General features: G+C 61.3%; 49 protein-coding genes (1 of these 49 running past the window's edge). 21 read left to right on the top strand and 28 right to left on the bottom strand.

The features are described 5' to 3' along the window. The 6 genes from NKJ37_RS20845 to NKJ37_RS20820 form a co-directional block, all read left to right on the top strand. On the top strand, positions 1 to 796 hold the 3' portion of the coding sequence (locus tag NKJ37_RS20845) for an FAD binding domain-containing protein (protein WP_352628426.1). Its footprint begins 56 nt before the window's first position; 796 of the gene's 852 nt are visible here — the last part of the coding sequence; the start codon falls outside the window, past its left edge; the stop codon is at positions 794 to 796. After that, positions 793 to 1,290: a (2Fe-2S)-binding protein gene (locus NKJ37_RS20840; RefSeq protein WP_023808989.1), complete on the top strand. Its 498-nt coding sequence runs from the start codon at positions 793 to 795 to the stop codon at positions 1,288 to 1,290. The genes NKJ37_RS20845 and NKJ37_RS20840 overlap by 4 nt, the downstream gene beginning before the upstream one ends. Further along, positions 1,283 to 3,631 (top strand): xanthine dehydrogenase family protein molybdopterin-binding subunit, encoded by a 2,349-nt coding sequence (locus NKJ37_RS20835; protein WP_352774878.1) that lies wholly within the window; start codon positions 1,283 to 1,285, stop codon positions 3,629 to 3,631. Before NKJ37_RS20840 ends, NKJ37_RS20835 begins: the two co-directional genes overlap by 8 nt. Positions 3,632 to 3,643: 12 nt before the next feature. Then, positions 3,644 to 4,375, top strand: coding sequence for a LamB/YcsF family protein (locus NKJ37_RS20830; RefSeq protein ID WP_023808987.1), 732 nt, complete (start codon positions 3,644 to 3,646; stop codon positions 4,373 to 4,375). A 94-nt stretch (positions 4,376 to 4,469) separates the two neighbouring features. Then, positions 4,470 to 5,852, top strand: a complete 1,383-nt coding sequence (locus NKJ37_RS20825) for an aspartate aminotransferase family protein (RefSeq protein WP_352440676.1) — start codon at positions 4,470 to 4,472, stop codon at positions 5,850 to 5,852. Then, positions 5,849 to 6,517, top strand: a complete 669-nt coding sequence (locus NKJ37_RS20820) for a nuclear transport factor 2 family protein (protein ID WP_127294316.1) — start codon at positions 5,849 to 5,851, stop codon at positions 6,515 to 6,517. The genes NKJ37_RS20825 and NKJ37_RS20820 overlap by 4 nt, the downstream gene beginning before the upstream one ends. Before the next feature lie 157 nt (positions 6,518 to 6,674). On the opposite strand, the gene NKJ37_RS20815 is transcribed toward NKJ37_RS20820, so the two are convergent. The 10 genes from NKJ37_RS20815 to NKJ37_RS20770 form a co-directional block, all read right to left on the bottom strand. After that, positions 6,675 to 7,868, bottom strand: a complete 1,194-nt coding sequence (locus tag NKJ37_RS20815; RefSeq protein WP_023808984.1) for an ABC transporter substrate-binding protein — start codon at positions 7,866 to 7,868, stop codon at positions 6,675 to 6,677. 43 nt (positions 7,869 to 7,911) lie between these two features. After that, positions 7,912 to 9,003 carry a branched-chain amino acid ABC transporter permease gene (locus NKJ37_RS20810; RefSeq protein WP_352440675.1) on the bottom strand — a complete coding sequence of 364 codons (1,092 nt, stop codon included), beginning with the start codon at positions 9,001 to 9,003 and terminating at the stop codon, positions 7,912 to 7,914. A gap of 4 nt (positions 9,004 to 9,007) precedes the next feature. Continuing rightward, a complete protein-coding gene (locus NKJ37_RS20805; RefSeq protein ID WP_027036291.1) occupies positions 9,008 to 9,913 on the bottom strand; it encodes a branched-chain amino acid ABC transporter permease in 906 nt (301 codons plus the stop codon). A gap of 1 nt (position 9,914) precedes the next feature. Then, positions 9,915 to 10,649 (bottom strand): ABC transporter ATP-binding protein, encoded by a 735-nt coding sequence (locus NKJ37_RS20800; protein WP_023808981.1) that lies wholly within the window; start codon positions 10,647 to 10,649, stop codon positions 9,915 to 9,917. Continuing rightward, complete coding sequence (locus tag NKJ37_RS20795; protein WP_352440674.1) at positions 10,646 to 11,398, bottom strand: ABC transporter ATP-binding protein; 753 nt, start codon at positions 11,396 to 11,398, stop codon at positions 10,646 to 10,648. The genes NKJ37_RS20800 and NKJ37_RS20795 overlap by 4 nt, the downstream gene beginning before the upstream one ends. A gap of 249 nt (positions 11,399 to 11,647) precedes the next feature. Further along, a complete protein-coding gene (locus tag NKJ37_RS20790) occupies positions 11,648 to 12,619 on the bottom strand; it encodes a 5-oxoprolinase subunit C family protein (RefSeq protein WP_023808979.1) in 972 nt (323 codons plus the stop codon). After that, positions 12,609 to 13,484 carry a 5-oxoprolinase subunit B family protein gene (locus NKJ37_RS20785; protein ID WP_126103558.1) on the bottom strand — a complete coding sequence of 292 codons (876 nt, stop codon included), beginning with the start codon at positions 13,482 to 13,484 and terminating at the stop codon, positions 12,609 to 12,611. The genes NKJ37_RS20790 and NKJ37_RS20785 overlap by 11 nt, the downstream gene beginning before the upstream one ends. 9 nt (positions 13,485 to 13,493) lie before the next feature. Beyond that, the gene (locus NKJ37_RS20780) at positions 13,494 to 14,858 is read right to left on the bottom strand and encodes an acetyl-CoA carboxylase biotin carboxylase subunit (protein WP_352628439.1); all 1,365 of its coding nucleotides are present in this window, start codon (positions 14,856 to 14,858) and stop codon (positions 13,494 to 13,496) included. Continuing rightward, the gene (locus tag NKJ37_RS20775; protein WP_013533152.1) at positions 14,858 to 15,091 is read right to left on the bottom strand and encodes an acetyl-CoA carboxylase; all 234 of its coding nucleotides are present in this window, start codon (positions 15,089 to 15,091) and stop codon (positions 14,858 to 14,860) included. The genes NKJ37_RS20780 and NKJ37_RS20775 overlap by 1 nt, the downstream gene beginning before the upstream one ends. 66 nt (positions 15,092 to 15,157) lie before the next feature. Then, complete coding sequence (locus NKJ37_RS20770) at positions 15,158 to 15,880, bottom strand: LamB/YcsF family protein (RefSeq protein WP_352628745.1); 723 nt, start codon at positions 15,878 to 15,880, stop codon at positions 15,158 to 15,160. 135 nt (positions 15,881 to 16,015) lie between these two features. On the opposite strand from NKJ37_RS20770, the gene NKJ37_RS20765 reads away from it, so the two are divergent. After that, positions 16,016 to 16,921 (top strand): LysR family transcriptional regulator, encoded by a 906-nt coding sequence (locus tag NKJ37_RS20765; RefSeq protein WP_127294331.1) that lies wholly within the window; start codon positions 16,016 to 16,018, stop codon positions 16,919 to 16,921. Between the two features lie 10 nt (positions 16,922 to 16,931). Here the strand turns inward: NKJ37_RS20765 and NKJ37_RS20760 are convergent, their stop codons facing one another. After that, positions 16,932 to 17,345, bottom strand: coding sequence for a Rossmann-fold NAD(P)-binding domain-containing protein (locus tag NKJ37_RS20760; RefSeq protein WP_352610109.1), 414 nt, complete (start codon positions 17,343 to 17,345; stop codon positions 16,932 to 16,934). Between NKJ37_RS20760 and NKJ37_RS20755 the strand changes: the two genes are divergently transcribed. Both NKJ37_RS20755 and NKJ37_RS20750 read left to right on the top strand, forming a co-directional pair. Beyond that, complete coding sequence (locus NKJ37_RS20755; protein ID WP_352610114.1) at positions 17,241 to 17,495, top strand: hypothetical protein; 255 nt, start codon at positions 17,241 to 17,243, stop codon at positions 17,493 to 17,495. The genes NKJ37_RS20760 and NKJ37_RS20755 overlap by 105 nt on opposite strands. A 50-nt stretch (positions 17,496 to 17,545) precedes the next feature. Then, a complete protein-coding gene (locus NKJ37_RS20750; protein WP_352774876.1) occupies positions 17,546 to 19,042 on the top strand; it encodes an aldehyde dehydrogenase family protein in 1,497 nt (498 codons plus the stop codon). Between the two features lie 205 nt (positions 19,043 to 19,247). On the opposite strand, the gene NKJ37_RS20745 is transcribed toward NKJ37_RS20750, so the two are convergent. From NKJ37_RS20745 to NKJ37_RS20735, 3 genes are read right to left on the bottom strand one after another with little or no spacing between them, the layout of a single operon-like run. Then, positions 19,248 to 20,072, bottom strand: coding sequence for an alpha/beta hydrolase (locus tag NKJ37_RS20745; protein WP_352774909.1), 825 nt, complete (start codon positions 20,070 to 20,072; stop codon positions 19,248 to 19,250). Positions 20,073 to 20,082: 10 nt separating this feature from the next. After that, positions 20,083 to 21,564, bottom strand: coding sequence for an NAD-dependent succinate-semialdehyde dehydrogenase (locus tag NKJ37_RS20740; RefSeq protein WP_352774874.1), 1,482 nt, complete (start codon positions 21,562 to 21,564; stop codon positions 20,083 to 20,085). Positions 21,565 to 21,580: 16 nt separating this feature from the next. Then, on the bottom strand, positions 21,581 to 22,807 hold the full coding sequence (locus tag NKJ37_RS20735; protein ID WP_352774872.1) for an iron-containing alcohol dehydrogenase: 1,227 nt from the start codon (positions 22,805 to 22,807) through the stop codon (positions 21,581 to 21,583). Between the two features lie 177 nt (positions 22,808 to 22,984). On the opposite strand from NKJ37_RS20735, the gene NKJ37_RS20730 reads away from it, so the two are divergent. From NKJ37_RS20730 to NKJ37_RS20685, 10 genes are all read left to right on the top strand, one after another. Further along, positions 22,985 to 23,686: a GntR family transcriptional regulator gene (locus NKJ37_RS20730; protein ID WP_352774870.1), complete on the top strand. Its 702-nt coding sequence runs from the start codon at positions 22,985 to 22,987 to the stop codon at positions 23,684 to 23,686. Between the two features lie 11 nt (positions 23,687 to 23,697). After that, the gene (locus tag NKJ37_RS20725) at positions 23,698 to 25,290 is read left to right on the top strand and encodes a sugar ABC transporter ATP-binding protein (RefSeq protein WP_127294339.1); all 1,593 of its coding nucleotides are present in this window, start codon (positions 23,698 to 23,700) and stop codon (positions 25,288 to 25,290) included. Next, entirely contained in the window at positions 25,287 to 26,276 is a 990-nt protein-coding gene (locus tag NKJ37_RS20720; protein ID WP_352774907.1) for an ABC transporter permease, read from the top strand. Before NKJ37_RS20725 ends, NKJ37_RS20720 begins: the two co-directional genes overlap by 4 nt. 54 nt (positions 26,277 to 26,330) lie before the next feature. Then, positions 26,331 to 27,281 carry a substrate-binding domain-containing protein gene (locus NKJ37_RS20715; protein ID WP_352610082.1) on the top strand — a complete coding sequence of 317 codons (951 nt, stop codon included), beginning with the start codon at positions 26,331 to 26,333 and terminating at the stop codon, positions 27,279 to 27,281. 72 nt (positions 27,282 to 27,353) lie between these two features. After that, positions 27,354 to 27,947: a DJ-1/PfpI family protein gene (locus NKJ37_RS20710; RefSeq protein ID WP_013533129.1), complete on the top strand. Its 594-nt coding sequence runs from the start codon at positions 27,354 to 27,356 to the stop codon at positions 27,945 to 27,947. Positions 27,948 to 29,260: 1,313 nt separating this feature from the next. Continuing rightward, entirely contained in the window at positions 29,261 to 31,996 is a 2,736-nt protein-coding gene (locus NKJ37_RS20705) for a non-ribosomal peptide synthetase (RefSeq protein WP_023808959.1), read from the top strand. Next, on the top strand, positions 31,993 to 32,976 hold the full coding sequence (nadE, locus tag NKJ37_RS20700; RefSeq protein ID WP_032908690.1) for an NAD(+) synthase: 984 nt from the start codon (positions 31,993 to 31,995) through the stop codon (positions 32,974 to 32,976). The genes NKJ37_RS20705 and nadE overlap by 4 nt, the downstream gene beginning before the upstream one ends. A gap of 3 nt (positions 32,977 to 32,979) precedes the next feature. Further along, positions 32,980 to 35,001 (top strand): asparagine synthase (glutamine-hydrolyzing), encoded by a 2,022-nt coding sequence (asnB, locus tag NKJ37_RS20695; RefSeq protein WP_023808957.1) that lies wholly within the window; start codon positions 32,980 to 32,982, stop codon positions 34,999 to 35,001. Continuing rightward, positions 34,998 to 36,551 (top strand): class I adenylate-forming enzyme family protein, encoded by a 1,554-nt coding sequence (locus tag NKJ37_RS20690; protein WP_031212342.1) that lies wholly within the window; start codon positions 34,998 to 35,000, stop codon positions 36,549 to 36,551. The genes asnB (NKJ37_RS20695) and NKJ37_RS20690 overlap by 4 nt, the downstream gene beginning before the upstream one ends. A gap of 39 nt (positions 36,552 to 36,590) precedes the next feature. After that, complete coding sequence (locus tag NKJ37_RS20685; protein WP_013533122.1) at positions 36,591 to 36,857, top strand: acyl carrier protein; 267 nt, start codon at positions 36,591 to 36,593, stop codon at positions 36,855 to 36,857. 60 nt (positions 36,858 to 36,917) lie between these two features. Here the strand turns inward: NKJ37_RS20685 and NKJ37_RS20680 are convergent, their stop codons facing one another. From NKJ37_RS20680 to NKJ37_RS20650, 7 genes are all read right to left on the bottom strand, one after another. Then, positions 36,918 to 37,661 carry a N5-glutamine methyltransferase family protein gene (locus tag NKJ37_RS20680; protein ID WP_050592622.1) on the bottom strand — a complete coding sequence of 248 codons (744 nt, stop codon included), beginning with the start codon at positions 37,659 to 37,661 and terminating at the stop codon, positions 36,918 to 36,920. A gap of 63 nt (positions 37,662 to 37,724) precedes the next feature. Beyond that, on the bottom strand, positions 37,725 to 38,987 hold the full coding sequence (locus NKJ37_RS20675; protein ID WP_023808954.1) for a polysaccharide biosynthesis/export family protein: 1,263 nt from the start codon (positions 38,985 to 38,987) through the stop codon (positions 37,725 to 37,727). Positions 38,988 to 39,003: 16 nt separating this feature from the next. Next, on the bottom strand, positions 39,004 to 40,233 hold the full coding sequence (locus NKJ37_RS20670) for a hypothetical protein (RefSeq protein WP_352774867.1): 1,230 nt from the start codon (positions 40,231 to 40,233) through the stop codon (positions 39,004 to 39,006). Next, positions 40,230 to 41,234, bottom strand: coding sequence for an SDR family NAD(P)-dependent oxidoreductase (locus tag NKJ37_RS20665; RefSeq protein ID WP_023808953.1), 1,005 nt, complete (start codon positions 41,232 to 41,234; stop codon positions 40,230 to 40,232). Before NKJ37_RS20665 ends, NKJ37_RS20670 begins: the two co-directional genes overlap by 4 nt. A gap of 87 nt (positions 41,235 to 41,321) precedes the next feature. Continuing rightward, complete coding sequence (locus tag NKJ37_RS20660; RefSeq protein WP_023808952.1) at positions 41,322 to 41,996, bottom strand: sugar transferase; 675 nt, start codon at positions 41,994 to 41,996, stop codon at positions 41,322 to 41,324. Further along, entirely contained in the window at positions 41,993 to 43,129 is a 1,137-nt protein-coding gene (locus tag NKJ37_RS20655) for a DegT/DnrJ/EryC1/StrS family aminotransferase (RefSeq protein WP_023808951.1), read from the bottom strand. The genes NKJ37_RS20660 and NKJ37_RS20655 overlap by 4 nt, the downstream gene beginning before the upstream one ends. Positions 43,130 to 43,168: 39 nt before the next feature. Continuing rightward, positions 43,169 to 43,891, bottom strand: a complete 723-nt coding sequence (locus tag NKJ37_RS20650) for a nucleotidyltransferase family protein (RefSeq protein ID WP_023808950.1) — start codon at positions 43,889 to 43,891, stop codon at positions 43,169 to 43,171. A 507-nt stretch (positions 43,892 to 44,398) separates the two neighbouring features. On the opposite strand from NKJ37_RS20650, the gene NKJ37_RS20645 reads away from it, so the two are divergent. Then, positions 44,399 to 45,073 carry a LuxR C-terminal-related transcriptional regulator gene (locus NKJ37_RS20645; protein WP_023808949.1) on the top strand — a complete coding sequence of 225 codons (675 nt, stop codon included), beginning with the start codon at positions 44,399 to 44,401 and terminating at the stop codon, positions 45,071 to 45,073. Here NKJ37_RS20645 and NKJ37_RS20640 read toward each other — a convergent pair. Next, positions 45,066 to 46,808 (bottom strand): PAS domain-containing protein, encoded by a 1,743-nt coding sequence (locus tag NKJ37_RS20640; protein ID WP_023808948.1) that lies wholly within the window; start codon positions 46,806 to 46,808, stop codon positions 45,066 to 45,068. The genes NKJ37_RS20645 and NKJ37_RS20640 overlap by 8 nt on opposite strands. Positions 46,809 to 47,018: 210 nt before the next feature. On the opposite strand from NKJ37_RS20640, the gene NKJ37_RS20635 reads away from it, so the two are divergent. Further along, positions 47,019 to 47,726 carry a helix-turn-helix transcriptional regulator gene (locus NKJ37_RS20635; protein ID WP_031212340.1) on the top strand — a complete coding sequence of 236 codons (708 nt, stop codon included), beginning with the start codon at positions 47,019 to 47,021 and terminating at the stop codon, positions 47,724 to 47,726. Between the two features lie 82 nt (positions 47,727 to 47,808). On the opposite strand, the gene NKJ37_RS20630 is transcribed toward NKJ37_RS20635, so the two are convergent. From NKJ37_RS20630 to NKJ37_RS20605, 6 genes are all read right to left on the bottom strand, one after another. Continuing rightward, positions 47,809 to 48,849 (bottom strand): glycosyltransferase family 2 protein, encoded by a 1,041-nt coding sequence (locus NKJ37_RS20630; protein ID WP_023808946.1) that lies wholly within the window; start codon positions 48,847 to 48,849, stop codon positions 47,809 to 47,811. Continuing rightward, entirely contained in the window at positions 48,846 to 50,213 is a 1,368-nt protein-coding gene (locus NKJ37_RS20625) for an oligosaccharide flippase family protein (protein WP_023808945.1), read from the bottom strand. The genes NKJ37_RS20630 and NKJ37_RS20625 overlap by 4 nt, the downstream gene beginning before the upstream one ends. A 183-nt stretch (positions 50,214 to 50,396) precedes the next feature. Then, positions 50,397 to 52,628 carry a GumC family protein gene (locus tag NKJ37_RS20620; RefSeq protein ID WP_352676100.1) on the bottom strand — a complete coding sequence of 744 codons (2,232 nt, stop codon included), beginning with the start codon at positions 52,626 to 52,628 and terminating at the stop codon, positions 50,397 to 50,399. A 1-nt stretch (position 52,629) separates the two neighbouring features. Next, a complete protein-coding gene (asnB, locus tag NKJ37_RS20615) occupies positions 52,630 to 54,627 on the bottom strand; it encodes an asparagine synthase (glutamine-hydrolyzing) (protein WP_352774865.1) in 1,998 nt (665 codons plus the stop codon). Then, positions 54,627 to 55,886, bottom strand: a complete 1,260-nt coding sequence (locus NKJ37_RS20610; RefSeq protein ID WP_352440666.1) for an O-antigen ligase family protein — start codon at positions 55,884 to 55,886, stop codon at positions 54,627 to 54,629. Before NKJ37_RS20610 ends, asnB (NKJ37_RS20615) begins: the two co-directional genes overlap by 1 nt. Further along, complete coding sequence (locus tag NKJ37_RS20605) at positions 55,883 to 57,091, bottom strand: glycosyltransferase family 4 protein (protein WP_128302536.1); 1,209 nt, start codon at positions 57,089 to 57,091, stop codon at positions 55,883 to 55,885. Before NKJ37_RS20605 ends, NKJ37_RS20610 begins: the two co-directional genes overlap by 4 nt. Positions 57,092 to 57,671 lie beyond the last annotated feature (580 nt).

Here is a 57,671-nt window from a genome sequence, read left to right as displayed (position 1 = left end):
GGCCGCACGCAGGCGAGGTGCGGCTGTGCTTGCCGGCGGCACCTGGATGATGCGTGATCCACGGCGCGGGGTCGAGCTTCCCGAGGCGGTGGTCGCCCTCCACCGAATACCGGCCTTGTCCAAGGTCGAAATCGGCTCGGACCATGTCGTGATCGGCGCAGCCGTTACCCACGCAGTCGTTGGCCGCGCGTTGCACGGGGCAGCGGGCTTCGAAGGTCTGGTTGCCGCGGCGGAGAATGCGGCCAATCCCGGCATCCGAAGGGTCGCCACCGTGGGCGGCAACCTTTGTGCCCTCGACTTTGCTGCCGCCGACCTCGCCCCTGCGCTTCTCGTTTGTGAGGCGACGATGGAGCTGGAGACGTTCGAAGGCCCAAAACTCCTCGGTATTTCGGATTTCCTCAAAGACAGGTATGCGCTGCTGGCCGAAGCGATTGTAACGAAAATTCATCTGCGCCGCGACCTTGTCGCAAGTGCTCATATCCGCCTGCCGCTTCGGAAAGCCGGCGACTATCCGGTCGCCATCGTCTCGCTTGCGGTAGACAAGGACAAACGATGTCGCATCGCCGTCGGCTCGGTGGAGCCGGTAGCGCGGCGCTGGACGGCGCTCGAACAGGCCATGGCGGCGGACTCGGCCTCTGCGTTCGATCCGGAACGCGCCGCCGGGCTTGCGCTGGAGCACAATGATTTTCAGGGCCGCGACGGCAAGGAAGCGGAGGGTTGGTACCGGCGCCAGGTTCTTGCGCCGCTGGTCAAGCGCGGTGTTGCCGCACTTCTCAAGACTGGGGGCCTGGCATGACCGTGACATTCCAGCTGAATGGCGAGGACTGCCGCTTTGATGGCGATCCGATGACGCCGCTCGTCGACATCTTGCGGCAGGAACGATTCCTGACGGGGACCAAAGCCGTGTGCCGCGAAGGCTTTTGCGGCGCGTGCACGGTGCATGTCGACGACGAAGCGGTGCCGTCCTGCCTAAAGCCGGTTGGACTGGTCCAGGGATGCGCGGTGACGACCATCGAGGGATTGAGTTTCGGAAGCCAGGCGCTGCACCCGCTCCAGGCCAATTTCGAGGCGGTCGATGCCGTGCAATGCGGCATGTGTTTTCCAGGAATGGTCATGAGCCTTTCGGCGTTCGTGCGTGACAATCCGCATGCGAGCCGTCCCGAAATCAAGGCCGCGATGGCCGGCAACATCTGCCGCTGCACGGGATATGAGCGGATCGTCGACGCCGTGGCCGACTGCCTTGACCAAGCGCGGAAGGCTGGCCAGTTGGTGGGAGGCATACATGTCTGAGCTGTCCGCCACCGTGATGAATCTTCCCCGCCGCGATGCGCAGGACAAGCTGCGCGGGCGGACGAAATACACCAACGACCGGGTTCGCCCCGACATGTTGCATGCCGTGCTGCTGCGGTCGACCGTTCCCGCGGGGCGTATCCGCAAGCTCGACGTTTCGGCGGCACTTCGCTGCCCTGGCGTGCGCGCGGTGGCGACCGGCGCCGACGCGCCAGGGCTCTACGGCATCGGCATTGCCGACCATCCGCTCCTGGCCATCGACACGATCCGCTATCACGGTGAACCAATCGCCGTCGTCGCCGCCGAGACGGAGAAGCAGGCGCGGGCGGCACTTGCCGCCATCATGCTCGAGGTCGAGCCGCTGGCACCGGTGCTCACCATGGCCGACGCGCTCCAGCCCGGCGCCCGTCTCGTCCACGAGGGCTGGCGCGGCTACGAGGTGATCACCGAGGGCGGTGCACGTGCCGGCAACATCGCATGGGAGGCAAAATCCAGCCGCGGTGACGTCGATGCGGCCTTCGCCCGTCCCGACATACGCATTGTCGAGAGCAGCTTTACCGTCGGCCGGCAGAGCCATGTGCCCTTCGAACCGCGCGTTGCCATCGGCTCCTGGGAGGACGGCCGTGCTCACATACAGACCTCGACGCAGGTGCCTTGGACCGTGCGCAACGTCACCGGAAGGGTCATGCAGCTTCCGCCCGGGCGTGTGCGGGTCACTGTACCCCCTGTCGGCGGCGGGTTCGGCCTGAAATTCGATGCATCCATCGAGCCTATCACCGCACTTCTGGCGCGGATGACCGGGCGCACGGTGGTCCTGGAAAACACCCGGCAGGAAGAGATGGCAACCTGCCTCTGCCGCGAGAATGCGGAAATCCGCATCCGGTCCGCTGTCACTGCCGAAGGATACATCGCCGGGCGCGAGGCGGTCGTGCTGATGGACTGCGGCGCGTATGGAGGCGAACAGGTTTTTCTGACGACGATGACGGCGCACACGCTGGGCGGCAATTACAGGGTTGGCGCAACGCGGCTCGTCAGCCGCGCCGTATACACCAACACACCACCCAACGGTGCTTTCCGGGCTTGCAACGGCGTCTACAACACATTCGCTTTGGAGCGACACACCGACGAAATCTGTGATGCGCTAGGCTTCGACCCGATGGAGTTCCGGAAGAAAAATGTCCTGGGAGATGGTGATCTCGGTGCCACGGGCCAGGTTTTCGAGGCCGACGTGCTGGGTCCGATGCTCGATCGCATGGAGACACTGCGCGCCAGTACCGGTACGTCAGAGGCCGAGGCCGACGGCAGGCTCTATGGTATTGCAACCACGGTCGGCACATGGTTCGTTTTCGTCGGGCCTTCGGCGGCGACGGTGAATTTGAACGCCGACGGCAGTGCAACACTGGTCACGTCGGGTGTGGAGATTGGTTCCGGCACGATGATGCAATCCCTGCCGCAGATCGTGGCCGGGCAACTCGGCCTCGCTCCTGACCAGGTGATCGTGCGCGAAGCTGATACAGATGCCGCCGGTCTCGATGTCGGCGTTGGCGGTGGGCGCACCACCGTGTCCATTGGTGCTGCGAGCATCGCCGCCTGTGCAGAGGTGCGGGAGAAGCTGCTGCGGACCGCCGGCGAGATGCTGCAGACCCGACCGGAAGACTTGGTGCTGCGGGACGGTCGTGTCGAGATCACGGGACGTCCCGGTTCCGGCATGTCGATCCCCGCTGTCGTCGCCCATGCGCAGGCAACCACCGGCCCGGTCACCGGAAGCGGAGCCTTTACCGCCAGGAACACTCCGGCAATGTCCGGCTGCGCGATGGGGCACTTCATCGATGCGCTCGACATCCCCGTCTTCGTTGTCCACGAGGCCGAGGTGGCGGTTGATCCGGACACCGGTCATGTCGAGGTGCTGGCCTATCGCGTGGTGCAGGATGTCGGCCGCGCACTCAACCCGCGCGCGGTCATGGGCCAGATACAGGGTGGTGTCGTGCAGGGTCTCGGCTACGCCCTGCATGAGGAGGTGACGATCACCGCTGACGGACGTATCGCGCAGGACGATTTCGAGACCTATCGCCTGCCGCTGGCGCAGGACGTGGTTCCGGTCGCCGCCGACCTCTACGAGGGCGCTCCGTCGATGGGGCCTCTAGGCACCAAGGGCGCGGGCGAGGTCCCGATCCTGGCCGTGGGCGCGGCGATCGGCTGCGCTGTGGCACGCGCTATCGGCAAGCCGGTGCGGCAGCTGCCACTGACGCCGCCGCGCGTGCTTCGACTGCTGCACGAGCGCGAACCGCCGCCGGAATTCCCCCACATCGCCCACGGCTGGGCGTCGAACACTCTGGGCTGAGGCAAGCAAACCATGGTCACCCTGAACTGCGACATGGGGGAAAGTTACGGCAACTGGCGTTTCGGCGACGATGCCGGCATCATGCCCCACATCGATTGCGCCAACATCGCATGCGGCTTCCACGCCTCCGATCCATGGACGATGCTGAAGACCGTGCGGCTCGCGCTTTCGCACGGAAAGCAGGTTGGCGCGCATCCGTCCCTTCCCGATCGCGAGGGGTTCGGCCGGCGCGAGATGAAACTTCAGCCCGAGGAACTGACAGCCGCCTTCCTCTACCAAATCGGTGCGCTGACAGGAATGCTGGCCGCCGAGGGCGGGCAGCTCAGCCATGTCAAGCCGCATGGCATCATCTACGGCATGGCCGCGCACGACGTGGACACTGCCCGGGCGATTGCCGCGGCGGTCAAGCCGTTCGGCGTCCCTCTCTTCGGCCTGGCGGGAACCTGTCACGAGACGGCGGCAGCCGAACTCGGCGTCGCCTTCGTGGGCGAGTTCTTTCCCGATCTTGCCTACGCTCCCGGCGGCAGCCTGATCATTCCGCGCGTCCAGTCGGCCATCGACCTGACGCTTGCCGAGCACCGCATGGTGGGGGCGCTTACCCGACGCGAACTCGTCACGACAGACGGTACGATCCGCCCGGTCGACTTCGACACCGTCTGCATCCACTCCGATCCTCCGAATGCGCGCGACGTCGCCGCGCTGATGCGGCGGATCATCGACACCCATTCCAACAGCCTGCCATGATTCATTTCCCGAATCGTGAAAGCTCCACGCATGGGATCGAGGACTATCTCGCACTCACCTCCCGAACCATTTCCCCAAGCCGCTGAGGACTTCCATGGATGCGCTTTCCAACTCTCTCGCCGCCGCCGACATCGCCACCTCCATGCACCCCTACACAAACCTGCGTCAGCACGAGGAAACCGGGCCGCTGATCATCAGCCGCGGCGACGGCATCCGTGTGTATGACGAACGCGGCAAGGAATACATCGAAGGGCTCGCCGGGCTGTGGTCGGTGGGCGTCGGCTTTTCGGAAAAGCGGTTGGCCGACGCTGCCTACCAGCAAATGCTGAAGCTGCCCTACTACCACACCTTCTCCTCCAAGGCGCATGAGCCATCCATCCGGCTCGCTGAGAAACTCGTGGAGATGACGCCGGAAAACCTGACGCGTGTCTTCTTCACGTCGTCGGGCTCGGAAGCCAACGACACCATCGTCAAGATGATGTGGTTCATGAACAACGCGCTGGGCCGGCCAAAAAAGAAGAAATTCCTGGCACGGACCAAGGGCTATCACGGCATCACCGTCGCCTCCGGCAGCCTGACGGGCCTGCCGGTCAACCATCGCGACTTCGATCTGCCGGCGATTCCCGTTCGCCATTTGACCTGCCCGCACTTCTATCGCTTCGGCATGGAAGGCGAAGACGAAGCCGCCTTCACGGCGCGTCTGCTCGCCGAGCTGGAAGCGGCGATCGCGGAAGAAGGGGCTGACACCATTGCAGCCTTTATAGGAGAGCCGCTCATGGCAGCCGGCGGCGTTCTGCCGCCGCCGGTCGGGTACTGGGAAGGCGTGGAGAAAATCTGCCGGGCAAATGATATCATCCTGATAGCAGACGAGGTGATCTGTGGTTTCGGGCGGCTTGGTACGCCTTTCGGCGCTCAGAAATACGGCTTCACGCCTGATATCATGACGGTCTCCAAGCAAATCACGTCGTCTTATATGCCGCTTGCCGCCGTCATTTTCTCCGATGCGATCTATCAGGCGATCGCCGACAACACCGCAACGATCGGCAATTTCGGCCACGGCTTCACGGCGTCGGGTCATCCGGTCGCGACGGCGGTGGGTCTCGAAAACCTCGCCATCTTCGAGGAGCGGGACTTGATCGGAAACGCGGCCCGCCTTGAGACGTCGTTCCAGGCCGGCATCCGCTCGTTCGCCGATCACCCGCTTGTCGGCGAAGCGCGGGGCACCGGTCTTATCGGCGCCGTGGAGCTGGTGGCAGACAAGGCGACGAAACGCCCCTTCGCCAAGGTTGGGCGCGCAGGGAGTATCGCAGCGGGAATCGGCCACGAGGAAGGCCTCATCTTCCGCGCCATCGGCGACCAGCTCGCGCTCTGTCCGCCGATGATCTCGACAGAAGACGATGTGAAGGAAATCATGACGCGCATGGGCCGGACGCTTGAGCGCCTGACCGGTGCGGTTGCCAAGGAGGGACTTGAATGACCCGCATGAAAGCCGAACCGGTCATCCATATCGACGACGAACGCTTTCGGGTCACCGAATGGCGCTTTGCCACCGGGGCCGAGACCGGCTGGCACATCCATGGCCATGACTACGTCATCGTGCCGCTTACGGACGGCAAGCTCGGTCTCGAAGGCCCCGACGGCGCGCAGTCGCAAGCCGCTCTCACTCAAGGGGTGCCCTACTCGCGGCGGACGGGTGTGGCCCACAATGTCATCAATGCCGGCGATGCGCCGCTCGCCTTTCTCGAGGTCGAGGTCGTTGAGGCTGGCGATCTCGCAGCCAGGCGGCTCGCCGTGCTCGACCGGTTCCTCGCGGCCTGGAACGCTCGCGACGTGGGCGCGCTGATGGACTGCATGGTTGAGAATTGCGCTTTCCACGGCTCGGCCGGCCCCGATGCCGAAGGGCGCAAGCATGTGGGGCGTGACGCAGTGCGCGTCGCCTATGCAGCGCTGTTCGATGCCTTCCCGAAAGCCGCGTGGATCAGGGGACGGCACATCGTGACGGGCGACACCGGGCTTTCATCATGGCGCTTCGTCGGCACCACGGCAGCGGGGCAGCAAATCGAAGTCGACGGCTGCGATATCTTCGCTTTCTCGGGGGAGCTCATAGCGCTCAAGGATTCCTACCGCAAAGCGCGAGGGTAGCGAAAATCTGGATTCATCGGGCGACAAGGGCGGTCCAAACGGGCCGCCCTCGTTTTTTGCTCAAAGGCAATATCCTCAAAAGACGAAAGGCCCGGTCATCCCAAAGGAACAGGGCCTTCCGCATATGAAGGGCCGGGCTTACCCGGCCCATCTTCTCCTACTTGAGCAAGGCTTCCATCGGTACCGGCTCGGAAATCGTCCAGTTGCCTACAACACCCGGCTTGCCGGCCTTGGTCTCGACGATCAGGTACCGCGTCTGGTTCTGGTGATGCAGTTCCGGCGTGAAGGTACGAGGCCCGAACAGTGTCGGCTCATTCTTCATCTTTTCCAGTTCCGCGACGACCGCGTCGGCATCGGCCGTGCCTGCACGCTCCACCGCCTTGGCCCAGACGTCGACCATGACGTAACCCGGAAAGACATACTGGCTCGAGGGATCGGCGCCTGTCTTCTGCTTGTAGGTGGCATTGAACTTCAGCACGGCCGGATTGGGATCGTCGCCATAGATCGATCCCTGAACGGGGACGTAGAAGTTCGTCAGATCGGGCACAGCCGAGAGCCAATAGCTACCGTCGACGCCCGATCCATTCAGGATCATGGAATTGATACCCGCGGCGCGAAGCTGCTTGATGGCCGAGACGGCGCCCGGCATCATCGTGCAAAGCATGATCGCATCCGGCTCCTTCGGCAGAGACTTGATGCGGGTGATCTGCGCGGCGATGGAGGCATCCTCGTTCTTGAAGGTGTCTTCACCGACAAGCTTCGCGCCCTGGGCTTCGAGCTTCGGCATCATCCAGTCGAAGCCGTCGCAGATGCCCTTGTTGTAGGCCGTCCAGGTATCGAGCAGACGGTAGAAGTCCTTTGCGCCCTTTTCCTTGAATGCCCACTCGGCCATGGTCGCTCCCTGCACGGCCGCCAGCACCGACGCGGAGAAGCTGTGCGGGCCGACACCCTGGATGCCGGCCTTGACCGATTCCGCGCACAGGAAGAAGGAGATACGGCCTGCGTCCTCGGCCGCGAGCGCAGCCGGCGATCCGAAGTCGTAGTCGCAGGACACGACCACGAGATCCGCACCCTGGTCGAGCACGGAGAGGCCAGCCTTGGCGCCTTCGGCCCGGTCGGACTTGGTGTCGGCCTTGACGACCTTGATCTGCTTTCCAAGCAGACCGCCAGCCGCATTGATCTCGTCGATGCGGATCAAAGCCGCCTCCTGGGCAGGCTTGTCATAGGCTTCCATGAAGCCCGACTCCGCAGTGGCGAAGCCGATGACGATAGTCTTGTCATCGGCCAGGGCCGGGTATGCGATGGACATCGAGGCCAGAGCGGTTGCGACAATTCTCATTTTGTATGCCATGCACGTCTCCTTTTTTGTTTTCCGGTCGGGCTTGTGCCGCCGGTCACTTGTTGCGACTGCTGCGAGGTAAGGTGAGTTCGCGGTTGCCCATGAGTCCGGATGGGCGAAGCGCGAGGATCACGATCATGATGACGCCGAGGGCTATTTCCTGAACCCCTTTCGGGAGGGCGAACGTGGACTCGCCGAGCGATACGCCTGCCTCCAGCCAACGCAGCGCCTGGATGAGGGCGGACAGCAGGACGACACCCACCACACCACCCGACAGGCTGCCCATGCCGCCGACGACGAGCATGGAAAGGGTGATGAAGGTGAGACCGAGATAGAATGTATCGGGTGTGACCACGCCGATGGAATGAGCCATCAGCGCACCGCCCAGCCCCATCACCGCGCCCGATACGACGAACGCCACCAGTCTTTCCCTGGGAATGTCGATACCGGAAGCCGCGGCGGCGGTGGGCTCGTCGCGGGCAGCACGAAGGGCTAGGCCGGACCGGGAGATCGCGTGCACCCAGGCGATGAAGATTGCGACCACGGCGCCGATGAGATACGGCCAGATCACGCGCACGATCGGAATGCCGACGACCGACGAGGTCGCTCCGGTCACGCTCTCCCAGTTGGAATAAATTGTGTTGATCATGGCGAGCATCGCGAAGGTCGCGATCGATGCTGCGATGCCCGATAATCGCATCAGCACCCGCCCGAAGATGAGAGCGGCGAGGGCGGCGAACAATGCCGCCAGCACGGCCGATTGCCAGTAAGGCAATCGGGTCGCCAGCAGCCATTCGGGCAGTCCCGGCAACGAACCGCGTTTCATCATCGGGTTGATGGTGAGCCACGCGGCCGCGTAGGCGCCAAGGCAGGTGAAGCCGATATGCCCGAAGCTGAGAACGCCCGAATTTCCGATAAAGATGTATAGGCCCACGACGAGGATGACACGGACGAACACGTCGATCACCGTCTGGTTGAAGGGCCGCGATCCGGTCATCACCGTGATCAGCGCGATGGCCAGCAGCAGCAGAGAAAGCAGGACCGGCGTCAGGATTGTGCGGCGCGCAAGTGCGAAGCGGGCGGGCTTTTGCTTGGCAGCCGCGGCACCGGGAGCGGTAGAGTTGGCTAGGGAGGCGGCGACAGCCATGAAATCAGACCCTTTCCTTGGTGCCGCGCGCGGCAATAAGCCCTTGCGGGCGGAAGAGGAGGACGAGGATGACCGCTCCATAGACAAAGGCATCGCGGAATGGCCGGGCGTCGATGGGCAGCATGACCTGCATGATCACCGAGGCGGCACCCAGCAGGAAGCCGGCGAGCACGGCTCCCCCGAGGCTGCCGAGGCCGCCAATGACGGTGGCGATGAAGGCCATCAACATGATCGAGGCGCCCATCTGGATGTCCAGCGTGCCTGTCTGGGCGCCAAAGATCAGCGCAATGGCGGCGGCCAACGCGCCGGAGAGGGCGAACGCACCCATGATGACCCGGTTCGCACGCACACCCAGCATGCGGGCCATCGAGAAGTTCTCGGCCGCCGCCCGCATCTCCAGGCCGAAGCGGGTTTGACGCAGGAACAATGTCAGGCCGATCAGGATGACCATCGTGGCGACGATCGTTATGAGCTGGAGGAGGGGAAGCCGGGCACCAAGGATCTCCACCGGCTGGGACAATTCGGGCAGCAGCGAAATCGATTTCGGCCGACTGGAGAAAAGCATGAGCAGGAAGTAGCGAATAACGAAACCGAGCGCGAAGGAGGCGATCATCATGGTTGCCGGATTTGCCTGGCGGAACCGCCTGAAGACGACGATTTCGCACAGCACCGACAGCCCGGCCCCGCAGAGGAGCACGAAGGGCACCAGCAGGTACCACGGCAATTGGCCGGCGAAGACGATGGCCATGGCGTCTGTTGACGGCCATAGCAGCGCGAAGACGCAGAAGGCGATGACGTCGCCATGCGCGAAGTTCACGAGCCGCATCACGCCGAAGATGAGGGCAATGCCGAGCGCGCCGAGCGCGTACAGCGAGCCAAGCGAGAGTGCGTCGAACAGGATCTGAAGCATCTCAATTGTCCTCGTAGCCGAAATAGGCAGCCTGGATCGCCTCGCCGTTGCCGAGCGTCCGCGCGTCGCCATCGAGCACGATCTGTCCGCCACGCATCAGGATCATCCTCCCGCCCACCATCATCGCCCGGGCCGAGCTCTGCTCAACGATCAGGAGCGTGAGTTGGCGCTGCGCACGCAGCGCGATCAGCCGCTCGTAGACCTGGTCGTTGATGTTGGGGGCGAGGCCCAGCGAAGGCTCGTCAATGGCTACAAGCCGCGGATTGGTCATCAGCGCGCGTCCGATGACCAGCATTTGCTGCTGCCCGCCGGACAGCAATCCCGCCTGCCCGTGCCGCCTCTCTTTCAGCATCGGGAAGGTTGCGTAGACGGCTTCGAGTTCGTCGGCCGCTCGGCTGCGCCAGCCGCGTTCGCGGGCGTGCATGCCGGTTCCGACCAGGAGGTTCTCTTCGGTCGTCAGCGAGCCGAAGACATCGCGCCCCTCCGGCACCATGGAGAATCCGAGCCGGGCGATGTTTTCCGGCGCCTGGCCGGTGATCTCATGACCTGCAAGGTCGATCCGGCCGCCCGCCACCGGCGTAACACCGGCGATCGCGCGCAGCAGCGAAGACTTCCCGGCTCCGTTCGGGCCGGTGATGAACAGGATTTCTCCCTCGGCCATGGAGAAGGAGACATTTCGGACCGCCGTGAGACGGCTATAGCGAATAGTGATATCGGAAAGGGCGAGCAGGCTCATTCCATCGCCTCCAGAACAGGCAAGTCGGTGTTCGCGGCCGTGCCCATATAGGCGTGGCGCACCTTCTCGCTGTCGCGGATGGCCGCAGGCGGGCCTTCCTCGATGATCGCTCCGGAATCGAGCACAACGATATGCTGGCAAAGGCCGAGCACCAGCCCGACATTGTGCTCGATGAGCAGGACACCGCAGCCGAGATCGCTGGCGATATGTCTTATCAGGGCCGAAAGCTCCCGCGCCTCCAGTGCACTCATGCCAGCCGCGGGCTCGTCGAGCAGGATGTATGCGGGCCGTCCCATCAGGGCGCGGCCAATGGCGACGCGGCGCTCGTCCGTATATGGCAACGTTCCGGCGATGCGGGTGCTCAGCGCACCGATGCCTATCCAGTCGAGCATCGCTTCCGCTTCGGCGATGGCAGCGCGCCGGCTCATTCCCAGGCCAACGCCGGTTACCTCCAAATTGTCCAGCACAGGCAAGTCGCGGAAGAGCCGCCCACCCTGGAAGGTGCGGGCGATGCCGCGCCGCCGGACCTGATGCGGCTTGAGACCCGTGAGTGCTGCGCCGTCGAGCTTGATGGTGCCTTCCGTCGGTGCCTGGAAGCCGGTCAGCACGTTGACGAGCGTGGTCTTGCCAGCGCCATTCGGGCCGATGAGGCCACTAATGCGGCCGGGCGTAATTTGGAGGTCTACCGATGACAGGGCCTTCAGCCCCGCAAACGATACCGAGACGTTCTCCGCGCTCAGATGACTCATGACCCTTTCCTTCTTTCTACCGACGGAAAGGCGCGAAGCATCCGGCCTTGCGGCCAGTCACGTTGCAAATGTCTTCCCCTGTCGGTTCCGGCGGTCTCTAGCGGACTGCTCGGATGCCAAATTCACGCCGTTGCCCGGCGTCGTCTTGTCGTTTCGCGCACCGGATTTTGTCTTCCGCCACGCACGGTCGGTTTTGGCCGGCCGATCTCCTCGCCACCGGCTCCTCCGCCGGCATTTTTCCGGCTGACGTCAGCCGGCCAGATGTCCTTCAGCACGCGCCAGCGCGGCGCGCTGTTCGGTTCGCGCGGCAAGCGCGTCTTCCAGCGTCACCGGAACGAAGCGCGCCGGGGTGTGCGGCTGGAGCTGGGCGATAAGGTCCATGTCGGCCGATATCACCACGCCCAGCATCATGTACCCGCCACCCGAAACCGCGTCCCGGTGAAGAACGATCGGCTCCGTGCCACTCGGCACCTGGACGGATCCGTAGGGATAGCAGGCATCGACGATGTTCGAGGGGTCGGAGCCCGCACCGAAAGGCTGCTCGCGCTCGACGAACTCCAGCGGCGTCCCGCCCCGGAAGCGATAGCCGATGCGGTCGGCTTCGGGCGCGACCTTCCAGGTTTCCTCAAAGAACCGATTGCCGGCAGCCTCGGTGATCCGATGCCAGTACATCCCGGGAAGCATTCTGAGTTCCGCCGGACTATTGCCCGCGCGGCGCAGATTTGCAGGCAGTGAAAGACCGGCTTTGCCGGAACCTTCGCCGAGGGGAAGCTCATCACCCGCCTTCAGCGTGCGGCCCTGATGGCCGCCGAGTGCGCCCAGAATGTAAGTCGAGCGCGAACCGAGAACCACGGGTACGTCGATGCCGCCGGAGACGGCCAGATAAGCGCGCGCGCCGCCCTTGAGGAAGCCGAAGGAAAGCCGGTCACCGGCCTTCACCGGAAAACTTTCCCAGGTCGGCCGCTCCTCGCCATTGAGTTTGGGGGGGAGTTCTCCGCCGGTGACGGCGACGACCGCGGATTGGGTGAATTCGAGTTCGGGGCCCATGAAGGTGGCTTCGAGCACCGCGGCACCCGGATTGTTGCCGACAAGCAGGTTTGCGATGCGTGTGGCAAAGCGGTCCATGCCGCCGCCTTCGGGAATGCCGACATGATAGTGGCCTGGTCGACCAAGGTCCTGCACGGAAGTGGAGAGGCCGGGAGAGATTACCTTAACGGCCATTGATAAGCTCCATCAGCTTTGCATTGGTGCCGTAAATATCGCTGTTGAAGTCCTTCAGGCTGAAGGTGCACTCGCGAACCGTCGGCTGCCACCGATTGGCTTCAATTTCCTCCAGCGTGGCGTCGTAGTCATCGCGGCCAATGGCCTTGAACTTGACGATGTCGCCTGGCTTGAACAGGCACATGTCATCGGAGAGGTAGCGCACCTTCCTGGTCGGGTCGTAGATCGGGGCCGGGGTTATGCCATACATCTGGTAGCCGCCAGCGCCGCGTACTGAATAGATCGCTGCGAAGCAGCCGCCATGGCCAATGGTGAGCTTGGGAGTGTCGGTGCGTGGACGCAAGTATTTCGGCGCCTGAATCTGTTTCTTGCGCTCAACCATCTGGTACAGGAAGGGCAGTCCGGCGACGAAGCCGACCATGGACACGAACCAGGGCTGGCCGGAATAGGCCGCGATAAACTCTTCCACCGTGGCGTAGCCGTTGATGCGGGCCGAATATTCAAGATCGGTGGAGGACGGGTCCTGATGGCGCTCGCGGAAGCGCAAGCAGGTTTCACGCGTCCATGGATCCTGGAAATAAACCGGCAGTTCGATGATCCGGGTCTTCAGCACCGGGTCCGCCTTCGAGGCCGCCTCTTCCATCGACTTCAGTTCGCTGAGCAAATCCTGCGGCTTGACGATGTCGGGGTTGAAGCGAATCTGGAAGCTGGCGTTGGCAGGGCAGATCTCGGTGACACCTCGGATGCCTGCCGTACGCACCGCGTTCGTCATCGAAAGGCCGGTAAAGAAGGAGGTGAGCGACATTTCTTCGGACACCTCGCCGAAGATATGTTCGTCACCGCCGAAGTTGAATCGTATCGACATCGGTCCTCCTTAACCCGCCAATGTTGCGGCGTTTTCGATGAGCCAGCCTTCCAGCCAGCGGGTATGCACGTCTCCCGCCCGCACCGCCGGATCGGCGGCCAGCGCAAGAAACAGCGGCTTGGTGGTCTTGAGCCCGCCGATCTTCAACTCGTTGAGCGCGCGGATCAGGCGCACTATCGCCGCCTCGCGCGTCTCTGCATGCACGATCAGCTTGGCAAGCAGCGAATCATAAAAGGGCGGCACCTGATAGCCTTGGTAGAGCATCGAATCGAAGCGTACGCCCGGACCGCCGGGAATGCGAAGCTCGGCCACCAGCCCCGGGAATGGAGCGAACTCCTTCGCCGGGTCTTCGGCATTGAGCCGGACTTCGATCGCATGCCCCTTGACGGAGACATCGCCTTGCCGGATCCGCAGCTTCTCGCCGCCGGCGATGCGAAGCATCTCCGCAACGAGGTCGATGCCGGTGATCGCTTCGGTGACCGGGTGCTCGACCTGGATACGGGTGTTCATCTCGATGAAGTAAAAGCGATCTGCTTCATCGTCATAAAGATACTCTACCGTGCCGGCACCAGAGTATTTGACCGCCTTGGCCAAAGCGACCGCCGAAGCGCAGAGCTCCTCGCGCAGCCTGTCTGAAAGTGCGCGCGACGGCGCCTCCTCCCAAACCTTCTGGCGTCGCCGCTGCAGTGAGCACTCCCGCTCGTAGCAGTGGATGGCATCGCTTCCGTCTGCCAGCACCTGCACCTCGATATGGCGGGCCTTGCCGATCACCTTTTCCATGTAGAGGCCACCGTCGCCAAAGGCGGCGAGGGCTTCTGCTTCGGCTTGAGGAAAGGCTTGTTCGAACTCGGCGAGCGAGTTGGCGATGCGGATGCCCCGCCCACCGCCGCCTGCCGCCGCCTTGATCATCACCGGAAAACCGGTTGCGGTCAGCACCTCGTGGCCAGCCTTGAGGCCCTCGACCCGGCCAGCCGAGCCAGGCACCACAGGGACACCTGCAGCGGCGGCGGCGGATCGCGCCGAGACCTTGTCTCCCATCATCCGGATCGCATCTCCCGACGGGCCGACGAAGACCAATCCAGCGCCTGTGACCGCGTCGGAAAACGCGGCATTCTCGGCAAGGAACCCATAGCCTGGATGAACGCTGTCGCAACCGGTGTCGCGGGCAGCCTTCAGAATTGCTTCGACATTGAGATAGGACTTCTTTGCCGCTGGTGGGCCGATGTTGACCGCTTCGTCCGCAAGCTGGACGTGGAGCGACTCGGCGTCTGCGGCCGAATACACCGCCACGGTGGCGATCCCCAAATCTTGCGCGGCCCGGATGATCCTGACCGCTATCTCGCCCCGGTTGGCAACCAGAAGCTTCTTCAGCATCAGTCGAGATCCGCAATAGGTGCGCCGGCCATGATGGGGTCCTCATTGTCGGCAATGAAGCGGATGTTCGTACCGGCCGTCTCGGCCCTCACTTCGTGGAACGACTTCATCACTTCGATGAGACCGATTACGTCTCCGGCGGACACCGCGTCGCCATCCGCCTTGTAGGGCGGCTGGTCTGGCGAAGCGCTGCGATAGAAGGTGCCAGGAAGAGGTGAAAGAATCTGGGCCATAAAAAGCTCCGGAAAACTGCGGACAGACTAATTTGGAACCGCCCGCGCGGGCGGGTTCGGTCGAATTCAGTGCCAGGGGGCGATTGCGGTGCGCACGGCCCTGGCTATTTCGATGGCGTTCGGCGTATCGGAATGCACGCAGATGGTATCGCAGCGTACGGGGAAGAAACTGCCGTCCTCTGCCGTGCCCTCGCCCTCCCTGATGGCGCGTACGCACCGCTCGGCCATCTCTGCGGGGTCCTTGGCGTCATGAACGCGTGTCAAGATCAGCTTGCCGGAGGCATCGTAGTCGAGATCGGCATAGAACTCGGCGACGAATGGGATACCGCGCTCTTGATAGATCTTCTCATGCAGGGTGCCCGTCATGCCGAAGAGGGGTACGCCGAAAACCTCTGCCGCGTCACACACGCCATGGGCGATTGCCTCCTGCTGCATGGCCATGAAGTAAAGGCTGCCATGCGGCTTGATGTGGTGGAGTTCCACACCCTCGGCCTTGAGGAAGCCGGCAAGCGCTCCCACCTGGTAAATGATGGTGTTCCTGACTTCTTCGCGGGTCATCCGCATCTCGCGCCGGCCGAAACCCTGAATGTCGGGCAAGCCTGGATGGGCGCCGATCTTGACGCCACTCGCCTTGGCGCTGCGGACGGCGGCGTGCATGTGATCCGGATCAGAAGCGTGGAAACCACAGGCGACATTGGCAACGTCGATGATGGGCATCATGCCCATATCATCGCCAACCTTGTAGAGGCCAAAGCTTTCGCCCATGTCGCAGTTTAGCGTCACCGCCATCGCATTGTTACCCCTCGAAGCTGCCGTCTTTGCGGCGTTGCAGCATTTTTTGCGCATGCGAAGGCGTTTGTGAAATAGTAGTTTATTGATTGTCATATCAAAAAAACAGATAATGGTTCTGGGCCGGAGCGCACCATGACCATCACCTTGAAACAGCTTGATTATTTTATCGCGACCGCCGAGAGCGGACAGGTCAGTCATGCTGCGGTGGAACTCAACATCTCGCAATCGGCGGTCACTGCGGCGATAAAGACGCTTGAGGCTGACCTGGGCGTACGGCTTTTGGAGCGTAACCACGCTGGCGTAAGATTGACGATGGAGGGCGCGCGGTTTCTTGAACATGCGCGGGTTATCACCGGGGCCGTCGCTGCCGCCGTCCGAAGCCCGTTGCGCGATAGGAAAGGCCTGGCGGGCAAGCTGCGGCTGGGCATGACCTACACGGTCGTCGGCTACTACATGTCGCGCCACTACGCCCGGTTTCGAAAGACCTATCCCGAGATCGAGGTCGAGGTGCTGGAACTGCCCCGAGACGCTCTCGAAAGCGGGTTGATGTGCGGGGACATCGACATGGCCGTGATGCTGGTGTCGAACCTGGAGCACACCAAGGAGTTGGCGCAGGAGGTCTTGATGCGGTCGAACCGCCGGCTCTGGCTTTCGGCTGATCATCACCTGCTCGCGCGACAGGAAATCAGCCTCACCGATGTGGCGGCGGAAGATTATGTCATGCTGACGGTTGACGAGGCACGTACGACGGCCGCCCGTTACTGGGATGCCGCGGGGCTTTCGCTCCGCGCCGTCCTTACCACCAGTTCGGTCGAGGCCGTGCGGTCGCTCGTGGCTGCCGGCATGGGGGTCACTGTCCTGTCCGACATGGTTTACCGCCCCTGGTCCTTGGAGGGGCAGCGCATCGAAGTGCGCGGGCTTGTCGAGCCCATCCCCACTATGGATGTCGGCCTGGCCTGGTCGCGTGACAGATCAATCGAACCGGCAGCGGCGGCCTTCCGGGCCTTCATGTCCGTGACCATGGGCGGCGGCGGCTAACCGCCTGCCGTCAGGCAGGCGCTATGGCACAGGCTTGGAATGGTGGCGACGACGCGGATGCCGAACGGTGCGAGTTCCACGGCCATGGCCCGGGTGGCGGCAATCGCCCAGCCCTTGAAGCATTGCACCAAGTCAAATTCGGGCGAGGCGAGACGCCGCCGTTGGCGATCCGGTCGAACATCTCTTCGTCCATCGTCTCGAGCGCCAGGGCGGCTGGGCCACGCCGGCATTGTTGACCAGTATGTCGAGACCGCCAAAGGCCGAGCGGGCCAGGTCTGCCGCCGCTTCGAGCTTGCGAGTGTCGAGAGGTCGCCAGTGATTGGCCGCTCATTTCGCCGATTTCGGCAGCAACGCGGGCCGCGGCGGCCTCATCCCGGTCCATCAACACGGCCCGCGCACCTTCGGTGACGAATTTCCTGACGATGCCTTCGCCAAATCCCGAACCGCCGCCAGCGACGATGGCGACCTTGCCAGCAAGTCTCATATCTGTTCCTCCATTGACGCCACCATCGGGGAAGTCGGGTACATTGCACAGTCCGATTATCTGAACGCCCTTTTAGCTTTCCTTGTTTGAGGTCGACCGGCGTGGGAGGCATAGTCACCACGGATTGTGAGGAGGAAGGGATGACGCTGAATTTCGACCCGCGGGCGAAGGCCACGGCGCTCTACCATGGCGAATTCCGGCCGATGTTCGTCGGCGGCAAGTGGATTCCGGCACAGTCCGGCCAGGAGATGCAGGCGTTCAACCCAGCGACTGGCGAAGTGCTGGCCACCGTGCCGCGTGGCTCGGCGGCCGACGTCGATGCGGCGGTGGCCGCTGCGCGCACGGCTTTCGAAGGGCCATGGTCAAAATTCTCGCCCTATGAGCGGCAGTGCGTGCTTCTGCGCATCGCCGATCTCTTCGAGACCCATTGGGAAGAGCTCAGCGTTTCGGACACTCTCGACATGGGGCTGCCGATCACGCGCACGCTCGCCAACCGGCGGCGCGTCATCGGCATGCTGCGCTTCTATGCGGGCATGGCGACCGCGCTGCATGGCGAATCCATAGACAATTCGATCCCCGGCGAGATCGTCAGCTTCACAAGGCGCGAGCCGGTGGGCGTTGTCGGCGCGATCATCCCCTGGAACGCTCCGACCGCCGCTTCGATCTGGAAGATCGCGCCGGCGCTCGCCACCGGCTGCACCATCGTGCTGAAGCCCTCGGAGGATGCCTCGCTGACGCCGCTGCTGATCGCCAGGCTGATGCAGGAAGCCGGCGTCCCCGACGGCGTCGTCAACGTCGTCACCGGCACCGGGGCGGAGGCCGGTGCGCGGCTCGCTGAACATCCCGACGTCAACAAGATCGTCTTCACCGGCTCGACGCTGACCGGCCAGGCCATCGCGCGGGCGGGCGTGATCAACCTCAAGCGCGTTTCCCTGGAACTCGGCGGCAAATCGCCGATCATCGTCTGCCGGGATGCCGACATCGACAAGGCGGTTCCTGTCGCCGCGATGGCGGTGTTCGTGCATTCGGGCCAGATCTGCATCGCCGGATCGCGGCTGTTCGTGGCGCGCGAAATCCATGACGAATTCGTGCGCCGGGTCGCCGAGTTTGCCGGCAGGCTTCGCATCGGCCATGGCATTGAGGCGGAAACCGAAATCGGCCCGCTCATCAATGCCAGGCAGGCCGGCAAGGTGGTGGGCTATATCAAGGCCGGCCGCGACGAAGGCGCGGAACTGATAGCGGGCGGGTCGCGACTGACCGGCGAGCCCTACGACGGCGGCAATTTCATCGCGCCGACCGTCTTCGGCGCGGTGTCGGACAAGATGACCATCGCGCGTGAAGAAATCTTCGGTCCGGTGATTTCGGCGATGCCGTTCGACACGCTTGACGAAGCCGTGGCGCGGGCCAATGCGACGCCCTATGGCCTGGCAGCCGGCATTTTCACCACCCATCTGGGCACCGCCCACAAGCTCGCCCGCCGCATCAAGGCCGGTTCGGTGTGGGTCAACATGTACCACGCCATCGACCCGGCGGTGCCATTCGGCGGCATGAAGATGTCCGGCTACGGCCGCGAGGGCGGCATCGAACATCTGCATGAATATCTGGAGACCAAGTCGATCTGGATCCAGACCGACTGAGCGTGCGATGGTCGATCGGCACCACCCGCATGCAGTGTGGAGAAAGAGGATGAGGAATCGTCGGTTGTGTCCTCTGCCGGATTTCACCTGCCGCAAAGCTCAGCCCGATGCCGGTAGCGTGCCGCGATCCCGTGACGGTACTTTCTTGAGTGACGGGAGTGTCTGGCCCGGCAGTCAAGCGGCTCTGCTTTCCCCAGCTTCCGTCCTATAGGCCGTTTCCCTCGATCATCGCCATCAGGCAATCGCCAGATTGTGTGCCGCTGATGCCCAGATCACGCACGCTGTTCATGTGGTTTCGGTCATTCAGGCGGAGGTCGCAGACAAGGTGCCCCTGCGCGCGCAAGCGCTTTCCGAAGTCGGCGGCCTGCTGGTGAAAAGGTGACGTTTCCTGATCTCCGACGAGAATGGTCGCTGCCGTCTCCGGGTCATGCCACCGCGTCATTGGGGTGAAGACAGCTGCCTCCTCATCGGTGATTCCGATTAGCGGCTGGAGGAAGGACGTCTGAAGGGGCTTGAGGTCGTAAAGGCCGCCTAGCAGCAGCGCCGCACGTATGCGTGATGGCATTGGCGTCTTTTCGAACAGGAATGTGGCCAGGTGCGCACCCGCCGAATGACCACTTACGCTTAGCCGGGCAGGGTCGCCGCCATGGTCGACGATATGGTCCAGCACCCATTGTTTGGCACGCCGGACCTGGCCGACGATTGCCGCCATCCTGAACTCGGGCATCAGCGCATAGTCGACGATGACCGCGATCGCCCCAGCTTTGGTGACTGTGTTTGCTACATAAGAATAGTCGCTCCTGGAGAACATGCGCCAGTAGCCGCCATGGATGAAGATGTGCACGGGAAGATCCCTGCGCGCGCCGGGCGGAAAGAACAGGTCCAACCTCTCGGCCTCGCCCTCGCCATAGGCGATATCAGCCGACATCGGCAGGTTCGCCCGGGTTTCGGCGCTGCGAGTCACTATGTCGGCCACGATATCGTCAAAATCGGCCACATGGTCGCGCGTGCGGAAAGGGTCCTTTGATATGACTGCCGGTTCAGAAGGTGACGGCAATATATTTAGCCTCCATGAACTCGGCGATGCCGTGGTGCTGGCCGCCTTCGCGGCCAAGGCCACTCTGCTTGACGCCTCCGAATGGTGCGGCCGGATCCGACATCAGTCCTCGGTTGAGACCGATCATGCCGGCCTCGATCCCCGACGCCACCCGCATGCCGCGTCCAACATCGCGTGTGTATATATAAGCGGCCAGGCCATATTCCGTGTTGTTAGCATGTGCGATCGCCTCGGCCTCGGTGTCGAAGCGTGTGATGGGTGCCACCGGGCCGAAAATCTCCTCGTGCGCCATCTCCGCGTCGGGCGGCACATCGGACAGCACTGTGGGCGGATAGAAGAATCCTTCTTCCTCCGAAATCGCCCCGCCGCAAAGCACCTTGGCTCCCCGGCCCACGGCGTCCTTGACCAGGCGGTCGATCTTGTCGACAGCCTTTCTGGTGATCATCGGCCCGCATTCTGTGTCTGCATTCGGACCCGCCCCCACCTTAAGTGCCGCCATGCGCTTGCGGAGCCCGTCGGCAAAAGCATCATGGATTCCTGATTGCACGTAGAGGCGATTGGCGGCGGTGCAGGCTTCGCCGGCGTTGCGCATCTTGGCGATCATCGCGCCGTCGAGGGCGGCGTCGAGATCGGCATCGTCGAAGACGACAAACGGGGCATTGCCGCCGAGTTCCATCGAACAGGAAATGACATGCTTTGAAGCCTCGCCGAGCAAGGTTCGGCCCACGCCCGTCGACCCCGTGAAGGACAGCTTCCTGACGCGCGGATCGGCGAGCATGGCCGAAGTCAGCGGCCCGGGACTGGTCGTGGTCAGCACGTTGACGACACCGGCAGGCACGCCGGCTTCGCTGTAGAGTGCCGCCAGCGCATAGGCCGTCAGCGGTGTTTCACTTGCCGGCTTCAGGACGACAGTGCAGCCTGCCGCCAGCGCCGGCGCGATCTTGCGGGTCGCCATAGCGGCCGGAAAATTCCACGGGGTGATCAGCACGCAAATTCCGATCGGCTCATAATCGACCACGATGCGATTGCTGCCGGAGGGCGCGGTGCCGAACTCGCCGGTGATGCGGACCGCTTCCTCAGCATTCCAACGGAAGAACTCGGCTGCATAGGCTACCTCGCCGCGCGCGTCGCGCAGCGCCTTGCCATTCTCCAGGGAAATCAGCATGGCAAGCGTTTCGGAGCGTTCGACCATGAGCTCAAAACAGCGCCGAAGGATTTCCGAGCGTTTGCGCGGCGCCGTCTCCCGCCATCCTTTGGCTGCTTTGGCCGCGGCCTCGACGGCGGCGGTGGCGTCCTCGACTGTCGCATCGGGAACCGCCGCGATCACCGCCCCGGAGGAGGGATCGACAACATCGATGAGCCGACCGTCGGAGGACGGTCGCCAAATACCGTCGATGTAGAGTCCGTGCGAAAAACCGCGCACGTCATAGCCATCCTGGTCGAGCTGCTGAGCGTTCAAATTCATCGCTTTGTTCCGTTCTTCACATAACACAGGCGGCGATGTCGCCGTCATGGGCAGCCTGGACGAGGCGTCGCATCGTGCCGAGATCGAAGGCACGCGGATTGTTCTTGATCAGGCGGTCGATGCCGAGCGCTTGCTCGGCGGTCCAGTCAAGCTTATCGGCAGGGAGGCCTAGATCCGCCAGTGTTGGCGTAATGCCTATCGCCGCGAACAATCGCCTGATCTCCTCGATTGTGGCGGCTGCCATCTGGGCGGTGGTTCTCGCCTTCGTCTCCAAGCCAAGTGCCGCGCCGATCTCTGCCATCTCGTCAGCGGCGACGCGGCTGTTATAGGTCATTACGTAAGGCATCATTGTCGCCACGCCCAAACCATGGGCGGTGTGGGTGAGGGCGCCTGCCGGATATTGCACGGCATGCGCCGCCGCCGTTCCGGCGGTGCCGAATGCGCAGCCCGCTGCCAGAGCGCCCATCATGACATCGGCACGCGCGTCGGCATCGGTGCCATCGCTGCAGGCTTTCTCGAGGCTCCGGCCAAGTAGCTTTATCGCGAGCAACGCGAAATGGTCGGTCAGGGCAGTCTTGCCGATGAAGACATGCTGTTGCGGCAGATTGGGGTCTTCATCGCGCCGTATGGCGGTGAAGGCCTCGATCGCATGGGTCAAAGCGTCAGCGCCGGCGATCGCGGTCAGGCCAGGGGGGCAGGTCATTGTCAGTTCGGGGTCGCACAGGGCGACTGCGGCGATAAGGTGAGGGCTCGATATGCCCACCTTGAGCGTCCGGTCCGGGTCGGAAATCACCGCGACCGGCGTCACCTCGGAGCCGGTGCCGGCCGTGGTGGGTACGGCGATCAGCGGCAGCGTCGGACCCGGCACCTTGAACTCGCCGTAATAGTCCTGGAGCTTGCCGCCATGGCTGAGAAGCAGCGTGGTGCATTTGGCGAAATCGAGACAGCTGCCGCCGCCGATGCCGATCACCATGTCCGGCCTGAACCCCTTCGCTTCCTCGACACAGATGCCGACCGTGTCGCGTGGCACGTCGGGCAGAACGCGATCATGCACAAGGACTTCGATCGAGGCTGATTGAAGGGACTTGATGATGTCGACGAATACCGTTGTGCCCGCGAAACGCTCATCGGTGCAGACCAGCGCACGTTGGCCGAACCGGGCGGCGACCGTCGGCAGCACATGGCGCTGCCCTTTCCCGAACAGGATTTCACGCGGCAACCGCAGGGCGGCGAAGAGGGTCATGATCGGTCCTTTAACTGCGGCTGACTGGAAACGGAGGCATTGGACTGGGCTTGGGATCGGAAGGTCTAAGTACGTGTCTCTCGCCCCTAAAACATATCCGCTTTAAAATCGTATAGGATATAGGATTGCATCGACGGAACCATCGTGTTAGCAGTCCTGACTGTCAAGAGGCAAAATATGCACACCGCAAACTTATCCGACCCAAGCGACGCCACCATTGGAGCTGGTCGCATCCAGCGCGCCAACAGTCTCGTCGAAGATGTCTATGAAGCCATCTTCGCGCAGTTGATGGCGCTGAAAATCCCGCCAGGCTCACGTATTACAGTCGATAGCCTGGTCAAGGAATTCAACGTCTCGCACACGCCGATCCGCGAAGCCCTTGGCCGGCTCGAAGGCGAAGGCCTCGTCCTCAAGACGCATTTGATCGGTTATCGTGCCGCACCCCAGATCACCCGGCGCCGTTTCGACGAATTGTACGAAATGCGTCTGCTGCTCGAACCGCATGGCGCCGCAAAGGCCGCCGTAATGATGGACGAGGCCAAGTTCAATGTGTTGCTCGAAGCCGCCGGCGTGATGTCACGCCGCGACGGCAAGGATGATCGCGTACGCTATTCGAACTTCGCCAGGCAGGATGCGATCTTCCACGACAAGATCTTGGAGTTTTCTCAAAACGAACTCATCCGAGAGACGTTGAGCCACCAGCACACGCACTTCCACATCTTCCGCCTGATGTTTCATGCACGTGTGACCGAGGAGGCACTTGACGAACATGAGGCGATTCTTGCCGCGTTCGGCTCTGCCGATCCCGATGCCGCCGCAAAGGCGATGCGCATCCATATAGAGCACTCGCGCGATCGCCTGCTCCCGGCATTCGATTGAGGTCGGAACGGATGTCTATTGCCGCTAATATCGCCGGGGAGGGCGGGAGCACGTTGTCCAGCAATGCGCATGGTTCGCTCGAACCGGTGCTGCGCGCCCAGCAATTGTCCAAGCAATACGGCCCGGTGACGGTGTTGTCGGACGTCACTTTGGACATCCTGCCCGGTGAGGTCCACGCCATCATTGGCGAGAACGGTGCCGGCAAGTCGACGTTGATGCGGCTGCTGTCCGGCTATGTCGAGCCAAGCCATGGCACATTGTCGATGAACGGACACGCGGTGAAATTTGCCAAGCCCAGCCAGGCACAGGATGCCGGTATCGCCTTGGTCCATCAGGAGATCCTGCTCGCAGAGGGGCTCACGGTCACCGACAATCTGTTTCTCGGGCGAGAGCTTTCGCGTGGCCTTGTCGTGGATGACCGCACCATGCGCCGGCTGGCGGCCGACAAACTGGCGCAGATCGGCTGCGCGGTCTCGCCAAGGGCACTGGTGCGAGACGTCTCGCTGGCAGACCGGCAGATGGTGCAGATCGCTCGTGCTCTGCTTGACGACTATAAATTGGTTATCTTCGACGAGCCGACCGCCGTTCTGACCGGTGGCGAGGTCGAGCGCCTTCTGGAGATCGTCCTGCGACTGAAGGCTCACGGCACCGCCGTGCTGTATATCAGCCACCGGTTGGACGAGGTGCAACGGGTCGCCGACAAAGTGACCGTTCTGCGCGACGGCAAGATGGTCGGCACCTATCCCGGCAAGACGCTGAGCCAGATGGATATGGCGCGGTTGATGGTCGGTCGCGAACTGGCCGCACTCTATCCTGAAAGGACCGCAGCGCCTTCGGATGTACCGATGCTGAGCGTGAGGAACGCCTCCGTTCCCGGCTATGCGGAGGACGTGTCGTTCACGGTCCACAAAGGCGAGATCCTCGGGTTCGCCGGCATGGTCGGCGCAGGTCGAACTGAACTCTTCGAGGGCATTATCGGCCTGCGCCCGGCGGCCGCCAAGGTCGAACTTGAGGGCAAGTCGATCCATTTCCAATCGCCGCGCGCGGCGATCGACGCCGGCGTCGGTTACCTGACCGAGGATCGCAAGGGCAAGGGACTGCTGCTGCAGGAGCGCCTGGCGCCTAACCTGACGCTGTCGGCGCTCGGTGTGTTCCATCGGGGCCTCTCGATGGGTCGGCGCCGCGAAGCGGAGGCCTTGGAACAGGCCGTGGAGGCATATGACATCAGGCTGAAGAGCCTCGGCGCCAAAGCGGGCCAGCTTTCCGGGGGCAATCAGCAGAAGCTGCTGCTGGCGAAGGTGCTGCTGACCGATCCTTCGGTGGTCATTATCGACGAGCCCACGCGTGGCATCGACATCGCCAACAAGGCGCAGATCTATGCCTTCATCCAGGAGCTTGTGGCCAAGGGCAAGGCCTGCATCGTCATCTCTTCGGAGATGCAGGAACTGATCGGCATCTGCGACCGCATCCTGGTGATGCGCGAAGGCCGCATCACCGGCGAGGTCAGCGGCGCCGAAATGACCGAAAGCAACGTGGCGGTACTGGCGACCAGTGGCCCCAAGCCAGGGCCAAAAGCCAAGGGAGGCACAGAATGGCTGTCATGACCGAATCCGCACCCAGGCGTCGCCCCCTGGATCTCAATGTCAGTTGGACCGACATCGGACCCTTCCTTGCGCTGGCGGCCCTCCTGATCGTGGGTTACCTCATCAACCCCGATTTCCTGTCCGCGACCAATCTCGCCAACGTCATCACCCGCAGCGCCTTCATCGCCATTATCGCGGTCGGCGCGACATTTGTGATCTCGTCCGGCGGGCTCGATCTTTCCGTCGGCTCGATGGCCGCCTTCATCACCGGCATCACCATCATGTTCATGAACACGGTGGCGCCGCATGCCGGTATCTGGGCTATTCCCGCCGGCATGGCGGTGGCGATCCTGGTCGGCCTGCTGTGCGGGCTTGCCAACGGCCTCATCGTCACGGTCGGCAGGATCGAACCATTTATCGCCACGCTGGGCACGATGGGGATTTTCCGGGCGCTGATAACCTATCTGACCGACGGCGGCACGATACCGATCGACCGGTCGCTGCGCGAGGCCTACCGGCCTGTCTATTTCGGCACGGTTGCCGGCATCCCGGTTCCAATCCTCATATCCGTCGCCGTCGCCGCGGTCGCATCCTTCATCCTGTACAAAATGAAATACGGCCGTAAATGCGCGGCGGTCGGCGCCAATGAGGATGTCGCCCGCTATTCCGGCATCTCGGTGATCAGGACACGGACCGTCGCCTATATCGTCCAGGGTGTCTGCGTGGCCATTGCCGCGATCTGCTACGTGCCGCGCCTGGGCGCCGCGACGCCGACGACCGGACAGCTTTGGGAACTGCAGGTCATCACAGCCGTGGTGATTGGCGGCACCGCGCTGCGCGGCGGCAAGGGCCATGTGTGGGGGACGGTCGCCGGCGCCGTCATCCTGGAGCTCATCGCCAACCTCATGGTGCTGTCGGACTTCGTCTCGGAATACCTCGTTGCCGCTGTTCAGGGCGTCATCATCATCATCGCCATGCTCATCCAGCGGTTTTCGAATTCGAAATAGCGCCGCGTCCGGACCACGCGGATTAACGTTCTTGTAGGTCCAAGGGAGAAGACAATGTTCGATAGAAAATGGATTGCGGCGGCGGCACTTGGCGCGCTGCTGCTGGCCGGTCAGGCCATGGCGCAAGACAAGAAGGTCATCGCGGTGTCGATACCGGCAGCCGACCACGGTTGGACGGCGGGCATCGTCTATCACGCACAGGCGGCGGCCAAGGAAATCAACGCCGCGTTCCCGAACGTCGAAGTGGTCGTGAAGACGTCGCCGTCCGCGGCGGAGCAGGTCAGCGCGCTTGAGGACCTGTCGGCCAGCCGCAAGTTGGACGCTTTGGTGATCCTGCCTTACAGCTCGGAAGAGCTGACTCAGCCGGTCAAGGCTATCAAGGACATGGGCACGTTCATCACCGTCGTCGATCGCGGTCTGACTGACGCCTCCGTCCAGGATCTTTACCTCGCCGGCGACAATATCGCGGTTGGCACCAACACAGCCAAGTTCATGATCGATAAGCTCGGCGGCAAGGGCGACGTCGTTGTGCTGCGCGGCATTCCGACCGTCATCGACGACGAGCGCATCAAGGGCTTCCAGGACACGATCAAGGGTACGAACCTGAAAGTCCTCGACATCCAGTACGCGCATTGGAACAGCGACGAGGCCTTCAAGCTGATGCAGGACTATTTGGCCAAGTACCCCCATATCGATGCGGTCTGGGCCAATGACGACGACATGCTGCTTGGCGTGCTCGAAGCGGTCAAGCAATCGGGCCGGACCGATATCAAGCTGGCGCTCGGTGGCAACGGCATGAAGGACATCGTCAAGAAGGTGATCGACGGCGACGCCATGACGCCGGTCGAGACGCCATATCCGCCGTCGATGATCAAGACCGCGATCTACATGACCGTCGCCAACCTGATCGGCCAGGCACCCGTCCGTGGCACCGTCAAGCTCGACGCGCCGTTGATCACCCAAGCCAACGCCAAGGAATACTATTTCCCCGACTCGCCATTCTAACCCTATCCGATTTCACCGAAAGGCAGGGCGCGGTCCGCGCACTGCCTAGCTCAAACACTGAGAGGAAGAGCCATGCCAGGCAAGAAGATACTGATGCTGACCGGTGAGTTCACCGAAGAATACGAAATCTTTGTCTATCAGCAAGCCATGGAAGCCGTCGGTCACACCATCCACGTGGTATGCCCGGACAAGAACGCCGGAGATCTGATCAAGACCTCGCTGCACGACTTCGAGGGCGACCAGACCTACACCGAAAAGCTCGGCCACTATGCTCTGATCAACAAGACTTTCTCGGAAGCCGAGAGGCAGCTCGATCAATATCATGCCGTCTACTGCGCGGGCGGCCGCGGCCCGGAATACATCCGCACCGACAAGCGCGTGCAGGCGATCGTGCGCCATTTCCACGAGGCCAAGAAGCCGATCTTCACCATCTGCCACGGTGTGCAGATCCTGATCGCTGTTGACGGCGTGGTGCGTGGCAAGAAGGTCGCAGCACTCGGCGCCTGCGAGCCTGAGGTGACACTGGCGGGTGGCACCTATATCGACCTGTCGCCGACCGAGGCCTATGTGGACGGGACAATGGTTTCTGCCAAAGGCTGGACGGCGCTTGCTGCGTTCATCCGCGAATGTCTGAAGGTGCTGGGAACGGAAATCCGCCACGCATAAGCTTCTGGAACCGACGCATTTCGCCAAGGGATGCGTCGGTTGCTTTCAACAGCGCATCCATATCCATAAGTTCGATCGGGATCGCGGCTCCCGAGCACAACGATATAGGCGAGATGCTCAAGGGTCGCCGCCTGGTTGCGCTGCTTTCGTCCTTCTTGTTTCACTGATCGCGGTAGTGCTGTTCGACATGCTGGCGCGCGGCGTTGTTTCAGCGTCCGGATTAGAGGTCGTGTCGTCGACCGTGCGGCCCGTCGTCGCCCCGAGGCCATCACGCTCGGTGCCGAGGCCCGGTGAACAAGTTCTCATAAAACCTTCTGACAACCGTTCGATCGGCGCTCAGGCTCGACGTCACTATGAAAGCGGGATGCGCCTGAGTTCAGGCCTGCGTCAGTGAATATGGCATCGCGGATAACCAATAGTCTCTGGCGTCCGGGTTGGTCATCGGCCTAACGAAAAGAACGGCGTCTAGGAACGATTCCGGCCGGCTGCCGTTGCCTAACATTAGCTATCTCTTATGGAATCTGCGAAATGCCGCTGTGTCAGAATCTATGCCCTCTTGAAATGACATTCAAATGCCCGCGTTGCGGATTGGCTTTGCTGAAACCCGGGCGCTGGTTTCAGGTTGCATCCAAATATCGCTGCGAGGGGTGTCACAGCGAAATCCGGATCACTTATCCCGACAAGATTGCACTATTCCAGAAGTATGCGGCTTCGCAACGCGAGGGTCCATCTCCGCCAAAGCATAGCTCAGTCCTGGCCAAGTCATTCAGCGGCTAGGCCATGGTCCTGCCAGGGCAGTCTGAACGCTGACTGCCGGCGGTAGTGCTGCCTGTTGCATGGAACGAAATCCGTTCCTTGCGGTTGGGAGTTCATGCCTCCAGCTACACGCAATTGAGCCGGCCATGCCCTGCAGTCAGGAGCAGTGATGCAAACATACCTGGTAGAGCAAATGGAAGGGGACGACGTAGTTGCGGCGAGTAATGTCAATGCGTCCAGCCCGTTCACGGCGGCGACTATATCAACAGGACGCCAGGTTACCCTGCGGACATGGGAAAACAACTGGGTTCGTGTCACGGATGAGCTTGGAGGAGAAGTATTCGCATATTGCTTCGTTTCAGGCGCCGGCGAAGCGGACAGCAGCGCACAGCCCGACACCTCGGTAAGGTAGTCCCACAGCCCGGGCGGGCGCAGGCTTGCATGCTCAACTTCGAACGATTCAAGCGATCAAGACCGCCTGGCGCATCATCCGAATGATTGATGAAAAGATCATGCCGCGGGGCGATAAGCGGCAACAATCCTAGCGTGGGGCCCTTATGTCTCTGGCGCATTTAGAATCTTCGAGGGCGATTCGAACGGTGCAGACTGACTACCAACCGGTGGTCTCTTGTCGATGGTCAAAAGTTCCCGATCATGCTCTTGACGAGGGCGGGCCCGTTCTACGTCTGCATCAACGGATGGGAACTGGCTTCGTCGACATTCCGGTCTTTGATCACCTGAGGGAAATCGCCGGGCATTATTCCGAAAAATTAGCCGCCAGCGACGGCACCAACCGACTGACCTATTCCGAGCTTTTTCGGGCGGTCGAGGCCTTGGCCAGCCGGATTGAAGCCGTCGTTCCCGACGGAAATGCGGTTGGAATACTTCAGGCCAACTCGGTCTGGTACACAGTTGCGATGCTGGCCAGCATGGCATCCGGTCGACCGTCAGTACCGCTTAACGTGCGAGATCCGGACTCGCGCATCAACGAAATCGTCGCCGACGCGAGGCTCTCCGCCATAATTGGCGACAAAGGCATCCATGGCCTTGATCTGCCCCAGCACGTTGCCCGGATCGAGATAGCGCAATCGTTGCAGGCAACGCTTCGTCCAGCTGAACACCGTACCGTTTCTGTCGATGCACCGGCAATGGTGCTTTATACCTCCGGCAGCACGGGCCGCCCCAAGGGGATTGTCAACAGCCAGCGGAGCTTGCTGTGCCGAGTGCAGCAATATGTCGACGCCTGCCACATCAATGCGCAGGATGTTTTCCTGCCCCTGACCGGCCCGGCAACCATCGCCGGTTGCCGGGAAATCCTTGCTGCTCTTCTTACGGGTGCTACGTTGCAGCTTGTGGAGGTCGAAGCCGTCGGCCTGCGCTCGGTTCGCGGCCGCATGCAATCGGAAGGCGTGACGATCACGTATCTGGTGCCGGCATTGCTTCGCGCTCTCCTGGCGGATGAGCCCGCGGACGCCTTTGGTTCACTCAGGGTTGCCCGAATTGGAGGCGAGAAGGTGTCCTCGGCCGACATCCGCCTGGTGCGCAAGGCTGTCCCGCCAACTTGCCTGGTGCAGATCGGCTATTCATCGACGGAAACGACTGGATCGCAGTGGTTCTTGCCGCACGATTGGCCGGAATTCGATTCCTCAGCTCCCGTCGGTTGGCTGCTTCCGGGAATCAGCTTCGCAATTGTCGATGAAGAGGGTTACCCGGTTCAGCCCGGCAAGATCGGAGAACTGTTGATCAGAAGCCCGTATGTCGCACTCGGATATTGGGAAAACGGGGCAGTTGTTCCGTTTGAAATAGATCCCGCCGACCAGACGCTTCGTATCTTTGCAACGGGCGATCTTGTGCAAATTGGGAGTGATGGCCTGTTGCGGATCATCGGTCGCAAAGGGCGCCAGATAAAGGTCAATGGGCGGCGCGTTGAGCCGGCCGAACTCGAACGGGTTCTGCGTGGCGCGCCGTCGGTGAAGGATGCCGTGGTTATCGTCACCCCGGCGAATGAACTGGTTGCGTTCGCCGTACCGCACGGCAGGGCGGGAGTCAGTTTTTGCGACGAGCTGCGCCAATTTGCCAGGACAAAATTGCCGCCGGCGCTTTGCCCGCTGCGGCTCCATGCAAGCGCCGAGATACCGCGGCTGGCCAGCGGAAAGATCGATATGGCAATGCTGGCTGCAATCGACCTTTCGGTGCGGGAAACAACGCCCCCACCGCAAATCGCCCATGCGGGAAATGAAGTTCCTGCTCATCAGATCGTACGGCGTGCCTGGACCAAGGTCCTTAAAACGCGGGTCGCACTGGGGTGCTGGGATGAAGCGGGGGGAGATTCGCTGAAGCTGCTGCATTGCGTGATGGAAATCGAAAGCGCGATCGGGCAAGAGCTCGGATTGGAAGCCTTCACGGTTGGAATGAGCTTCGATGAGATGGTTGCAGCGGTCATTTCCGCTCAAGGAGGCGGAGAGCACGCGCCCGCCTGGAAACACGAGCCTCCGCTGCTTTTCCTTTTCCCCGGGTCGGTCGGCTATGGTCCGAGCCTTGCTTCGTTCGCATCAGCAATAAGCAAGGTCGCCAGGGTGTCTCCCATCAGATATCCGGCCCTGGGCATGATCCTGCAAGGTCAGAACACTGTCGCCGCAATGGTCGAAGCTGCAATTGATCATATCAACCGCGTGCAGCCGACCGGCTGTGTTCGCCTGCTTGGCCACTCGCTCGGAGGAGCGGTCGCTTTTGAGGTTGCCGCGCGTCTGCTTGATCAAGGGCGAGCGGTAGCGTTCACGGGCATTCTGGATACCAGCCTGGTTGGCGAGCGCAGCAAGCGTTGGGAGACCATTACCCGGACATTTCACCGGATCCGAACCAATCGTATATCGGCTAGTCGGGTGGCGTGTCGCGCGCTTGCCAAGGTCGCGGTCAAAATGCACTGCGAATCCCGGCTTGCCGGCTTCCTCGACCGCTATGCCGAGGGTCAGTTCAATCCGACGAGCTTCAGAACCAAACTGGAACTGCAGGAGGTTCTGCGGGCGCGGGCCTTCTTCCAATGGCTGACAGAACCTAGGCCGATACTGCCGATCACCGGCACCTTGTTCCGTTGCGCGCGGCCCGGAATGCCCCTTGCACTCGGGTGGGATCGGGCATTCGTCCATCTGGACGTCATTCCGATCGCCGGCACCCACATCGACATGGTCGTGGAGCCTCATCTGACCGTCAATCGCCCACTCATCGAAAACGCTGTGACCGAGACCTACTCTTCAATCGAGTCACGCAAACAGGAGGCAGTGTCATCGACCTGATCGGCGAATTCAGCAGCGATGTGCTGGCGCTCGATGCCCGGCTGGAGATCGATCGCATCGTCGAGACTTTGCGCGAACAGGTTCTCGGCACACAACGGCGTCGCGGAGTGGTCGTCGGGCTCTCCGGAGGCATCGACAGTTCGGTCGTCGCAACGGTGTGCGCACGGGCGTTCGGAAAGTACAAGGTACTGGGCCTGTTCATGCCGGAGCGCGATTCGTCAGGCGACTCGTTGAGGCTTGGCCGCAGCGTCGCTGGGCAGCTTGGCATCGACACCATCCTTGAAGATATCGAGCCGGCGCTCGAAGGCATTGGCGCCTACGCCCGACAGATCGAGGCCATCCGAACTGCCGTCCCTGGATATGGCGAAGGCTGGAAATGCAAGCTGGTCATGGCATCGGTGCTGGAGAGCAGCGGCCTCAATATCACGCGCCTTACGGTCGAGGATCCGGACGGAAAGATCGACACCGTGCGTCTGTCGCCGGCGGCTTACCTGCAGATCGTCGCTGCTACCAACTACAAGCAGCGGGTTCGCAAGATGACCGAATATTATCATGCGGACCGCCTCAACTATGCAGTGGCAGGCACGCCAAACCGGCTCGAATACGACCAGGGCTTCTTCGTCAAGCAGGGCGACGGCGTCGCCGATGTGATGCCTATCGTCCATCTCTACAAGACCCAGGTTTACCAGCTGGCGGAATATCTCGGGATTGACACGGAGGTCCGAACAAGGCCGCCGACCACGGACACGTTTTCCATGGCGCAAACCCAGGAGGAGTTCTACTTCGCCTTGCCCTATCAGTTAATGGATTTGTGCCTCTACGGCATGAATCACGGAATTTCGGCCGGCGCGGTCGCCGCCGCCGCCGGCCTCACGGCCGAGCAGGTCGAGAAGGTCTATAAGGATATCGTCAGCAAACGCCGCGCCGCACGCTACCTTCACGCACGGCCGCAGCTGTCCGCTGCGATGGACAGGGATTGACCCATGTGCGGCATCGCCGGAATTGTGGCGCTGAAAGCGGCTGCGGAGCCTCCGTCACGAGCCGCGCTTCTGAGAATGGCAGCCGCGCTCTCCCATCGAGGTCCGGACGAAAGCGGCCTTTACCGCGACAAGCGAGCGGGGCTGGCGCATACCCGCCTGTCGGTCATCGATCTCTCGACCGGACAGCAGCCTCTCGCCGACACAGGCAATACCACCTGGATCGTGTTCAACGGCGAGATCTTCAACTACGTCGAGTTGCGTGACCAACTCATAGCCCTGGGACATCGTTTCCGCACCCGCAGCGATACGGAGGTCGTCGTGCATGCCTACCGCGCCTGGGGCGTGGGCGCGTTCGAGCGGCTGAACGGGCAGTGGGCACTCGCCATCTGGGACTCGCTGACAGGCCGCCTCGTCCTGTCGCGCGACCGGTTCGGCATCTGCCCGCTGCATTTGTGCGAACACGCTGGCCGCCTGCATTTCGCCAGCGAAGTTAAGGCCATCTTCGCAGCCGACCCGGCGATACCGCGGGCCTTCGATCCGGCGGGGGTCGACCAGACTTTCACGCTGTGGACCGTCGTACCGCCGCAAGGCGTATTTCAGGGAGTACAGGAACTTACCCCCGGCCATGTCCGCATCTACGACAATGGCAGCGTTCGTGAGCAGGCTTTCTGGAAACCTTGCTATCCCGAGAGCGAGGACCTGTCCCATGGCACCTTCAGGGGCTCGCTGGAGGATGCGGTGGACGAAGTGCGCGGCGCCTTGCAGGCCGCGACGGCGCTTAGGATGGTGAAGGCGGATGTGCCGGTCGGCTGCTACCTTTCCGGCGGGCTCGACAGCTCACTTGTCGCCATGCTCGGGAGGCGCTTCGCCGGCGCGCCGTTCCAGACTTTCTCGTTGCGTTTTGCTGACGCCGAATATGATGAAACCCGTTACCAGCGGCTGGTTGCAAGTGCGAGCGGCGGCGAGCACCACGAGGTGATGGTTTCGCGCAGTGACATCGCCGACATCTTCCCAGATGTGATCCGTCACGCCGAGCGTCCGATTCTCAGGACGGCGCCGGCGCCGTTGTTCCTTCTCTCGAGGCTGGTGCGCGAACATGGCATCAAGGTCGTGCTGACCGGCGAAGGGGCCGACGAGATGTTCGCCGGCTACGACCTGTTCCGGGAAGGCAAGGTCCGCCGCTTCTGGGGGCGGCAGCCCGCCTCTGCCCGACGCGCGCGACTGCTGGAACGCCTCTACCCTTATCTGAGCCGCTCGCCGGTCAAGCAGCAGGCGATGGCGCGCCAGTTCTTTGGACATGGTATCCATGCATTTGGCGCGCCCGGCTTCGCGCATGATACCCGCTGGCGCACCACCAGCGCCATCAAACGGCTGTTCTCGGCCGACATGCACGCCGAAACGGCGCGTCACGACGTGGTGGCGGACCTGCTCTGCCGCCTGCCCGAAGAGTTTCAACGATGGGGTCCTCTCGCGCAGGACCAGTATCTTGAGATCAGGACGCTGATGTCGGGCTACCTGCTCTCCTCGCAGGGAGACAGGATGCTGATGGCCCATTCCGTCGAAGGGCGGTTCCCGTTCCTGGACGACAGGCTGGTGGCCTTGGCGAATTCGCTACCGGCCGACTACAAGCTGCGCATTCTGGATGAGAAACACGTGCTGAAGCGTGTGGCGAAATCGATCGTGCCCGCGGAAGTCGTGGCCCGCAAGAAGCAACCCTACCGGGCGCCCAACGCACTTTGCTTCATCGGCGATAGCGCACCCGCCTATGTCCGCGAAGCACTCTCGGAGACTGCCCTGCGCGCGGCGAATGTCTTTGATCCGAACTCGGTCGCGCGCCTGCTGGACAAATGCGCTGCCAAGACCGGCGATGGGGATCTGTCCAACTCGGACAACATGGCGTTGGTCGGCGTGCTGTCGACGCAGCTCCTCCATCAGCAGTTTGTCGCAAGCCGCCCTTCGAGCGGGTGTGCGGTCGACCTCAGGATAGATGTCGATCACCTGCACAGGCAAGAGGTGCTGGTATGATGCATGGCGCCGTCCCTCTGCTGCACGACTACCTCAGCCATTCGGCCGGCCGGCTCGGCGACAAGGTGGCGCTGGTGTGCGGCGGGCACCGGCTCGCCTATGATGAGCTTGAGACACGTTCCAACGCGGTCGCCCATCATCTCGTCACGTCCGGGGTCGCCCCCGGTGACCGCGTCATGATCTTCGCCGACAACACCGTCGAGACCGTGGTCAGCTTCTGGGCGGTTCTCAAGGCGAGCGCCGTTGTGTGCGTCGTCAATCCGCTCACCAAGAGCGACAAGCTGGGGTATTTGCTCAACGATTGCCTGCCGGCGGCATTGATCACCGACAAACATTTGCAGCCGATCTTTACTGAGCCGGCGCGTAACTGTCCGTCGCTGCGGCGGCTCATCGTCTCCGGTCAGGTGGACGACGCCGAGCTCCGGGGATTGCCGCATGCCGTGCGCTGGGATGAGGCGGCTGCCGGCCACGGCAAAGCGCCGGCCCGCCGCCGCATCGATATCGATCTCGCAGCCATCATCTACACGTCGGGCTCGACCGGCGAACCCAAAGGCGTGATGCTGACACACAGGAACATGATGGCAGCCTGCGCGTCTATCGCCTCGTACCTCGAGCTTGGCGAAGACGACGTGATCCTCAATGTCTTGCCCCTGGCCTTCGATTACGGCCTCTATCAGATGATAATGGCATTCCGTACCGGGGCGCGGTTGGTCCTCGAGCGCTCGTTTGCCTTCCCCGCACAGATACTTGCGATCATCGAAAGGGAGAGAGTTACAGGCTTTCCCGGCGTGCCGACCATCTTTGCCGCGCTGTCGGATCTCAAGACGCTGAAGGCAAATGATTTTGCAAGCATAAGGTATGTCACGAACACTGCTGCGGCACTGCCGCTCAAGCACATTCGCCTGCTCCAGGAACTGTTTGCCGATGCCCGGATCTATTCGATGTACGGCCTGACCGAATGCAAACGCTGCACCTATCTTCCGCCGGAAGATCTTGCGCGAAAACCGTTGAGCGTGGGGATCGCCATCCCGAACACCGAAATGTGGATTGTCGATGAGGATGACCGAAAGGTCGGTCCCAATGTCGTCGGCCAGTTGGTCATCCGCGGAGCAACGGTCATGAAGGGCTACTGGGGTAAGCCGGAGGCTACCGCGAGGAAGCTCAAGCCTGGCCCTTTGCCCGGCGAGCAGGTTCTGTACACCGGCGACTACTGCCGAATGGACGAGGAAGGGTACCTCTATTTTGTCGGCCGCAGCGATGAGATCATAAAATCGCGGGGAGAAAAGGTGGCGCCTAGGGAAGTCGAAAACGTGCTGATGGAAATCCCGGGAGTACGGGAAGCCGCGGTTGTCGGAGTTCCCGACGACCTGCTGGGGCAAGCAGTGAAAGCGTTTGTCGTCATGGAGCAAGGAACGATCATAGGCGAAAAGCAGCTGCGGATGGAATGTCAGAAGCGGTTGGAAAACTTCATGATTCCGAAGTCCATCCAAATTGTGTCCAGTCTACCGATGACGGACACGGGCAAGCTCAAGAAAATAGCGCTGTCATAAAGCGATACCTGGAAATCATTTGGATCGGAGGCCAATTCAATGCTGAGCACGAACAACAGAATTGACACCTACAGCGATCAGATACGCGCCTTTCTGGCGTCAAATTTCTACGTGGCCGACCCGCGTGCCCTGGAGGTTGAAACGTCGTTGCTCGACCAGGGCATCATAGACTCGACTGGAGTGCTTGAAGTTATCGGCTTCGTCGAGGAGACATTCGGCATCACTGTCGAGGACAGTGAACTTCTGCCTGAGAATTTCGATTCCATCCAGGGAATTGCACGTTACGTGGTGAGCAAGGAAAACTGATCGCCGGGCGATGGTAATAAGGGCGTCTTCCCAACCGAGCGCGCAAACCCATGGCGCGGCTCACGCTGGCGTTCTGGCTCGTGCACAAACCACCCTGGCTTCACCAGCATTGTTCGCAACCGTGCGAATGCTCTCGTAGCCTTTGGAACGTTCAACCAAACTCATGACCTGCCGGTCCTGGCCAAGCCCGACCTCGAAAAGCAGCATACCACCTTGCCGCAGATAGCGCCGCGCCTCCTTGATCACCCGCATGTGAATGCTCAGGCCGTAGGGCCCGGCAGCGAACGCCTCACGTGGTTCAAGTTCCATCAAATGCGCGCGGTCGTTTTCGAGCCGCTTCTCGGAGATGTAAGGCGGGTTGCAAACGACCAGATCGATCGTGCCTTCGAGCTCCAGACCCGAGAAGGAATTGAACAGGTCGCCCTGCAGCACCGAAATGCGTCCGGCCAGGCCAAGATGGGCGACGTTCCGGCACGTGGTTTCTACACAGCTGTCAGTGAGATCGCTCGCCCAGACGCGCGCGGTGGGGACCTTGTATCCAATGGCGCAGGCGAGATTGCCTGCCCCGCAGCACATGTCGACGACACGCGGGACCGGCCGATTAAGTTCACGCAGCACATTGAGGGCGGTGCAGCCGAGCAATTCCGTCTCCGGGCGAGGGACGAGCACGCCGGGCGCGACAACCAACTTCAGTCCCATGAAGTCGGTGCGGCCGGTGCTGTAGGCGCTGGCGACATCTATTTCACCAATCACGACAAACCCGCTTTCTTGATTTTCCCATGCTCGATTTCTCAGGTCGCCCATGTCTTCATGCTGTGAGGCGAGGCATCAGCCTCATCGTTCCCGGCTAGGTTCACGTCCGCGTAGCTACTGGATCGCCGCACTCTGCAGGTCGCTGCTGAACCTCACCTCGATCGTGTCTCCAGGCGCGACCTCAGTGTCCTGGTCGACCGGTCGACTTCTCGACGCGTCGCCGGCCCCGCCGGTTATTGTGATCCGCGCCTGGAAGGTTTCGCCGGCGACCGGCAGTGGAAGAGCGGACGCCCCTGATGGCTGAAGCTTCTGGCTGGCTGCGTGGAGCCTTGCAGTGGTCTCGGCGAGGCGAAGGTCGGTGTCCCTCAACTCGTTCAGAAGGCCGATCCTTCGTTGATTTTCATTGCGTTCCTGCTGCCTGACGAAGTCTTCCTGCTGGCGTCGCGTTCTCATGAGTTCGACCGACGTCTCGAGCGCCCGGCTCGACGACATCAGCACGGCACGTCTGACGTCGGCGAGCCTGCTGTTGGTCAGGTTGCCCGATTCGAACGATTTGGTGACCCGCGCCAGATCGTCCTCATCCTGTTTCACCGCGGCCGCTTCCGTCTGCTCGCGCTTGAGCAGAACCTCGACCTCAGCCTCGGCATCCTTGGCGGTCTTGTCGAGATAGCTTTGCTCCTGTTGAAAATTGTTCAGCGAAATTCTGAGACCCTCCGCTTCCGCCTGCGCGACCGCCGATATCAATGCATTCGACAGGGGCGAACCTTGCGGCGGCTGCATGTCAAATTCTGCCTGGTTCTGAAGTTCGGCGCGGATACGGGCGCCATGAAAGTAGTCCCTGATATAATCCCCCCAGATCGACTCGTAGTCGCGTCGCAGATCAACGGGATCAGGTCCGCTTTGGCTTGCCCGCGACCGCAGAAGGCTGAAACCGCCGGCGACCGCAATCGCCTGCCGGACTGTCATGAGTGGCCGGTAAGCCTGCTGCCCTGGCGTCAGCACATCGCCAGTCACGTAGATCGGCCGGTACTCCGCGATCACGGCCGTGACGTCGCTCGGCTTGATGACGATCATTTGCTCCCGTCCATCAGGCAGACGCTGGTGGACGATCTTGGTTGGCAGCACCGCTTCCATGCGCGTCTGCAATTCAGCCGGCGTCAACCCGCCAACTGGGATCATCCCGAACTCGGGCAGCGCGATCGAGCCATCCATCTGGACAATCGCGCGTTGCGTTCGTTCCGCTATGGAGGCAATTCCTATCTCTACCGTGTCGCCGGGGGAAAGCTTGTAGGCCACCGGCGCTTCAGCCGCGGCTGCGATATCCAGGGCCAGGCAGCCGGCAAGCGCTGCAAAGAAAATTCGGCTAACGAAGGCCATTGATGGCAATCTCCCTTTAATTCAAGCTCGGCTGCTGCGGCCAATCGAGACGGGCGACGAATTCGTAGACCGGCCCACCAGGCACCCCCCAATTGCTCGACCAGATCACTTGCGACCCATCAGGGGACGGTGAGGCATGTGTCTCGCTCCAATAGTCAAATGGAGCGTTTCGCGTCTGCACGATGCGTCGGACCTCCTGACGACCGTCAACACGCAGCGCGATCACTTCGCGCGTGTATGGCGCCCAGTTTGGATGGCTCCGAACCTCATCGGGATTGCCCCCGTAACTTATAAATGCCCATTCGGGCCTGTCCAAAGCACGCAGCGACGTATGCTCGGCCTCACCGTACTTCGTGAGCGACGTGACCTTTCCATCGGACAGCCGACGCTTGATCACCAGATATTCGTCCGGAGCGGATTTGCTGGTTCCGACGTAAATCTCGCTACCATCCGCATCGAGAGTCAAATCGCCATGGCCGGGCCGATGATGGTCCTTCCACCTCTGGCGCAGGGTGCCGTCGACTGCGAAAATGGCTCGCTGCTCGGTGCCGTCGACCAGGTTTTGGAAACACAGGATGTTTTCTCCAAGCGGAGAAATGGTGCAGGAACTGGTCGTTCCGGCAACCTGGGCGAGATCGATGTCCGGGTATTTCAGACGCCGGTCGATGTCGTATGCGAAGACGACGGCAGCTCCATCATCGCGGGTCGCGCGTACGGCAATGCGGTTGCCGTCACGACTAGGATTTCCCTTGGACGGGCCGAATTCGAGATCCCGATATTTCGTTGCGGCATACACTATGTCCTCACGATTGGTGCGGGGAGCCCAAGTCGAGATCTTTTGACCGTCGACACAGATCATCATCTCCGCCTTTCGAGGGCGCCATTCGCACTCACCCGACTTGTTGCGGTGAAACAAAGGGAGGTAGGTTTTCCCGTCGAGGAAACACATGCCGTTGCAGCCGTTCATGAGGACGAGGAGGCTCTGATCCGCATTCCACGCTTGCGCGCTCGAGTATCGGTGACTGCAATATATCTTGCCGCAGACAATTCCGCTGCCAAGAGCTCCGGGCTGGGTAATCCGAGTAAAGCTGATCCCTGTCGCCGGATCAGTGACAGGTTTCAGGTAAGCGGGCAGATCCATTGACGGCTCCGTGCCTGCCGCACCGCTCGGCCGGTTTCCGGCTGTGTGCAGCGCCAGCAGAGCGGCCATCAGCAGCACAGCCGGTATGAGCCGCGGAAAGGTCATGTCATATAGCTCATTTCACGACGGACGCGGCCTTCGCTGAGGCGCGAGCGCCACCACTCGATGGTCCTTTCCAGACCATCACGCAGGCTCGTATGTGCCCGCCATCCGACTTTACTTTCAAGGTTTGAGGAATCGGCGAGCAACGCACGAACCTCGGAGTTCTGCGGCCGCACCCGGCTTTCATCGCGGCGGACCGGTTTCCTGGTGCCACTCAACTCGAGCACCAACTCCAAAACGTCCGAGACACTGGCGGCGCGCTGGCTGCCGGCATTGTAGGCATGGCCAAATTCAAGCTTGGCCGCCCCTGCCGCCACAAATGCCGCCGCAGTGTCTTCCACAAAGGTAAGGTCGCGGATAGGGCTGGTGTCGCCGACCATGATCGCCGAACAGTTCTCGTCCAGAGCCTGCCTTATGATGGTCGGCACGATGGCCCGCTCGCTCTGGCGCGGCCCGTATGTATTGAACGGTCGCAGGATCACCACCGGCACATCGAAGGACCTGGCATAGGACGCCGCCATCATGTCCGCGCCGATCTTGGATGCGGAGTAGGGGGATTGTCCCTGCAACGGGTGGGATTCGTGGATCGGCATGGTCAGAGCGGTGCCATAAACCTCGCTTGTGGACGTATGCACAATGCGCTCGGTTTCCCAGTGGCGTGCCGCTTCGAGGACATTCACGGTACCCAGCACATTGGTTTCCACATAGGATTGGGCAGCCGCATAGGAATAGGGAATCGCAATCAGCGCAGCCAGATGAAACACCACCGCCTGGCCGCGCACGATCCGGTTGATGAAGGCGCTGTCACGAACGTCCCCCCGAATGCACTGCAACTGGCTTCGAACGTGGTCGGGCAAATCATCCAGCCAGCCATGGCTGTCGAACGAGTTGTAGAGGGCCAGTGCCGTGACATCGGCACCTTCGCGCACCAGCGCTTCCGTGAGGTGGGATCCGATAAATCCATCCGCACCCGTGACCAGGACCTTCCTGCCGTGATAGTTCACGACCGTGCACTCCTTCGATCATGTGAGCCGTCAAACTGGCGAACGAACAACAATCCATTCATGCCAAACTCTCCTCACTTGCCAACTCTACCCACTTGCCGCGGGAGGCAGGGACACGCCGAAAACCGCCCTGAAGCCCCGCATTATCCAGACGAGGTCCGATGCAATGGTGCGCCGCGGATAGTAGGCGAGGTCGATCGTTGCCTTGGCCGGGAACAGGACCTCTCGATAAAACAGGAGCGGATCAAGGGAGGGCGGGTAAAAACAGGCTTCGTGACGGAAGAGAACCTGGGTTGGGCCGAGCAGGCCAGGCTTCCACTGTAGGACAGCTTCATTGCCGCCGCGGAAACAATCGGCGAAGGCAAGGCTTTCCGGCCGCGGCCCGACAATTGCCATGTCCCCCGTGAAAACGTTCCACAGTTGGGGCAGCTCATCAAGTTTCGTTGCCGCGAGAAAACGGCCTACCCGCGTCATGCGGCTGTCATCGTTCATGGTCAGCGCAAGGCCGAAAGGATCGGCTGTCGTCTTGAATTTGCGGAACTTGTACATGCGAAACGGTTTTGCGCCGGCACCCAGGCGCGTCTGTGCGAAAAGCACGGGCCAACCGCCCTCGACAAAGAGTGCAACGGCAATCAGGAGCATCAGTGGAGCGAGTACCATTCCCGCTACTGCGGCGAGGATGATGTCCATAGCGCGTCTGGCAATTCCGTGGCTGGTGCCAGCTACGGCGGGCCGATGCATCGTCACGTCGAGTGCGTTCATGCCGCGGCTCCCGCCCGCCCGCTGCCTTCAATCGCCGTGGCCAACGCAACAACCACCGACTCGATCGCACTTGCCGTAATTTGCGGGTGTAGTGGAATCGTCAATTCCCGCTGCGCGAAGTCCTCGGTCTTCGGCAGATGGATTTCAGTGAACATCTGGCGATAAAGCGTCATCTGGTGCACGGGCGTATAGTGGATTGTGGTCTGTATACCCTTCGTTCGCAGATGGTCGATTACCGTTTGCCGGTCGACGTCATGCGGCAGGAGGACAGGCATGATGTGGTAGGCCGAGGTCCGCGGTTTGCCGAACGGGACTGTCACAGCCGAGCAATAATCTGCGATCAGACGCCGATAGAGGACGACCAATATGCGCCGGATTTCATTCCATTCCTGCAGGTTCTGAAGTTGGACCAAGCCGATAGCGGCGCGCAATTCGTCCATGCGATAATTGAAACCGAGCATCGTCACGTCGTATTGCGGCGTGCGGCTGTTCAGCCGCTGATGTGTGCCACTGGTCATCCCATGTCCGCGAGCCTGGCGGATCGCTTCACGGAGCTGTGCATCCCGGGCGATAACGGCCCCGCCTTCCGCGGTGGTCATGTTCTTGTTGCCGTAGAAGCTAAAGGCCGCGGCCGCACCGTAAGTCCCCACCTCCTTAAGGCCGGGAGCATGCGCGGCATCCTCGACGATATGCAGTCCTCGCACACGGGCAAATCTCTGCCATTCTTCCCGGTCGGCGAGGTAGCCGGCAAAATGGACGAGAATGACTGCCTTGGTGCGTCCGGTGCACTTGGCTTCCGCGTCGCTTAGAGACATCAGTGGCACTTCGGCCGACTCTATGTCGACGAATACCGGTGTTGCTCCTACGTAGAGCACTGCATTCGCGGTCGCCACGAAGGTCAGCGAGGGAACCAGCACTTCGTCTCCAGGGCCGATCCCAAGTGCATGGAGAATGAGATGCAGGGCGGCGGTGCAAGAGCTGACGGCGACGCAATCGACCGCATCATGCACGGCCGCGAAGGCCTCTTCAAAGGCTCGTACCTGGTCCCCCATCGTCAGCCACCCACTGTCGACAACTTTGGCCAGGGCCGCCTTTTCCGGAAAGCCAAGAATAGGAGCGCTGACCAAGAGCATTACGACCTCCTCATGTTGGCGCGGCCGAGCGTTTGGCCCTCAAGCGGCCGCTGCCGAGACCTCGATCGATGCGGACTGCTCTTCCCAGGCAATGGTTTGTGCGTTTTGAAAATCTTCAACGCGTCCGATATCCAGCCAAAGCCCATCATGTTTGTAGACGTGCACATTCGTGCCGTTTTGCATCATCTGCAGCATGAGGTCGTCGAATCCGAAGGCGATACCGTCAGGTATAAAACGGAAAACATCTGGGTTCATGCAATATATACCCATGCTTACCAGATGAGATAGAGTCGGTTTTTCACGAAATACTTTAACAGTATTGTCGATCTCGTCGATGACGCCGAAGTCCATCTTGATGACGCGGGAAGCGGTGGCTATGGTGACTGGATCCGTGTGAGTCCGGTGTGATGCCACAAACCGGCTGAGACTGAGATCGGTAAGTACGTCCCCATTGAGAACAATGAACGGCTCGTCCAGTTCCTCCCTGATCAGGGAGAGCGGGCCGATAGTGCCGAGAGGTTCCAGCTCCTGGGTATAGCGTATCCTTAGATTCCACTGTGATCCGTCTCCGCATACGGTGCGGATCAAGTGCCCCAGATAGCCGGTCGTGACGTAGACTTCCTGAATGCCGTTCCGTCGCAGCCACTTCAAAAGCAATTCAAGAACCGGTCGAGCACCGATCGGCATGAGAGGCTTGGGCAAGATGGATGTGAAAGGCCGAAGGCGTGTTCCCATTCCACCGCACTGAATGACCGCTTTCATCTCGTCCTCCTATTGATACGACTGTCGCGGTGTGATGGGTCCAGCCCACCGGCCGGAAGGTACGCCAGTGTTGGTTTCGCCTCTCCGGGTGCAGCGATGGTAAGTGGCGCCCGAGAAGGCGTCGTCGTGCATTTGAATGGCACTTTCCCGGCGTTTTGATTTCAATATTCCAGCCGGCAGGGCATGGGCGCGGCAGGGCGGTCAATCAGAGCTGGGAGCTGTAGCCGCTCGATTGGCAACTGCTGTGCGCATGTCCGGCGCCGGTAACGACCTTCTCGGAAGGGCATCGCTACCGTTCGTACGAAAAAAACACTTTGCTATCTGGCCCTGAAATGTGTGCGATTGTAAGCTATATTAGCAGGTTGAAATGTGCGGATGGGCGGCGACGAGCGTCGACATACGGGGGATCAGCGGGCGGCTGATCTGTGTTGGGTCACCGTACAGTCCATCCAAAGGGAGGGTTCGGCAGCTAGGGACACATGCGGGCTGCCAAAAGGTGGGTGGTTCATGTATCGTATTATCATCGCCGATGATCACGGCTTGTATCGTCGTGGGCTGCGACTGGCATTGATGGCCGGCATTCCAGACTTGGAAATATTCGAAGCGGCGTGTTTTGATACCGTCATAAGCCTGCTTGAAGATCAGGCGCCCGTTGATCTCGCCGTCATCGACCTGAACATGCCAGGACTGTCCGGCCAGGACGATCTTCGCGACGTCTTACCGGCTCATCCCGACACACGGTTTGCAATTGTTTCAGGGACCGATTCACGCGCCGAGATTCTAACTGCCCTCTCGATTGGACTTCATGGCTATATCGTAAAGTCCCAAACGGACGAGGAGGTGGTCCTGGCGGTGAAGGAAATCCTGGCCGGCCGTATTTACGTTCCGGCACTTCTTTCACAAAGGTCCAAGGAGCCGGTACGCCTTCCATCCGAGGCTCCCACGCGAATGCCCCACAGGACCACCAGCGTCAACAATCTGGGCAGGCTTACGTCCAGACAGAAGGAAGTCCTCAGGTTGATGGCCGAAGGTTACTCGAACAAAGAGATTGCCCGCTCTCTTGAAATTGCAGAAGCGACGACGAAGATTCATGCCGCCGCCGTCCTGCGCGAACTTGGGGCACGAAATCGGACAGAGGCCGCGGTTCTGCTGAAGACATGGGCCGCCAGAGACGTCAACTAGCGCCGATTGCTTTTGGCGGCAGCCGGACCGAATATTTCAGTCCGTGAGCCAGCATCTCAAGCTTGGAAGAGTGACCCACGATAGGCTCACCGTCGGCTCCAATGATCAACGACCCAAAACCGCGCCGAGCCGAGGTGGAGACCCGGCGCTCTCCCGATTCCGACCATTCAAACACGATGTCGGCGCCGGGCTCCTGGGCTGTGAATTGCCACATGACCTCGATCCGGCCTGCCGGAGTGCCGAGAGCCCCATGCTTCACGGAATTGGTCGTAAGCTCGTGAACGATCATTGCGAAGCTCTCAGCCGAACCCTCTGCGATTTTTACTTCGGGCCCACTGATCGAGATGTTGTGCGTCCCCATGTAGGGCTGCAATTCCTGAACGATGAGGTCGCGCAAGGACGCCGACAGGTTGCCATCGCGTGAAAGAAGCAGATGCGTCGCCTGGAGTGCGCCGATTTTTTGGATCAGTGTCTGCTTATAGCGGGCGATATCGTTGTCGGGGGCACTAACCATATTCACAAGCGCCGTGATCACCGGAAACAGATTGTTGAGCCTGTGGCGCTGTTCAAGCATGGCCCGCTCTCGCTTCTTCGCCGCAGCCCGCAGCAGAATGGTTATGCGCCGATCGGTGACATCCGCGGCGACTCCTATTCGCTGTGCACGACCATCGCGCAATTCGTCCCGTCCGCGAAGAGCAATCCAGCGGATATGTCCGCCAGCTCGCCTGATGCGGATCTCCGCGTCATAGTTGGCGCCGGATGCAAGCTCTCCCGGGGCCGTCAAATTAGGCAAGTCGGCTGGATGAACGACCGCAGCCAGTTCCTGCAGCGGACGGCTCGGCGCGGGTGCCAGTCCCATCATTTCCCAGAACGCGGCCGAGCCGTTCACGGATCCGCTCTCGAAGTCTATGCGCCATGTTCCCAACCGGCTGGACGACAGCGCCAGGTCCAACCATTCCTTCTGAGCCCGGAGTGCCTCGCGGGCGGTTCGCTCTCCCGATATGTCGTCCACCATTACAAAGATGCTTTGAGGGAGAGCATCAGCTGGCACGGCCAAAGACAGCGCCAATCTTGTCCACAAAACCGTGCCGTCCTTTCTCAGGAGACGGATCTCCGAGCCGAACGAAGTCGTGTCTTTGAGGCGAGTCAATGCTTCCGCCAAAGTGTGGTTGTCGTCAGGATGGACGAGTGCCCTGACTGGCAAACTAGAAAGCTCCTCCTCGGCATACCCTGTCATCTCACAAAGACGTTTGTTGGATCGTTGCAACTCTCCGTTCTCGCTCATATTGGCAAAGCCGATAGCGGCACGTTCAAATGCCCAGCGATAACTGTTTTCGGTCGCCTCCAAGGCCACGAGTCTAGCCTCTGCAACCCGCAAAAGGGTGCGGTAGTCCTGCCTCTGCCGGTGGAAAGTCAGGGCGATCATCCCCCCTGCAACCAGCAGCAGGATGGCCCTAATCCAAACGTCGACGTCGGTTGGATTGTGAAGGACATCCCGCGCCAACAAGCCGACAGTCACCATCACAAACGTTGCCGCAAGGGCAATCAGGCGATCTTCGAGATATGAGATGGCAATAATGGTGGGAACAAACTCAAAAAAGCCGATGTCGTATGCCATGGAGGCGGGCAGCGCTGTCTCGACCGCAAGTGTCGCGACCAGGAGCGACATCGAGGCAAGGTGGGTTAGCAACTTGCCTGAGCTGTTCGGATGCAAACTGAGCGAATGCAAACGCATGTGCCAGACTATAACCTTCTGACTAGTCCGTCGAGATTAGACCGAAAAGCGTACAGACTAGTCCGACCGCAGGATTGTTCCCCGGGATTGTAGCGCGCATTTTGTCCGTTGTCGGGGGCGGATCGGACCGCAACTCTCCAAGCGACCTGACTGACATGTTTAAGGCACCTCCTGACAGGGAGGCGTTGCCGTTTTGCGGGAGGTAAGAAAATGGCACTGGTTGGTAGGCAGCATGATGGAATTCTTGGTCGCCAATATGGAAGTTTCGGGGGAAAGCCCGTCTCGGCCTTGAGAACGCAGGGTGGCCATAGTTCCGCCTGGCACCAAGCACCACAAAGGTTCGACGGCGTGGCTGTCGAGCCAAAGCAGAGCAGCCTTGCATCTGTTGTGAGAATGCTTGATCGCATCGGGTGTGGCTATCTGATCCTGAACAGCGACAGGAAGGTCATGGAGTGGAATTCAGCCGCTCAAAACACCTTGGAGCGCGAGGGCGAGGCAGCTGATACGGCCGGCAAGGTGTCGGTTGCTCTGAGGCGGCTGATCGCAAACGTGCCGGGGAATTTTCTTCCTGGCACGCTTTCATGGGTGGTGATCCGCGGTATGGGCGACAGGCCCTTGATTTTGAACGAGAAGGGCATAGCAACGCCTGACGCGACGAGTATCGTGGCGCTGCTGGATCGTGAAAACAGGTCCGGGCCAAATCCCCAGACGCTGCAAAGAATGTTTGGTCTGACGAGTGCCGAAACGCAACTCGCGCTGCGCTTGGCGCAGGGCGATGCCCCTTTGGAGATAGCCCGCAAGCGGCGCTTGAGCCGGACCACGATAAGGTCACAGCTGGCGTCGCTCTTCGCCAAGACCGAAACACGGCGCCAGGCGGAACTGGTAGCTCTTCTTGGGCGCATATGCGTCTTGCCGTGAGGTAACGGCCGTACCATGCGCGCGCGCAACAGGCTTGTGCGCGCGCAATCTGTTGCCGGCGTGCTTGTCCGCCAGCCTCACCCTACCGCCGTCGTGTGCGCACCCGGCCCAATCTTGGGCGGATTGCAAACACGTGGTTAAGCACGTGCCAGCCCGCCACCTTCATGACGGAAGGCCGGAAGATCTGAATCCCGTCCAGGAACGTGGTCAACCAGGACTGCTGGTGGAACCTCATGGGAATACGAGCAACCCGCAATGCCCGCAGCAATGTCTCGGGAGGCGGGAGATGGTTGCGGTCCTTGATGAGATTCCAGTTAAGCTGTTTGACGGCGAGGGTCACTTCGTCGACCTCGCGGAAACTCTTTGACGTTGTAATGCTTGGATGGTTCGTTGCATCGTAAAAGGTAAGCGGATCGCTTATCGCCACCATGTCCCCATGGCTGGCTAGATCCACGAAGAACAGTTGATCCACTCCGGCCGGAATCTCTTTGTGCGTGCGCATCAAGCAGCCGGCACGAATGACGTCGCTGTTGATCAACAATGTGGATGGAATAATCCCCAGGCAGCGTGTCGCGCGCACCAGATAGAGGTCCATCAGGCACTGCTGGCTGGAATAAAGCGAGATCGGTTCCTGCTGCTTGGGGACTTGGCGAAATCGCACTCGCTTGTCCTCGATTATGTTTGCGGCTGACGTCATGAAGGCGACTGAGGGGTACTGTTTGGCAATTTCGGCGAATGTCCTGAGTGCACCTGGCGCAAGCCAGTCATCGTCATGTAGCAACTTGATCCATCGTCCGGAGCAAGCCAGCATAGCGTTGTTGGTGTTCTCCACCTGACCGCGACCTCGACTGTTTTCGATGATGCGGATGCGAGGTTCGCTCCGTGCGTAGTCGGTCACGATAGCCCAGGTCTCGCCCTCCGGCCCCTCGTCGTCGCTCACGACCAACTCCCAATCGGAGTAATCCTGGCCCAAGACGCTGTCGATCGCCCTGCGGATCGTATCCGGTCGACGAAAGGTTGGTATCCCGACCGAGATAAAAGGGCGTGACCACGAGAGATCGGCCCGGTCATGCTGGGTGACCGCAACTGCCGCTTGAAGGTTGTCAACCGACGACGAATTCATGGTGTTTTTTCCTCGAGACATTCATGTTGGATGCACGTTGCAGCGCCTGCTGGTTGAGGGTCGTGGGTCAACAGATACAGTGATGCTGCCATTTTCAGAGCGAAACCCGACGCGCCGCCGGCGGCCATGAAATAGATGACGGTGACTGGCTGCCAGCCCGCCTGGGCGCCGGCGAGCAGCGGGCCAAACACGAGAACCGCCCGTGCGAGGTCGATGACCAGTCTTGTTCCTTGCCGCCGTAACAGAGCGGGAACGTCGCTGAGCGGAGTCGACAACGCCTGTGCCGCGCCCATCAGCGCCAGTGCGGTCATGATTTCCGCAGTGGGCATCCAAGGCTCGCCCAGAAGCGGAACGACCACATAGGGCGCGGCGAGGCCGAGCAGCAAGATCGGCACCGCGGTAAAGGCGGCGGCCAGCAGGAGAAGCCCGCGCGCCACACCAAGCAGGTGTCCACGATTGCTGTTCCGGTTTGCTTCGGCGACAAAAACATTGCTGAGCGGTGTGGCGATCAGCGTCACCGGACCGGTGACCAGCCGCGCGGCCACGCCCAAATATCCGGCAAATGCGGTGCCGAACAGCCCGCCGACAAGGACTGCTGGAAGATTGTTGATTGCTATGCTCGCGAGCGTTGCGGGAATATCGAACAGAGGAAATTTGTATTCCCGCCGAGCCTTTTCCAATACCGCACGCCAAGGTGCCCAGGCGATGCCACGCAAATCCTCCCAACTCATCACCCGATAGCCGATCACCCCGATGAAGACGAACTGGCTTAAAATATGGGCATGGATCATCGCTTCACCGCCGAGTTCGGCGATGCCGAAAGCCAATTGCAGTGCAGCCATGCTCGCCGGCAGGATCAGGCGCCCGAGAGCAAAATCGCGCAAAAGCCCGGCACGCAGACTCCAGCAGTTCATGGCTTCGACCAGACCTGCGCCTCCCATTCCAATCGGAATGAGCCAGGCGAGCGAGCCGAGGCGATTGGGAGCAAGGTTCGACAGCATCTGTCCGGCCGAAAAGGCCAGGACGGTCGTCACGAACACAGCCAAGAGAATAAGCTTGACCGTCACATAGGCCTGCGCGTTCCCCTTGACCCCATAGAGCGAAGCCTCGAAGCGCAATGCCGCGACCCCGGCGAGTATGTTCACGATCGACAGATAAATCGTAAAGATGCCGAAATCGGCCGGCGAATAGAGCCGCGCCAAAACCGGGATTGCGGCAAGAAGGGTGAGCTGGCCGACAATCGCCATTGCCGACACTCCGCTTGCTGCACGAATGATCGAGCCGATCGGGCTCGGCCGAACAACGATGATGGCTGTGCCTGCCGCAGGAACCGTCTTGGGTCTCAGAAGGTCGCTTGGTGCCATCGGTTCGCGCTTCCGAGGGAGGCAAATATCGGGGATTGCCGCAGCCTACGATGCACACCGGACCTTGCCATCATTCACCTGAATGACGCGCTCTGCTGACAGGCTGCACCGTGAATCGTCCTGGCCGCTCCCTGGATGAACCGCCCCAGGATCGTCCGTAGCCCAAGGACGAGCCTGTGGCCGTCATGCTATTTGCTCGCGCAAGAGGTCAGCGCTGTCCTCGAGCCGATATCCGGCATGTTTTTTCAGATTCACTCGCGTGAGGACACTGCCAACAGGTATCGCAAGAGAACCGTTGCCCTGAAGGAGTTCCAGCACCCCGCGAGCGAGGGTGCGTGGCGTTTTCCTCCACCGGATGGCGAAAAGAACCACGTCCGCCCATCCTGGCAGAAATTTGGCTTCCGGCTGCCCCAGCGCCGACGGCAGGTTTATGATCACGATGCGATAGGTCGCGTGCAGATCCGCCATCACTTTGCCTCCGTCCTCGCATGATAGCAGCGCCAGCAGGTCGTCCGACGGAGCGGCGGTCATTACGTCGATCCCGATTTCATGCAGCCTGGCAACGGCACCTTCCAGGTCGCAGCGATTGCAAACATAGTCAGCGAAGGAATGGCGGTTCTTGCGTTCGCTGAACTGGTGCAGGAACTCGAGCGTGAGCTGAACGCCCTTGCGTTCAAGATCGACCAACAGAACTCGACCGCCCAGTCGCGTGCCGGCGAGCGCCAGGCTCCACGCGAGCTCGGTCCCGCCATCCTGCGGCACGCTGGAGGTGACAAGCGCCGTGTACGACGAACGAGCCCTTAGCGCATTTGGTGCCGCCGCAATCAGCAACGACGTCACGGCGCGGCTATATGCGGACCTGCGCTCCCCCAGCACGAGGTTTCGCAGTTGTTTGGCATGCATTCCGCCTGCTTCGGGAATCTGCCCCACACATGGAACCTTGAGCACCGCTTCTGCCTCGGCCTCGCCACGGAAAGTCCGGTCAAAATGATTGCGCATCGTGACGTACATCGCCCCCAGAATGGCGAATAAGATCATCCCAGGGGGAACAAGGAAGATGGCTGGCAAGGTCTGCGGGATAGTCGACGGCCAAGCAGCGGACAGGATGGAAATTCCAGCTGAGGGAACTCCGATACGCCGCGTCAAATCCTGTTGTCGACCAAGGAGTTCGTTATATCGCTGGGTCAGCAGGCTGACCTGCGGCTCGAGAGCCCGCAAACCGGAAAGCCGGCTGGCGGTGTCGGCCATGACCGCATCCAGGATGTTCTTTCGGCTTTCAAGAGCGGCGATCTGTGCACGGAAAATGTTTGCATCGGCAGCAATCTTGTCGACGCCTTGTTCGATCTTGCTTTGCATCGTGGCTCTGAGTTCCTGGTCTGCCGGCGCGAGAGCCTGTCGAGCCGCAAGGTCGGCAAGTTCAGGCGCGCCAATAGCTTCGGCCAAGGCGGTGAGAGAGGCCCCATGCTCTCGAAGCCCCTGGACGTATCGAAGCCGAGATTCCACAGCGGCGAGGTCCGCCTTTGACATCGACAATTGCTGGCTGAGGTCGGCCCGTTCCCTGGCTGCATTGTCAGCCGAGCCTTGGTCGATGGCTCCGTGGCTCAGCCGATATTTCTCAAGGCGGTCTGCCGCTGCCTGCAGATCATTTTGCAGCCCGGGCAAACTGGCGGTGATCGCATCGAGCTCTTGCTGGTCGGATGCCTGCCTTTTTTTCGCTAGGGAGTCGACATAAACCTGAGCGAATGTGTTGGCCACGAGCGCCGCCCGCGCGGGGCTGTCATCGGCAAAAGCGACGGAGATTACTCTCGATCGCAGCTCCTGCCCGACCCGCATGCCTCGCCGCAAATCTCTCAACTCGGAGGCATCCTCGGCTTGTGGACCGTTGGCTGCCTGGTCCGCCCCTGGCCACAGCCAGTCCAGTAGACCGCCGGCAAGTGAGCGTGTCCTTGGGGGAGGGGTGGCAGACGGTTCAAGCCGGGAATTCCTGCTCGCGGAATTGTCCTGTCCGGTTTCCGCCGCACCTGTCTTGCGCAGTGCCGCCATGACGCGGCGCAGGTGATCTTGCGACGATAACATCGTGATGTGGTCATCTATGCTTGAATCAACGAGGTCCTGCGAAGACGGGGCGCCGACGGGCAGTGAACCGCGCGAGGGGGCGTCGACGATAAGCTGGGTTGTTGACTCGTAGAGAACTGGTCGAAGGCTTCCCAGCAACCCCGCCAACAAGCCGCCCAACACAGCGAAGGCAACAATAGACCATTTTCTCCTTGCCAGAATCACGAAGAGTTGGCGCGACGCGGTGGGCGGCTCGACATACTCACGCAATGACCGCACGGGCACTCTGCCTTCGAGAACCGGTGCTGGTAGTTGATTGACCCGTGGCAGCTGGATCGGGCTGATTGCGGAACCTACCATCTTACACTCCTGCCAGGTCGCGTTCATGAGTTGGGCCGGTTTGCTGTGCTTGCCGATTGGCCTTGCTCCGCCAGGCCTGGAACATCAACGCGGACCACAATTCGCGCGAGCGGTTATGGCCATCAATGTGATCGCGCCAGCAGGCGTCGATCTTCGCGGTGTCCAATACGTCACTGCTTTCGGTTCGCATGTCGGCGAGAAGATCGGTGGCCCAGTTGCGCAGCGGACCCCGCAGCCATGCAGCGATAGGGACATCGAAGCCTTGTTTCGGACGCTCGATCAGGTGCTGCGGGAGATAGCGGCGTAGCAATTGGCGAAGGATCCATTTGCCGGCGCCATCACGAACTTTCATGTTGGATGGCAGCCGCCAGGAGAATTCGACAACGCGGTGGTCAAGCAGAGGACACCGACCCTCAAGGCTGTTGGCCATGGTGGCACGGTCCAGCTTCACCAAGATATCGCCAGGCAAGTAGCCCGCCATGTCATCGTACAGAAGACGGGAGAGCAGGTCGTCAAGCGGCGGACCGCCGTAGCCGTGGGTTGGTTCGGTCGGCCGCTGATATCCAAGGTTTTCAGCTTGTGGCCGCGCCAGCCGCTGAAACAATTCGTCTTCGTTCGATGCCGTGAGCAGCCGGGCGAGGCGTTCCATTCGGTCGCTCCGGATAAAATGCCTCGCGCTCGCAGAGAGCGGCAGTTTGCCAACGGCATCGTCACGTCCGGCGCGTGCGAAAAACCCTGCCCCTGCCGCCAAGGTTCGGCGCAGTTGTCGGGGCAGGCGCAGGTGCCGTTTCAGCCGCTCCGCCATAAAGTGGCGGCCGTATCCTGCGAAGCATTCGTCACCACCGTCGCCCGACAGCGCTACGGTGACGTGCTGACGAGCGAGCCTGGCAACGAGCAAGGTCGGTATTTGTGATTCATCGGCGAAGGGTTCATCCCAGACCTGGGGCAACTCGGGAATGACGTCACGTGCGGCGCTTGGCGAGAGGTGAAGTTCGGAGTGGTCGGTACCCAGATGACGGGCAACGGCCGCTGCGTATGGAGCTTCATCAAAGCCGCCCTCTCCGAACGAGATCGTGAAGCTGCGAACCGGCTTGCAGGATTGGGCCTGCATCAAGGCGATCACGGCTGAGCTGTCGATCCCGCCCGACAGGAAGCCGCCCAGAGGCACGTCGGCGATCATACGTTCCCGCACAGCCAGCCGAAGCCGGTTGTCCAGTTCGTCAACCAGATCTTCGTCGGTGCCGATGGCGGGATTCCGTCGCCCATCGGCAGCGACGGCAGCCAGCGACCACCAGCGGTGAACGCATCGGGAAAGACGGTCCGCGCTGCGGTCTTCGGCAAAATTCGCCGCCGTGACGGAAAGGACAGAACCAGGCGGCAGTTTGAACACGCTTCGCCAGATACAGCGATGGTCCGGCACCCATCCCGTCGAAAGCATTGCCGCGGCGGCATTAAGATCAAGGTCGGGAGAAAAGCCCGGAAAGCAATTGATCGCCTTCAGCTCAGACGCGAAAACCAGCGCATCTCGGGTCGATGCGACATAGAGGGGCTTTTTGCCCATTCTGTCGCGGGCCAGATGCAGGGTTCTTGTCTTGAGATCCCACAATGCGAAGACGAACATACCGGCAAAGCGATTGAGGGCGGCCTCAAGCCCCCAATGCTCGATTGCGCAGAGCATCACTTCGGTGTCGCTAGCACCTTGAAAGGTTTGGCCCGCACACTCGAGTTCGCTACGCAAATCGCGAAAATTGTATATCTCACCGTTGAAGGTGATCACGTACCGACCGCTCGCGGAATGCATCGGCTGGTGCCCGGCGGCTGACAGGTCGACAATTGCCAACCGCCTGTGGCCCAGTGCGATTCCAGCTTCGCGGTCGATCCAGAGCCCCTCGCCATCCGGCCCCCGGTGACGCAGCGATGCAGTCATCCGCCCGATCGCTCCAAGCGGCTTTATGTCCAGAGCGTCCGAAGCCAATAGAATTCCCGCGATCCCACACATTAGGCCACCCTCGGTTCAGCAAGCTGCCGCCGAAGTGCGGTCGGATTTCCGGCAACGAGGCAGAAAGCCAGCGAAAACCACACGATCGGGTGGCGGATGATCAGGTGAGGCATGCTGAAGATTATCGTCGATCCCCCGAGCACCAGCAGGGCGTCGAATCCCGCTCGCCAGGCGGAGGACATGGCGGCGCCCACGATCCAGACCAACGCCATCACGGCAAGCAATCCGCCCTGCAGGTAAAGGTCGAGAACGGTGTTATGCGCCTCGAAAGGTCGCTGTAGAAATTGACGGTCGGCCACGGGAGGCCGCTCGAGGTGGGGGCCAGGGCCCAGTCCCAGGGACCCGGATTTCAATCCTTTTTCCACAGCCTCCTGCCACAGATAAAGCCGGAGTTCGAACGTTTCGACGGTCGCTTCCCCGCCTTCGTCTTTGGTAAGGCTCTTCGCAAAATTGGCGACGCTGGTCTCTTCGGTGAGCGCGTACGGCGTCATTGCAAGCGCTAGAGGGAAGGAGCCTGCCAACAGCATAATTGCCGCCAGGCGGGGCATGCTGGCGCGGCCGCTCGTTGCTATCCATGCACGAAGCCGCAATCCGATGAAGATGAGGCAGCTCAGGATGCTGGTATAGAGATAGGTGTCGCTCTTCGTCAGTCGGCCGACATAGAACGTCAGGAGCAGGCATGAGAATGCTAGCAAACGAGCCCATGGGTTGCGCGTGGTCGTGGCAAGATGCAAAGCCAGCGGGCCAAAGAGCGCGCAATAGAGCGCGAGTTGGTTCGGGTTCTCTGACCAGCCGCGGAACCGGTCCCAATACCAGGGATCGACGCCGGATTGGTGGATCGCACCATAAGCCAAGCCAAGCTGTATCACAAAGGCTCCATTGGCAAACGCGACCACGTACCATGCGCTGCGGCGCAGATGCCGATCGGCGTCCGGCTCCGCCGCGGCCAGGCACGTAAAGCTTGCCAGCAACACATATGCCATAATGTCATGTACAAACCCGGTCAGATAAAGAACGGTGGTCAGGTAACCGACGATCGTGCCGATCCCCAAAGCGAGCGACAGGAGCAGCCAGAAGCTCGCCAGTTGGACAAAAGCGGGTGTGAGCTGGAGACGACCGCCAGCGAGTATTCGTCCAATCGCCAGCACGATCCAGATCGCGATGAACAATTCGCCATAGCCGAGCGGCAATCCCGGAACGCCTAGTTGCGTCGCATAGGACATAGCAACCCCCAGGGCGAGCAAGGCGTCCCGGATCATTGATGTGCCCCGCCTCGGTGATTTGCGAGGCCGCCTCCAAGCCCAACGGCAGGGAGCGGTCGCATGTGCCCCGCGCGGAGTGTGTTGTCGTAAAGGTCGCAGTACTGGTCGACCACCAGCGGCAGGGCAAATCGCTTCCGGACAAGTTCAACAGAACGGGCGCCCATCGCCTTGGCCGCCGCGCGGTCGGACAGCAAGTCTATTGTTCGCGAGGCGAGGGCATCGGCATCATGCGGCGCAACCAGGTAGCCGTTCCATCCGTCTTCGACGACGTCGCTGCAGCCTGGCATCCTTGAGGCCACGATGGGCAGTCCCGCCAGCCCCGCCTCCAGCAATACACGCGGAACCCCTTCGCGATACTGAGTGGGAAAGGCGAATACATCGGCCATGCCAAGGAGGTCGGCGACATCGCGTCGTGGACCCAAGGCCAGCACATGAGGTGCATGCCGATCGAGTTCCGACTTGTCGATTGCGAATGAGCCTTCGGATTCTCGTGGGCCGACGAGCACAAACCGTGCCGAGGGCCTTGCGGACAGAATGCGAGGGACCGCCTTGAGAAGGGTCGCCACGCCTTTCTGGCGCGTCAAACGGCCGACGAAGATCACCACTTCGGCGGACTGAAGGCCGAGGTCCTTTCGCATCTTCGTTGCTGAGGACCCGAGATGGCGCACCGTTGCGAACGCGCCGACATCGATTCCGGAACTGCGTATCAGTCGCGAACTTCCGCGACCGATCAGCCGAAAGCGCTCGAAGAACAGTTGGTCGTCGCTATTTTGGAATACGGTCGCTGCCGTCCAGGAAGACGCAAGCCATTGCAGTGCGCAATAGACCGGACGCAAGGCCAGGGCTCGAGGCTCCAGCGATGAGAACGTCCATCCCAGTCCGTTGATGGTGCGAATGACCGGAACAGTTCCCCGTACCGAAAGGGGCGTTAACAGATTTGGCTTGGTGTCGAAGCTCTGGATGATGTCAGGCTGAAGCTCCTGCATCAAGCGGCGCATCGTTCCGAGAGTGCGCCATTCCCCGCCTCCGCTTGCAAAGCGGTCGAAGGAGAACCTGTGATGCGAAATGTCATGCCGTAAAAACGGTACGGGAGAACCGCTCGAGACCGCCGTAACGCGAAAGCCTTTCTCTCGCAGCGCGATGAGGAAGGGAACTCTCAAGGCGTGATCCTCGCCTCCCACGCAGACCAGGTGCGGGTTCATCTGCCTCTCCCAAGCGCACATGGCCGATTGGCTCTCGATGCTGCCATGGCCCGGTTTAATCACCTCTGAGCGCATGCCGCCCGAGTGCACGCTAGGGGGACACCAGGTGCCTGTCCTCGTCCGTTTGAATGACACCAGTGATGTTTGGAAGGGTGGCGACCAGCGAGGCGAGATTCCCTCGCGATTGCCGGAGCGTTCATGTGACTCGTGTCTTGCGGGATGAGCGCGGTGCTTGCCTGAGCCGGTACGGGTGGCCGGTCTGCATCACCTTGGTTGTCCAAGGTTTTCGAGTGTCCAATTGCGGCGGCGCGGTGCCTGAGCTCCGCGGTTCGCTGATGGCAAAAAATCTTTGTGGTTGCGCTGGGCCGTCAAGCCGGCCCTCGGCCTGCGTCGCCCGGTCTTCAGGACGGAACCCGCACGTCAGCTGTTGGTCCACACATCCGGAACATCTGTCGGGGGGGGGCCCGCGCGGCGGCCCCGCGGGAAATACAATGATTGGTGGGGGGGGGGGCGTGGGGAGAAAAAAAAGAAGAAGCGAAGGGAACTAAAAGCGTGAGGGCCGGGCATGTTCTGAGTTGGT

Source organism: Mesorhizobium sp. M0140 (assembly GCF_040322475.1).
Lineage (GTDB): Bacteria > Pseudomonadota > Alphaproteobacteria > Rhizobiales > Rhizobiaceae > Mesorhizobium.
Note: the sequence above shows the minus strand (reverse complement) of the source record. Positions and strands in the feature narration are given on the sequence as shown.

Excerpts from the sequence above, each read along its gene's own strand:
- NKJ37_RS20840 (WP_023808989.1), top strand. The coding sequence starts at position 793 with ATGACCGTGACATTCCAGCTGAATGGCGAGGACTGCCGCTTTGATGGC.
- NKJ37_RS20835 (WP_352774878.1), top strand. The coding sequence starts at position 1,283 with ATGTCTGAGCTGTCCGCCACCGTGATGAATCTTCCCCGCCGCGATGCG.
- NKJ37_RS20830 (WP_023808987.1), top strand. The coding sequence starts at position 3,644 with ATGGTCACCCTGAACTGCGACATGGGGGAAAGTTACGGCAACTGGCGT.
- NKJ37_RS20825 (WP_352440676.1), top strand. The coding sequence starts at position 4,470 with ATGGATGCGCTTTCCAACTCTCTCGCCGCCGCCGACATCGCCACCTCC.
- NKJ37_RS20820 (WP_127294316.1), top strand. The coding sequence starts at position 5,849 with ATGACCCGCATGAAAGCCGAACCGGTCATCCATATCGACGACGAACGC.
- NKJ37_RS20815 (WP_023808984.1), bottom strand. The coding sequence starts at position 7,868 with ATGGCATACAAAATGAGAATTGTCGCAACCGCTCTGGCCTCGATGTCC.
- NKJ37_RS20810 (WP_352440675.1), bottom strand. The coding sequence starts at position 9,003 with ATGGCTGTCGCCGCCTCCCTAGCCAACTCTACCGCTCCCGGTGCCGCG.
- NKJ37_RS20805 (WP_027036291.1), bottom strand. The coding sequence starts at position 9,913 with ATGCTTCAGATCCTGTTCGACGCACTCTCGCTTGGCTCGCTGTACGCG.
- NKJ37_RS20800 (WP_023808981.1), bottom strand. The coding sequence starts at position 10,649 with ATGAGCCTGCTCGCCCTTTCCGATATCACTATTCGCTATAGCCGTCTC.
- NKJ37_RS20795 (WP_352440674.1), bottom strand. The coding sequence starts at position 11,398 with ATGAGTCATCTGAGCGCGGAGAACGTCTCGGTATCGTTTGCGGGGCTG.
- NKJ37_RS20790 (WP_023808979.1), bottom strand. The coding sequence starts at position 12,619 with ATGGCCGTTAAGGTAATCTCTCCCGGCCTCTCCACTTCCGTGCAGGAC.
- NKJ37_RS20785 (WP_126103558.1), bottom strand. The coding sequence starts at position 13,484 with ATGTCGATACGATTCAACTTCGGCGGTGACGAACATATCTTCGGCGAG.
- NKJ37_RS20780 (WP_352628439.1), bottom strand. The coding sequence starts at position 14,858 with ATGCTGAAGAAGCTTCTGGTTGCCAACCGGGGCGAGATAGCGGTCAGG.
- NKJ37_RS20775 (WP_013533152.1), bottom strand. The coding sequence starts at position 15,091 with ATGGCCCAGATTCTTTCACCTCTTCCTGGCACCTTCTATCGCAGCGCT.
- NKJ37_RS20770 (WP_352628745.1), bottom strand. The coding sequence starts at position 15,880 with ATGGCGGTGACGCTAAACTGCGACATGGGCGAAAGCTTTGGCCTCTAC.
- NKJ37_RS20765 (WP_127294331.1), top strand. The coding sequence starts at position 16,016 with ATGACCATCACCTTGAAACAGCTTGATTATTTTATCGCGACCGCCGAG.
- NKJ37_RS20750 (WP_352774876.1), top strand. The coding sequence starts at position 17,546 with ATGACGCTGAATTTCGACCCGCGGGCGAAGGCCACGGCGCTCTACCAT.
- NKJ37_RS20740 (WP_352774874.1), bottom strand. The coding sequence starts at position 21,564 with ATGAATTTGAACGCTCAGCAGCTCGACCAGGATGGCTATGACGTGCGC.
- NKJ37_RS20735 (WP_352774872.1), bottom strand. The coding sequence starts at position 22,807 with ATGACCCTCTTCGCCGCCCTGCGGTTGCCGCGTGAAATCCTGTTCGGG.
- NKJ37_RS20730 (WP_352774870.1), top strand. The coding sequence starts at position 22,985 with ATGCACACCGCAAACTTATCCGACCCAAGCGACGCCACCATTGGAGCT.
- NKJ37_RS20725 (WP_127294339.1), top strand. The coding sequence starts at position 23,698 with ATGTCTATTGCCGCTAATATCGCCGGGGAGGGCGGGAGCACGTTGTCC.
- NKJ37_RS20720 (WP_352774907.1), top strand. The coding sequence starts at position 25,287 with ATGACCGAATCCGCACCCAGGCGTCGCCCCCTGGATCTCAATGTCAGT.
- NKJ37_RS20715 (WP_352610082.1), top strand. The coding sequence starts at position 26,331 with ATGTTCGATAGAAAATGGATTGCGGCGGCGGCACTTGGCGCGCTGCTG.
- NKJ37_RS20710 (WP_013533129.1), top strand. The coding sequence starts at position 27,354 with ATGCCAGGCAAGAAGATACTGATGCTGACCGGTGAGTTCACCGAAGAA.
- NKJ37_RS20705 (WP_023808959.1), top strand. The coding sequence starts at position 29,261 with ATGTCTCTGGCGCATTTAGAATCTTCGAGGGCGATTCGAACGGTGCAG.
- asnB (WP_023808957.1), top strand. The coding sequence starts at position 32,980 with ATGTGCGGCATCGCCGGAATTGTGGCGCTGAAAGCGGCTGCGGAGCCT.
- NKJ37_RS20690 (WP_031212342.1), top strand. The coding sequence starts at position 34,998 with ATGATGCATGGCGCCGTCCCTCTGCTGCACGACTACCTCAGCCATTCG.
- NKJ37_RS20685 (WP_013533122.1), top strand. The coding sequence starts at position 36,591 with ATGCTGAGCACGAACAACAGAATTGACACCTACAGCGATCAGATACGC.
- NKJ37_RS20680 (WP_050592622.1), bottom strand. The coding sequence starts at position 37,661 with ATGGGCGACCTGAGAAATCGAGCATGGGAAAATCAAGAAAGCGGGTTT.
- NKJ37_RS20675 (WP_023808954.1), bottom strand. The coding sequence starts at position 38,987 with ATGGCCTTCGTTAGCCGAATTTTCTTTGCAGCGCTTGCCGGCTGCCTG.
- NKJ37_RS20670 (WP_352774867.1), bottom strand. The coding sequence starts at position 40,233 with ATGACCTTTCCGCGGCTCATACCGGCTGTGCTGCTGATGGCCGCTCTG.
- NKJ37_RS20660 (WP_023808952.1), bottom strand. The coding sequence starts at position 41,996 with ATGAACGCACTCGACGTGACGATGCATCGGCCCGCCGTAGCTGGCACC.
- NKJ37_RS20655 (WP_023808951.1), bottom strand. The coding sequence starts at position 43,129 with ATGCTCTTGGTCAGCGCTCCTATTCTTGGCTTTCCGGAAAAGGCGGCC.
- NKJ37_RS20650 (WP_023808950.1), bottom strand. The coding sequence starts at position 43,891 with ATGAAAGCGGTCATTCAGTGCGGTGGAATGGGAACACGCCTTCGGCCT.
- NKJ37_RS20645 (WP_023808949.1), top strand. The coding sequence starts at position 44,399 with ATGTATCGTATTATCATCGCCGATGATCACGGCTTGTATCGTCGTGGG.
- NKJ37_RS20640 (WP_023808948.1), bottom strand. The coding sequence starts at position 46,808 with ATGCGTTTGCATTCGCTCAGTTTGCATCCGAACAGCTCAGGCAAGTTG.
- NKJ37_RS20635 (WP_031212340.1), top strand. The coding sequence starts at position 47,019 with ATGGCACTGGTTGGTAGGCAGCATGATGGAATTCTTGGTCGCCAATAT.
- NKJ37_RS20630 (WP_023808946.1), bottom strand. The coding sequence starts at position 48,849 with ATGAATTCGTCGTCGGTTGACAACCTTCAAGCGGCAGTTGCGGTCACC.
- NKJ37_RS20625 (WP_023808945.1), bottom strand. The coding sequence starts at position 50,213 with ATGGCACCAAGCGACCTTCTGAGACCCAAGACGGTTCCTGCGGCAGGC.
- NKJ37_RS20620 (WP_352676100.1), bottom strand. The coding sequence starts at position 52,628 with ATGGTAGGTTCCGCAATCAGCCCGATCCAGCTGCCACGGGTCAATCAA.
- asnB (WP_352774865.1), bottom strand. The coding sequence starts at position 54,627 with ATGTGTGGGATCGCGGGAATTCTATTGGCTTCGGACGCTCTGGACATA.
- NKJ37_RS20610 (WP_352440666.1), bottom strand. The coding sequence starts at position 55,886 with ATGATCCGGGACGCCTTGCTCGCCCTGGGGGTTGCTATGTCCTATGCG.
- NKJ37_RS20605 (WP_128302536.1), bottom strand. The coding sequence starts at position 57,091 with ATGAACCCGCACCTGGTCTGCGTGGGAGGCGAGGATCACGCCTTGAGA.